The 49,911-nt window shown below is 73.9% G+C and carries 39 protein-coding genes, 2 tRNA genes, 2 pseudogenes and 1 riboswitch (1 of these 44 running past the window's edge); of the genes and pseudogenes, 31 read left to right on the forward strand and 12 right to left on the reverse strand.

Going from position 1 to position 49,911, the window contains the following annotated elements; genetic code table 11:
• A protein-coding gene (locus tag ACFYUY_RS15810; RefSeq protein WP_387900984.1) for an FUSC family protein crosses the window boundary here: on the reverse strand, window positions 1-29 show its start. It extends 1,891 nt beyond the left edge of the window; only the first 29 of its 1,920 coding nucleotides appear in the window; its start codon is at window positions 27-29; its stop codon lies off the left edge, out of view.
• 408 nt (window positions 30-437) lie between these two features.
• Here ACFYUY_RS15810 and ACFYUY_RS15815 point away from each other — a divergent pair, with 408 nt between their 5' ends.
• The 4 genes from ACFYUY_RS15815 to ACFYUY_RS15830 all read left to right on the forward strand — a co-directional run bounded on the left by ACFYUY_RS15815 (window position 438) and on the right by ACFYUY_RS15830 (window position 5,584).
• Window positions 438-914, forward strand: coding sequence for a hypothetical protein (locus ACFYUY_RS15815; protein WP_387900987.1), 477 nt, complete (start codon window positions 438-440; stop codon window positions 912-914).
• Window positions 915-957: 43 nt separating this feature from the next.
• Entirely contained in the window at window positions 958-2,664 is a 1,707-nt protein-coding gene (locus tag ACFYUY_RS15820; protein WP_387900989.1) for a WXG100 family type VII secretion target, read from the forward strand.
• Window positions 2,665-2,908: 244 nt separating this feature from the next.
• Window positions 2,909-4,072, forward strand: a complete 1,164-nt coding sequence (locus ACFYUY_RS15825; protein WP_387900990.1) for a S8 family serine peptidase — start codon at window positions 2,909-2,911, stop codon at window positions 4,070-4,072.
• 177 nt (window positions 4,073-4,249) lie between these two features.
• Window positions 4,250-5,584: an MFS transporter gene (locus tag ACFYUY_RS15830; RefSeq protein WP_387900993.1), complete on the forward strand. Its 1,335-nt coding sequence runs from the start codon at window positions 4,250-4,252 to the stop codon at window positions 5,582-5,584.
• A 147-nt stretch (window positions 5,585-5,731) separates the two neighbouring features.
• On the opposite strand, the gene ACFYUY_RS15835 is transcribed toward ACFYUY_RS15830, so the two are convergent.
• Window positions 5,732-6,328, reverse strand: coding sequence for a flavodoxin family protein (locus tag ACFYUY_RS15835; protein WP_360222346.1), 597 nt, complete (start codon window positions 6,326-6,328; stop codon window positions 5,732-5,734).
• Window positions 6,329-6,528: 200 nt separating this feature from the next.
• On the opposite strand from ACFYUY_RS15835, the gene ACFYUY_RS15840 reads away from it, so the two are divergent.
• From ACFYUY_RS15840 to ACFYUY_RS15860, 5 genes are all read left to right on the forward strand, one after another.
• The gene (locus ACFYUY_RS15840; protein WP_387900996.1) at window positions 6,529-6,999 is read left to right on the forward strand and encodes a winged helix-turn-helix transcriptional regulator; all 471 of its coding nucleotides are present in this window, start codon (window positions 6,529-6,531) and stop codon (window positions 6,997-6,999) included.
• A gap of 308 nt (window positions 7,000-7,307) precedes the next feature.
• Window positions 7,308-7,383 (forward strand) — tRNA-Thr (locus tag ACFYUY_RS15845).
• A 169-nt stretch (window positions 7,384-7,552) separates the two neighbouring features.
• Window positions 7,553-8,221, forward strand: coding sequence for a LuxR C-terminal-related transcriptional regulator (locus ACFYUY_RS15850; RefSeq protein WP_387900998.1), 669 nt, complete (start codon window positions 7,553-7,555; stop codon window positions 8,219-8,221).
• Between the two features lie 258 nt (window positions 8,222-8,479).
• Window positions 8,480-9,442, forward strand: a complete 963-nt coding sequence (gene galE / locus ACFYUY_RS15855) for a UDP-glucose 4-epimerase GalE (protein WP_360222354.1) — start codon at window positions 8,480-8,482, stop codon at window positions 9,440-9,442.
• 323 nt (window positions 9,443-9,765) lie between these two features.
• Window positions 9,766-10,731, forward strand: a complete 966-nt coding sequence (locus tag ACFYUY_RS15860) for a LuxR C-terminal-related transcriptional regulator (RefSeq protein WP_387901001.1) — start codon at window positions 9,766-9,768, stop codon at window positions 10,729-10,731.
• Between the two features lie 97 nt (window positions 10,732-10,828).
• Here ACFYUY_RS15860 and ACFYUY_RS15865 read toward each other — a convergent pair whose 3' ends face one another.
• A complete protein-coding gene (locus ACFYUY_RS15865; protein WP_360222360.1) occupies window positions 10,829-11,326 on the reverse strand; it encodes a MarR family transcriptional regulator in 498 nt (165 codons plus the stop codon).
• Between the two features lie 111 nt (window positions 11,327-11,437).
• Here ACFYUY_RS15865 and ACFYUY_RS15870 point away from each other — a divergent pair, with 111 nt between their 5' ends.
• Window positions 11,438-12,229, forward strand: coding sequence for a methyltransferase domain-containing protein (locus tag ACFYUY_RS15870; RefSeq protein ID WP_360222363.1), 792 nt, complete (start codon window positions 11,438-11,440; stop codon window positions 12,227-12,229).
• A 98-nt stretch (window positions 12,230-12,327) separates the two neighbouring features.
• Here ACFYUY_RS15870 and ACFYUY_RS15875 read toward each other — a convergent pair whose 3' ends face one another.
• Both ACFYUY_RS15875 and ACFYUY_RS15880 read right to left on the reverse strand, forming a co-directional pair.
• Window positions 12,328-12,930: a TetR/AcrR family transcriptional regulator gene (locus ACFYUY_RS15875; RefSeq protein ID WP_280678407.1), complete on the reverse strand. Its 603-nt coding sequence runs from the start codon at window positions 12,928-12,930 to the stop codon at window positions 12,328-12,330.
• Between the two features lie 173 nt (window positions 12,931-13,103).
• A complete protein-coding gene (locus tag ACFYUY_RS15880; RefSeq protein WP_360222366.1) occupies window positions 13,104-14,114 on the reverse strand; it encodes a fatty acid desaturase in 1,011 nt (336 codons plus the stop codon).
• 257 nt (window positions 14,115-14,371) lie between these two features.
• On the opposite strand from ACFYUY_RS15880, the gene ACFYUY_RS15885 reads away from it, so the two are divergent.
• The 7 genes from ACFYUY_RS15885 (at window position 14,372) to ACFYUY_RS15915 (ending at window position 19,989) form a co-directional block, all read left to right on the forward strand.
• Window positions 14,372-14,442: transfer RNA gene (locus tag ACFYUY_RS15885), tRNA-Gln, on the forward strand.
• 143 nt (window positions 14,443-14,585) lie between these two features.
• Window positions 14,586-16,064 (forward strand): bifunctional UDP-N-acetylglucosamine diphosphorylase/glucosamine-1-phosphate N-acetyltransferase GlmU, encoded by a 1,479-nt coding sequence (gene glmU, locus ACFYUY_RS15890; RefSeq protein ID WP_360222369.1) that lies wholly within the window; start codon window positions 14,586-14,588, stop codon window positions 16,062-16,064.
• Between the two features lie 202 nt (window positions 16,065-16,266).
• Complete coding sequence (locus ACFYUY_RS15895; RefSeq protein WP_360222372.1) at window positions 16,267-17,244, forward strand: ribose-phosphate diphosphokinase; 978 nt, start codon at window positions 16,267-16,269, stop codon at window positions 17,242-17,244.
• 301 nt (window positions 17,245-17,545) lie between these two features.
• Complete coding sequence (locus tag ACFYUY_RS15900) at window positions 17,546-18,130, forward strand: 50S ribosomal protein L25/general stress protein Ctc (protein ID WP_360222375.1); 585 nt, start codon at window positions 17,546-17,548, stop codon at window positions 18,128-18,130.
• 108 nt (window positions 18,131-18,238) lie between these two features.
• The gene (pth, locus tag ACFYUY_RS15905; RefSeq protein ID WP_387901006.1) at window positions 18,239-18,817 is read left to right on the forward strand and encodes an aminoacyl-tRNA hydrolase; all 579 of its coding nucleotides are present in this window, start codon (window positions 18,239-18,241) and stop codon (window positions 18,815-18,817) included.
• A 136-nt stretch (window positions 18,818-18,953) separates the two neighbouring features.
• Window positions 18,954-19,280, forward strand: a complete 327-nt coding sequence (locus tag ACFYUY_RS15910) for a hypothetical protein (protein WP_360222381.1) — start codon at window positions 18,954-18,956, stop codon at window positions 19,278-19,280.
• A gap of 187 nt (window positions 19,281-19,467) precedes the next feature.
• Complete coding sequence (locus ACFYUY_RS15915) at window positions 19,468-19,989, forward strand: SigE family RNA polymerase sigma factor (RefSeq protein ID WP_360222384.1); 522 nt, start codon at window positions 19,468-19,470, stop codon at window positions 19,987-19,989.
• 297 nt (window positions 19,990-20,286) lie between these two features.
• On the opposite strand, the gene ACFYUY_RS15920 is transcribed toward ACFYUY_RS15915, so the two are convergent.
• Window positions 20,287-20,586 carry a hypothetical protein gene (locus ACFYUY_RS15920; protein ID WP_387901009.1) on the reverse strand — a complete coding sequence of 100 codons (300 nt, stop codon included), beginning with the start codon at window positions 20,584-20,586 and terminating at the stop codon, window positions 20,287-20,289.
• A gap of 40 nt (window positions 20,587-20,626) precedes the next feature.
• Here ACFYUY_RS15920 and ACFYUY_RS15925 point away from each other — a divergent pair, with 40 nt between their 5' ends.
• Window positions 20,627-21,052: a hypothetical protein gene (locus ACFYUY_RS15925; protein WP_360222390.1), complete on the forward strand. Its 426-nt coding sequence runs from the start codon at window positions 20,627-20,629 to the stop codon at window positions 21,050-21,052.
• A 66-nt stretch (window positions 21,053-21,118) separates the two neighbouring features.
• On the opposite strand, the gene ppc is transcribed toward ACFYUY_RS15925, so the two are convergent.
• Entirely contained in the window at window positions 21,119-23,929 is a 2,811-nt protein-coding gene (gene ppc, locus ACFYUY_RS15930; RefSeq protein WP_387901012.1) for a phosphoenolpyruvate carboxylase, read from the reverse strand.
• A gap of 260 nt (window positions 23,930-24,189) precedes the next feature.
• Between ppc and ACFYUY_RS15935 the strand changes: the two genes are divergently transcribed.
• A complete protein-coding gene (locus ACFYUY_RS15935) occupies window positions 24,190-25,458 on the forward strand; it encodes a histidine kinase (RefSeq protein ID WP_360221391.1) in 1,269 nt (422 codons plus the stop codon).
• Window positions 25,459-25,528: 70 nt separating this feature from the next.
• On the opposite strand, the gene ACFYUY_RS15940 is transcribed toward ACFYUY_RS15935, so the two are convergent.
• Both ACFYUY_RS15940 and ACFYUY_RS15945 read right to left on the reverse strand, forming a co-directional pair.
• Window positions 25,529-26,077 (reverse strand): SUKH-3 domain-containing protein, encoded by a 549-nt coding sequence (locus tag ACFYUY_RS15940; protein ID WP_387901056.1) that lies wholly within the window; start codon window positions 26,075-26,077, stop codon window positions 25,529-25,531.
• A 43-nt stretch (window positions 26,078-26,120) separates the two neighbouring features.
• Window positions 26,121-26,582 (reverse strand): YwqJ-related putative deaminase, encoded by a 462-nt coding sequence (locus ACFYUY_RS15945; protein ID WP_360221388.1) that lies wholly within the window; start codon window positions 26,580-26,582, stop codon window positions 26,121-26,123.
• Between the two features lie 706 nt (window positions 26,583-27,288).
• Between ACFYUY_RS15945 and ACFYUY_RS15950 the strand changes: the two genes are divergently transcribed.
• The 5 genes from ACFYUY_RS15950 to ACFYUY_RS15970 all read left to right on the forward strand — a co-directional run bounded on the left by ACFYUY_RS15950 (window position 27,289) and on the right by ACFYUY_RS15970 (window position 38,231).
• Window positions 27,289-28,290, forward strand: a complete 1,002-nt coding sequence (locus tag ACFYUY_RS15950) for an SMI1/KNR4 family protein (RefSeq protein WP_387901016.1) — start codon at window positions 27,289-27,291, stop codon at window positions 28,288-28,290.
• A 60-nt stretch (window positions 28,291-28,350) separates the two neighbouring features.
• On the forward strand, window positions 28,351-31,041 hold the full coding sequence (locus tag ACFYUY_RS15955; RefSeq protein ID WP_387901019.1) for an SUKH-4 family immunity protein: 2,691 nt from the start codon (window positions 28,351-28,353) through the stop codon (window positions 31,039-31,041).
• 266 nt (window positions 31,042-31,307) lie between these two features.
• Window positions 31,308-32,720 (forward strand): hypothetical protein, encoded by a 1,413-nt coding sequence (locus ACFYUY_RS15960; protein WP_387901022.1) that lies wholly within the window; start codon window positions 31,308-31,310, stop codon window positions 32,718-32,720.
• A 719-nt stretch (window positions 32,721-33,439) separates the two neighbouring features.
• On the forward strand, window positions 33,440-37,069 hold the full coding sequence (gene mfd / locus ACFYUY_RS15965) for a transcription-repair coupling factor (protein WP_387901025.1): 3,630 nt from the start codon (window positions 33,440-33,442) through the stop codon (window positions 37,067-37,069).
• Between the two features lie 136 nt (window positions 37,070-37,205).
• On the forward strand, window positions 37,206-38,231 hold the full coding sequence (locus tag ACFYUY_RS15970; RefSeq protein WP_387901028.1) for a MazG family protein: 1,026 nt from the start codon (window positions 37,206-37,208) through the stop codon (window positions 38,229-38,231).
• Window positions 38,232-38,256: 25 nt separating this feature from the next.
• Here ACFYUY_RS15970 and ACFYUY_RS15975 read toward each other — a convergent pair whose 3' ends face one another.
• A complete protein-coding gene (locus tag ACFYUY_RS15975) occupies window positions 38,257-38,676 on the reverse strand; it encodes an SDR family NAD(P)-dependent oxidoreductase (RefSeq protein ID WP_360221370.1) in 420 nt (139 codons plus the stop codon).
• Window positions 38,677-38,888: 212 nt separating this feature from the next.
• Here ACFYUY_RS15975 and ACFYUY_RS15980 point away from each other — a divergent pair, with 212 nt between their 5' ends.
• From ACFYUY_RS15980 to ACFYUY_RS16010, 7 genes and pseudogenes are all read left to right on the forward strand, one after another.
• Window positions 38,889-40,193: a cytochrome P450 gene (locus ACFYUY_RS15980; RefSeq protein ID WP_387901032.1), complete on the forward strand. Its 1,305-nt coding sequence runs from the start codon at window positions 38,889-38,891 to the stop codon at window positions 40,191-40,193.
• Window positions 40,194-40,403: 210 nt separating this feature from the next.
• Window positions 40,404-40,574: riboswitch (cyclic di-AMP (ydaO/yuaA leader) on the forward strand.
• Between the two features lies 1 nt (window position 40,575).
• Window positions 40,576-41,487 carry a transglycosylase family protein gene (locus ACFYUY_RS15985; RefSeq protein WP_363364874.1) on the forward strand — a complete coding sequence of 304 codons (912 nt, stop codon included), beginning with the start codon at window positions 40,576-40,578 and terminating at the stop codon, window positions 41,485-41,487.
• Window positions 41,488-41,728: 241 nt separating this feature from the next.
• A complete protein-coding gene (eno, locus tag ACFYUY_RS15990; RefSeq protein ID WP_360221361.1) occupies window positions 41,729-43,015 on the forward strand; it encodes a phosphopyruvate hydratase in 1,287 nt (428 codons plus the stop codon).
• 118 nt (window positions 43,016-43,133) lie between these two features.
• Window positions 43,134-43,619 (forward strand): septum formation initiator family protein, encoded by a 486-nt coding sequence (locus tag ACFYUY_RS15995; RefSeq protein WP_360221358.1) that lies wholly within the window; start codon window positions 43,134-43,136, stop codon window positions 43,617-43,619.
• Window positions 43,591-44,118: pseudogene (locus tag ACFYUY_RS16000) on the forward strand (DUF501 domain-containing protein); the annotation flags it as partial. The gene ACFYUY_RS15995 and the pseudogene ACFYUY_RS16000, both read left to right, overlap by 29 nt.
• A 170-nt stretch (window positions 44,119-44,288) precedes the next feature.
• Window positions 44,289-45,224 carry an exopolyphosphatase gene (locus tag ACFYUY_RS16005; protein WP_387901059.1) on the forward strand — a complete coding sequence of 312 codons (936 nt, stop codon included), beginning with the start codon at window positions 44,289-44,291 and terminating at the stop codon, window positions 45,222-45,224.
• A gap of 428 nt (window positions 45,225-45,652) precedes the next feature.
• Window positions 45,653-47,020: an NAD(P)/FAD-dependent oxidoreductase gene (locus ACFYUY_RS16010; RefSeq protein WP_360221355.1), complete on the forward strand. Its 1,368-nt coding sequence runs from the start codon at window positions 45,653-45,655 to the stop codon at window positions 47,018-47,020.
• A 182-nt stretch (window positions 47,021-47,202) separates the two neighbouring features.
• Here ACFYUY_RS16010 and ACFYUY_RS16015 read toward each other — a convergent pair whose 3' ends face one another.
• On the reverse strand, window positions 47,203-49,761 hold the full coding sequence (locus tag ACFYUY_RS16015; RefSeq protein ID WP_360221352.1) for an FtsX-like permease family protein: 2,559 nt from the start codon (window positions 49,759-49,761) through the stop codon (window positions 47,203-47,205).
• 59 nt (window positions 49,762-49,820) lie between these two features.
• A pseudogene (locus ACFYUY_RS16020) lies at window positions 49,821-49,911 on the reverse strand (ABC transporter ATP-binding protein); the annotation flags it as partial.

A 49,911-nucleotide genomic window follows, 5' to 3' on the forward strand; every position in this document is an offset into this window, starting at 1 on the left:
CACCAGGGCTCGTCCGGGGGCAGGGGCATGCGGTCACGTCCGTTCTGCGGCCGGGGGTCGCTGCTGTGCGACATTGCGCGGCAGATGGGGCGTTACCCGGTCCAACCGGGCAGCGCCAGTCTATCCGGGGGCCCGCGCGCCCGGCCGCCGGGCCGCACGTGTCAGGTTCGTACCGATCGCGCACGCGCCCACCAAGGGCCCTGCCGGGCCGACAGGGGCGGTGGCTACGATTGCGGAGGCGGAATCCGTCCCCAGGGCGGACGGGATCCGACCAGGACTGTACGACCGAGAAGTTGACGGCGTGTTGCGGCACGGCGGCCCGGGAGTTACCCGGACCGGCGTCCGTACGGGGGAAGAGGTGAACTGCCATGGCAGGAGAGGTTCCACCGGGACCGGGAACCAAGCCGGATCCGGCCACGACGGTCGATCCGTACACGTTGAGCAACGTGTGGGTCGGCCCCACGGTGAGCTCCGGGCAGACGTACAGCAGTGCCGGCGACCTGGTGTCCGCGTTCGGCAAGCAGGACGTCAAGGTCGAACTGGACACGCTCGTCACGTTCGCGAACAAGGTGGAGGCGCTGCTCCAGGCCATGGACGGCTCGGCGGCGGCGCCCTACAAGCTCCAGGAACAGACGCTGACCGGCGGCAACTTCGCGAGCTCGGAGTTCGCCGAGGCGACCGCCCTGACGTCCGCCTACGACAAGGTGCACACCCAGCTCGTCAAGCTGCACAAGGACTTCGTGTCGCAGATCGACGCCATGAAGACCGCGGTGTCGCAGACGGCGGGCAACTACGCGACCAACGAGGACGACACCACGGCCGCCCAGAAGGCTGTCGCGAAGAACGCGGGCGTCGCCACGCCGGCGGCCGGCCCGAACGGGCCGGCGCCGAACAGGGCCAGCGGCAACTTCTGATGGCGGTCGTCCACGGCGTTCACGGGGAAACGGGGAGAAGGTAGTGGCAGGCGGAACGAATTTCGAACTCATCGACCACGCGCAGCTCAGGAAGATGGTCGACAGCACCGACCCCTCCAAGGTGCTGAGCCGCGGCACGATGCTGCAGTCGGCCGCCCGCGTCCTGCGGGACCTCAGCAGCGCGCTCAAGTCGCACGCCGAGAACATCCACTGGGAAGGCCCGGCCGCCGAGAACTTCAAGACCTGGGTCGGCAACCTGCAGCAGTCCGCCGGGCTGCTCAGCGACTACTCCAAGTCCGCCGGTGACGCCATGCACCAGGCGGGCGAGGCGCTCAGCACCGCCAAGGCGGCGGTGCCGGGCGTGCCGGACCACGACGTCAAGACGGTCAGCGCACGGACGGGACAGGGGAGTCCGACCCAGGCGGCGCTCAACATCGCCGCCCTCAGGAGCCCGGACCCCACCACCGCGACCGTCGACGCGGCCATGAAGAGCGTCAACAAGAACTGGGTGAGCGAGGCCGACGCCCAGGCCGCCGCCCAGCGCGTCTACCTGGCGCACCAGGAAGCCATCCACCAGATGGAGAAGCTGGGCCAGGCGTACGACGCGGCGACCCAGACGCTGACCGGGCTCAAGGACGTGGTGCTGCCGGGGACGCCGGAGGCCACCAACCAGAACAGCTCCTCGGCCGTTTCCCGTGATGACGGGAGCGGCTCGGGCTATGGCGGCTCCGTCACGACCAGTCGTCGATCCGGTGGTGGCGGCACTGTCCGCAGCAGCTCCAGCCCGACCGGTGGCGACTACGGCGGAGGCACGGTGGCCCCCCACCCGCCGGGTTCGGGCTCGGGTTCGGGAGGGTCGGGGACACCGGGACACGTCGATCCGATCCCGCCGTCCGGTGGCGGGCACGTGCCGCCTCCCGCGCACGACCCGGGTTCCACGACGCCGCCCACGGTGCCGTCGGGCCCGATCGACCGGACGGGCACCGGTCTGGACAGTCTGCCGCCGGCTCCCACCCTGCCGGGTCAGACCGGTCCGGTGAGCCCGGTCGGAGGTGGCAGCCTGCCTCCGGACGTCCTGCGGGGCACCACGGGGTACCCGGGTGGACCGGGCGGCGGAACGGCCGGATACCCCAGCTTCCCCGGGGGCGGTCCGGTCCCCGGGTTCCCCGTCGGAAGCGGGGGCGGCTCGATTCCGGGCAGGAGCGGGGGTTCGATCCCCGGCCGTGGCGGGGGTTCGATCCCCGGCACGAGCGGCGGTTCGGTCCCGGGGCGCACCGTGCCCTTCGGCGGTGGCACAGTGCCGGGGAAGTCCGGCACCCCTGGTCTGCCCAGTGGGACGGTCTTCGGCGCCCGTGAGGCCCAGGCGGGCCGGGGCGGGACGGCCGGCGGCACGGGCGGGATGGGTGGCATGCACCCGGGCATGGGCGGTCACGGCGGTGGTGGCGGAGCGGCTGGCGGTTCGCGCGGCCGGGGTCTCACCTCGACCGGTGGCGGGACGGTCGGCGGCCGCAAGGGGCCGACCCCCGGAGGCGAGTTCACGCCGGGTGGTACGGGCCTGCGTCGGGCGGCCGCAGCAGGGGCCGCCGAGGGCGAGGCCCGGGCCGGCCAGAACGGCATGATGGCGCCGGGCTCGTCCGGCCATGCGGGCAAGAGCGGGCGCGACCGCCGCAAGCGGGCCGACTACCTCCTCGAGGACGAGGAGACCTGGACCAGCGGTACGCCGCAGAGCAACCCGAACGTGGTTGAGTAGGACGTCTTGACTGCCCGGCCACGGGGATCTCCCCGTGGCCGGGCAGTCCTGTCCCGGGGTTCTCGCCCTACGGAGACGACGAGGAGTTGTGATGGGGCGGACGAACGCGCGAGTGCGTTGGCGGGTTATTGCTGCAACGTTTCTGGCAGCGGGAGTTGTGCTTGGTCCGGTAGCAGCGCCAGCGACGGCAGACGGTTCTATCCGAGAGCGGCAGTGGCACCTGGACGCCATGCACGCTCCGGAGATGTGGAAGGTTTCCAAGGGACAGGGCGTCACTGTCGCGGTGATCGACGGTGGATTCAAGCTGGACCATCCGGACCTGGTGGGGCAGTTTCTGCCTGGTAGGGACTTCAGCGGTAGTCCTGGTGGAGTGGGCTCATACGCCGACGGGCATGGCACCGAGATGGCCAGCCTGATCGCGGGTACCGGAAACAGTGTTGGGGGAACCGGAGCCTACGGTTTGGCGCCGGGCGCCAAGATCCTCCCGCTCAAAATCAACAACGGTTCGGTCGGAGCGGCCACCTCGACCGAATTCCTCGATGAGATCGGGAAGGCCGTGAGCTTCGCGGTCGATCAAGGCGCGAAGGTCATCAGCATTTCTCAGGGGATGGCCGCAGCGAGGACGTCACCCGCCGACGTGGACCGGCTGAACGGTATCCTCGCGGCCGCTCGGGCCAAGGGCGCGCTGGTGGTTGCCAGCGTTGGGAACGAGGCGCAGTCCGGAAACCCGGTTTCCTACCCGGGAGGATTGCCCAACGTTGTCGGCGTGGGCGCCGTCGACCATGATGCCGCCGCGACGGCGGAGTCGGAACAGGGGCCGCAGGTCATCCTTTCCGCGCCCGGAATGGACATGTTCGCTGCTTGCGTGGCTGACACCGGCTACTGCAAGAGCCACGGGACATCGGATGCGGCCGCCCTGGTCTCCGCGTCGGCGGCTCTGGTCTGGTCGGTGCACAAGGACTGGACGGCGAATCAGGTTCTGCGGGTGCTGATCAATACGGCGGGCAAGCCGACTGACGGGTCGGTGCACAGTGTCGACGTCGGTTACGGCACGGTGCGTCCGCGGATCGCGCTGACGGACCCCGGGGACCCGGGTCCGGCGGACGTGTCCCCGGTCCCGGCTGCGACCGCCGCGCCGTCGGCCGCACCGACTCCCTCGGTGACTCCGTCCGCCACGGCCCCGGGGGCGTCCGCTTCGGCTGCCGCCCCGAGCGCGGGCAACGCGCCTGCGGCGGCGCCCACTCCGGTGCCCACGTCGGAGCCGAAGGCCGTGGACGCGTCGGGTGGCTCCGGAAGCACGCTGCCGGTCGTGGCCGCCGTGGTGGCCGGGCTGGTGCTGGTGGCCGGTGTGGTGTTCGTCGTGGTGCGGCGGCGTAGGGCGGCCGCCGGGTCGGACGGGGGCCGGTAGGGCCTGAGGGGTGGGGTGGTCCGTCCGGTCGTCGGGGGTGGTGCGGCGGCCGGGCGGTGGTGTTTCCGCGGGGGCGGGCGTGGTGTGAGCCGGGGTGGCGTGCGGTGCCGGGGTGTGCGCCGTGGTCACTCGGGTGGGGGCTGGTGGGTGGGGGTGGTGGCTGGTGAGGGTGGTGGTATGGATGCGGAGGACGGCGGGCGGGCAGGGCAGTTGCGGCGGGCGGCGGCTGCGGCGCTGATCGGGACGGCGATCGAGTTCTACGACTTCTTCCTTTACGGAACGGCCGCGGCGCTCGTCTTCGGGCCGGTGTTCTTTCCAGGACTGGGCGGGGTGGGGGCGCTGTTGGCGGCGTTCTCGGTGTACGCGGTGGCCTTCCTGGCACGACCGCTGGGGGCGGTGGTGTTCGGGCACTTCGGGGACCGGGTGGGCCGGCGGGCGACGTTGGTGGTGTCGCTGCTGCTGATGGGGTTGTCGACGGCGCTGGTGGGCCTGTTGCCGGGTTTCGGGTCGTGGGGCTGGTGGGCGCCGGTGGCGCTGGTGCTGTTGCGGGTGTGCCAGGGCGTGGGGCTGGGCGGGGAGTGGGGCGGGGCGGCGCTGCTGATCGCGGAGAACGCGCCGGCGGGGCGGCGGGGGCGGTTCGGGGCGTTCCTGCAGTTGGGGCCGACGGTCGGGTTCGTGTTGGCGAACGGGGTGTTCCTGGCGCTCCAACTGGCCCTGGACGAGCGGGCGTTCCGAGCGTGGGGCTGGCGGCTGCCGTTCCTGGCGTCGCTGGGGCTGGTGGCGGTGGGGCTGTTCGTGCGGTTGCGGCTGGAGGAGACGCCGCTGTTCCGGGCGGACGAGCCGCGGGAGCGGGCGCCGGTGGCGGAGGTGGTGCGCGGTCACTGGCGCACGGTGGTGCTGGGGGCGGGGGCGATCACGGTGGGCTACGCGCTGTTCTACCTGACGACGACGTACGCCCTGGCGTACGCGGCGACCGGGTTGGGGGTGGCGAGCACGGTGGTGCTGTCGATGTTGCTGGTGGGCGCGGTGGGGATGGGTGCGACGGTGTGGGTGAGCGCCTCGCGCAGTGACGGGTGGGGCCAGCGGCGGACGCTGTGCTGGGCGACGGCCCTGGCGGCGGGGTGGTCGCTGCTGCTGTTCCCGCTGGTGGAGACGGTTCGCCGGCCGCTGATGTTCGTGGCGCTGGCGGGGGCGCTGGTGGTGCTGGGGTGTCTGATGGGGCCGGTCGCGGCGTTCCTGCCGGAGCTGTTCCCGACGCGGGTGCGGTACACGGGCGCGGCGCTGACGTACAACCTGGGCGGCGTGGTGGGCGGTGCGACGACGCCGCTGGTGGCGACGAGGCTGACCGAGGCGTACGGGACGGCGCAGCCGGTCGGCTGGTACCTGGCGGGGCTGGCCGCGGTGGCGCTGGGGTGTCTGCGGCTGCTGCCGGAGACGGGTGGTGTGGAACTCGGGGCGGTGGACGGCGGACGCCGCCGGGTGCCCGTCCTGGGGACGGACCCGGCGGCGTAGGCCGTACGGCGGGGCGGTCGGCCGGTCGGCCGGCCCCGAGAGAGGTCGCCCCCGAGGGAGGTCGCCCCCCGAGGGAGGTCGCCCCACGCGGAGATCACCCCGAGGCGGAGGTCACCCCACGCGGAGGTCGTCGTTCCACGCGGCAGGTCAGGCGGCCAGGGCGGCGCGACCGGCGAGGACGACGGCGGTGTGCTTGGCGACGCGCTCACCGAGGTGCTCGGCGGTGGCGATGTCGGCCTTGTGCACGGCCTCCGGGCCGGCGTCGGAGGGGGTCGAGGCGGCGGCGCCGTTGAAGAAGCCGAGGCGGTTGAGGTCGTTCTCGCTGGCGGTGGTGGCGTTCCAGCCGGGCTTGAGGCCCAGGTTGACCCAGTTCATGCCGTGCTGGGCGGCGAGGGTCTGGAAGAAGAACAGGGTGCCGGCCTTGTCGCCGCTCTTGGAGGCCGAGTTGGTGAAGCCCGCGGAGACCTTGTCCCGCCAGGCGTCGGAGAACCAGCGCTTGCTGCTGGCCTCGGCGAAGACGTGGAACGCGCCGGAGGCGGTGCCCATGTAGGTGGGGGATCCGAAGACGATCGCGTCCGCGGCGTCGAGCTGGGCCCACTGCTCGTCGGTGATGGTGTCGACGGCGATCGTGACGACCTCGGCGCCGCCGGCGGCCGCGCCGCGGGCGACGGCTTCGGCGATGACGGCGGTGTGGCCGTAGCCGGAGTGGTAGGCGAGGGCGACGGTCGGGCGGATGGCGGTCATGCGGGCACTCCTGTGGGAAGGCGGAACGGGGGGACGGAACGGGTGCGGGCGGGCCCGGCGCCGCGGGAGGGCGTGACCGGGTACGGGCCGGGGGCGGGTGTGCGCCCCGTGGCCCGGTCCGTCTTTCGGTCTCCAATATAGACCAAGTCTCCATTGGTTACCAAGGGTGGATTGGAGACCGCGGCGCTACCCTGGACCACATGACGACGGAGGAAGCGGTCCGGGCAGCGGCCAGCGCGGAGCAGGGCCAGGCGCGGGGCGACGGGCGAGGGCCGGAGGAGGAGCGGGCGCAGCCGCAGGGGCAGGAGCTCGACGTCTTCGCCCAGCTCTGTCCCAGCCGAGGGATGTTCGCGGAGCTGGCCGACAAGTGGTCGATGCTGATCCTGATGAGCCTCTCCGCCTGCGGGCCGCAGCGCTTCTCGGAGCTCCAGCGCGGGATCGGCGGGGTCAGCCGCAAGATGCTCACCCAGTCGCTGCGCACCCTGGAGCGCAGTGGCCTGGTGCGCCGCACGGTCTTCCCGGAGACGCCGCCGCGGGTGGTCTACGACCTGCTGCCGCTCGGCCGCGAGCTCGCCGAGCTGCTGGCCCCGATCGGCCGGTGGACGGAGCGGCGCACCGGGCGGATGCTCGAGGCCCGCGAGGAGTTCGACCTCGGGCACGCCGACTCCTGACCCCGCCGCCCGATCCCGATCCCGATCCCGATCCCGGTCCGTCCCGTCGGCGGCGTCCGGCGCTCGGCGCTCGGCATTCGGCGTCCGGCGTCCGGCGTCGGTGCGCGCACCGAGGCCCGGCCGCGAGCGTCCGGGGAGGCCTCCACGCCCACCCGGAGCGGTGGTTCGCGGCGGTCCGTGGAGCGTCCGTGGGGCGTCCGCGGGGCGGGTGGCGTTGTCCCGGACGGCCGCGCAGGGCCGATTTCCCTTTCCGGTCGCCAGCCGTGTAATGTCTTCCTTGTTCGACCGGCCCGGTGAAAACCCGGCAAGCCCCTATAGCTCAGTCGGTAGAGCGTCTCCATGGTAAGGAGAAGGTCTGCGGTTCGATTCCGCATGGGGGCTCCACTGAAAGACCCTCGCCTGACGGCGGGGGTCTTTCGCGTTCCCCGGGCCCGCCGCACCCGCGACGCGCCGTGGCCTAGCGGGTCGGGTACGGAATGCGCTGTGATGGTGCGTCATCGGCCGCCCGCCGGAGGGGTGCGGGCGCGAGCCGGTCCCTGACCGGGAGGGCGTCATGGGCGTTCGACTCGTGGTGGTCGACGACCACCGGCTGCTGGCCGAGGCGCTGGCGACGGCACTCTCGTTGCGCGGGCACCGGGTGCTCGCGGTCGGCTGCCCGGCCGGTGTCGCTGCCGATCTGGTGGCCGGGCGGCGGCCGGAGGTGTGCCTGCTGGGCGTGGCCTCGCCCGGCGAGCCGGGTGCCTTCGACGGGCTGCGGCGGATCCGCCGGGAGCGCCCGGAGGTGGCCGTGATCGTGCTCGGGCCGGTGGGTGAACTGCGCGGCGTGGCGGGCGCGTTCGCGGCCGGGGCGGCGGGCTACGTGCCCAGTGACGAGCGCATCGAGGTGGTCGAGCGGGCGATCGGCCGGGCCCGGGCGGGCGAGGCCGCGGTGGCCGTGGACGTGCTGCGCGGGGCCTTCGACCAACTGCTGCGGCCGGCCGCCGAACCGGACGACGAGGCGGTGCGGCTGCTGCGCCTGCTGACCCGCCGTGAGGTGCAGGTGCTGGCGCGGATCGCGGACGGCGAGGACACCGCGGCGATCGCCGCCGGGATGCGGATCGCCGCGAGCACCGCCCGGACGCACGTCCAGCGGGTGCTGATGAAGCTCGGTGCGCGGACCAGGCTGGAGGCGGCCGCGGTGGCGGCCCGCACCGGGCTGCTGGAGCGGATGGCGGCGGGCTGAGCCGACGGCCGTGGCGGCCGGACCGGGTCGCACAGGGTCGACGAGAGGCCGGCTCCGGGGGCGGTGCGGGGGCGGCGCAGGCGCGGCACCGGGGCCGTGTCGGCATCGGCGGGGGAGCGGCCGGCGGGCCGTCGGGAGCGGGCCGGCCCGCGTGGTCCGGAGCACCCCCGGCGGGCAGGGAGAATAGCCCCAGTCGTACGCACGTCATCGATGGCCGCCGCCGATCGCGCGGGGCCATCGCCCGCTGGAGGTCTCATCATGAGTAAGTACCTGGTCACGGGTGGCGCCGGATACGTCGGCAGCGTGGTGGCCGCCCACCTGCTGGAGGCGGGGCACCAGGTGACCGTCCTGGACGACCTCTCCACCGGTTTCCGCGAGGGCGTCCCGGCCGGTGCCGAGTTCGTCGAGGGTCGGATCCAGGACGCCGGCAAGGTGCTGGACGGCTCCTTCGACGGGGTGCTGCACTTCGCCGCCTCCTCGCAGGTGGGCGAGTCGGTCGTGGACCCGGAGAAGTACTGGCGCAACAACGTCGCCGGTTCGCTGGAGCTGGTCACCGCGATGCGCGAGGCGGGTGTGCGCAAGCTGGTGTTCTCCTCCACCGCCGCCGTCTACGGCGAGCCGGAGGTCGTGCCGATCGCCGAGACCGCCCGGACCTCGCCGACCAACACCTACGGCGCCACCAAGCTCGCCATGGACCACATGATCACCAGCGAGGCCGTCGCGCACGGCCTGGCCGCCGTCTCGCTGCGCTACTTCAACGTGGCCGGCGCGTACGGCGCCTACGGCGAGCGGCACGACCCCGAGTCGCACCTGATCCCGCTGGTCTTCCAGGCGGCGCTCGGTCAGCGCCCGCACATCGCGGTGTACGGCGACGACTACCCGACCCCGGACGGCACCTGCATCCGCGACTACATCCACGTCGCGGACCTGGCCGACGCGCACCTGCTCGCGCTGGACGCCGCCAAGCCGGGCGAGCACCTGATCTGCAACCTGGGCAACGGCAGCGGCTTCTCGGTGCGCGAGGTGATCGAGTCGGTCAAGCGCGTCACCGGCCGCGAGATCCCGGTGCAGGTGGCCGCCCGCCGGGCCGGCGACCCGGCGGTGCTGGTGGCCTCGGCCGCCCGCGCCCACGAGGCCCTGGGCTGGACGCCGCGGCGCCCGAACCTGGACGACATCGTCTCGGACGCCTGGACGTTCACCCTGGCGAAGAACGGCCAGTAGGCCGGAGCCCGGCCGCGCGGCGCCGTTCCCGGACGTTCCGGGGGCGGCGCCGCGGTGCGTCCGGGGACGTCGCGGCCTCCTGCGGCCGCGCCCCCGGCGTGTGCGGTGCGCTGCGCGCCGCGCACGCACCTCCTGACGAAACTTCACCGAACCGCCACGAGGGGGATTCCCGGCCCGTACGCTGAATGCGGTACCGGTGGGGGCCGGCGCCCTTTTCGGCTGCACCGGTCACCGGTGGGCGGGCGGAGCGAGGACCCGGAGCGCGGGCGCCGGACCGGTCCCCGCCCCCGGGCTCGGCCGGTCTGAGCAGGGGGGTAGGGACGATGGGGCGGATCCGCGTCCTGGTGGTCGACGACCACCGGATCTTCGCCGAGGCACTGGCCGCGGCGCTCGCCGCCGAGCCCGACGTGGAGGTGGGGGCCGCCGGCAGTGCGGCGGCCGCCGAGCGGGCGCTGGAGCGCGCCGCCGCCGAGGGGCGGGCCTTCGAGGTGGTGCTGATCGACGCCGACCTGGGCAGCGACGGGGCGGCGTCCGGTGTCCGACGGCGCCCCGGACCGGACCCGGCCGAGGCGGCCCGGCGCCGGCCGGCCCCGGTCGTCCCGCCGTCACGCCGCCCGGCCACGCCGCCGGTGGACCTGCTGCGCCCGGACGCCCGCGGCCGGGATCCGCGGGGAACGGACCTGCGGGGAACGGACCTGCGCGGGGCGGAGGTGCGTGCGCTCGACGCCCACCGCGGGGACCAGCTCCGGTCCGCCGCCCCGCCGCCCGACGGCATCACCCTGCTGGCCCGGCTGCGCCGCGCGCACCCCGGCCTGCGCGCCGTGGTGCTCGCCGTCGCGGACGACCCGCACCGGGCCGCCCGGGCCCTGCACGCGGGCGCCACCGGCTGGGTGGCCAAGGAGAGTTCGCTGGCCCGGCTGCTCGCGGTGGTACGTGGGGTGCTGCGGGACGAGACCCACCTGCCGCCCGCGCTGCTGACCGGGGTGATCCGGGAGCTGACCACCGCCCGGCGCGACCGCACCGAGAGCGAGCGGCTGGTGGACACCCTCACCCCGCGGGAGAAGCAGATCCTGCGCTGCATGGTCGCCGGTCTGGGCCGGCAGGCCGTCGCCGAGCGGCTCTACCTGTCGCCGCACACCGTCCGGACCCACATGCAGAACGTACTGGGCAAGCTCGGGGTGCACTCCACGCTGGCCGCGGTGGCGGTGGCCCGCCGGGCGGGGGTGAGCCCCGCGGAGCCGGCTGCGCCCGCGCCGCCGTCGGTGGCGTCCTCGGTGGACCGGCCCTGAGGCCCGGGCGACGGGTGACGGGTGACGGACGACGGGCGAACGGCGACGGGCGACCGGCATCAGCGCAGGGGGCGTGGGGGCGGCCCCGGGGGTCGGGCTAGCCCGGGATGTTGTCGAACGGTGCGACCAGCTGCCGCAGTAGGGCCGCGAGTTCGCCCTGCTGGCCGGAGGTGAGCTGGGCGAGGAGTTCGCGCTCGTGCGCGAGGAGTCCGGCGAGCGCCTGGTCGGCGCGGTCGCGGCCGTCGTCGGTGAGGCGGACCAGGACGCCGCGCCGGTCGTCCGGGTCGGGCAGGCGCTTGACCAGGCCCTTGCCGGTGAGGCGGTCGATCCGGTTGGTCATGGTGCCGGAGGTGACCAGGGTCTGGGTGAGCAGTTGGCCGGGGGAGAGCTGGTAGGGGGATCCGGCGCGCCGCAGGGCGGTCAGGACGTCGAACTCCCAGGGCTCCAGCCCGTGCTCGGCGAAGGCGGTGCGGCGGGCGCGGTCGAGGTGGCGGGCGAGCCGGCTGACCCGGCTGAGCACCTCCAGCGGCTCCACGTCGAGGTCGGGGCGCTCCCGGCGCCACGCTGCGACCAGCCTGTCGACCTCGTCCTCCATGACGATCAGTGTATCGGTGGATGTGTCGATGTGAAGTCTCTTGACATCGAGAAATGTGCCGACACACTGGCTCCGAGATATCTTGATGTCGAGATACCTGCGAGGTGAACCATGACCACCCCCGTCTGGGACCCGGCGCAGTACCTGCGCTTCGCCGACGAACGCACCCGCCCGCTGCGCGACCTGCTCGCCCGCGTCCCCGCCCTCCCGAACCATGACGACCCTGTCGTCCTGGACATCGGCTGCGGACCCGGCAACTCCACCGCCGTCCTGCGCGAACGCTGGCCGCACGCCCGGCTCACCGGCCTGGACAGCTCCGCCGAGATGCTGGCCGCCGCCCGCGCCGACGGTGAACCCACCGCCGACTACCTGCTCGCCGACGCCCGCCACTACGACCCGGCCCCGGCCGCACCCGACCTGATCGTCTCCAACGCCACCCTGCAGTGGATCGACGGACACCTCGGGCTGGTCGGCCGCTGGGCCGCCGCCCTGTGCCCCGGCGGCGCCGTCGCGCTGCAGGTCCCCGGCAACTTCGACGCCCCCAGTCACACGCTGCTCGCCGAGCTCCGCCGCAGCCCCCGCTGGCAGGACGCCCTCGGCGACGGGGCCGTCCGGGCCGGGGTCCACCCGCCCGGGCGGTACCTGGACGCCCTCGCCGCCGCCGACTGCCTCCCGGACGTCTGGGAGACCACCTACCTGACCCTGCTGCCCGGACCGGACCCCGTCCTCGACTGGGTCAAGGGCAGCGCCCTGCGCCCCGTGCTCTCCGTGCTCACCGACCCGGCCCGCCGGGCCGCCTTCCTGGCCGAGTACGGGGCGCTGCTGCGCGAGGCCTATCCGGCCGGACCGCACGGCACCGTCTTCCCGTTCCGGCGGATCTTCGCGGTCGGGGTGCGGCGCTGAGGGGGCGGCGCTGAGGGGGCGGCGCCGAGCACCGGGACGCCGGCGCCGACGGCCGGGCGGCGAAGGGCTCGGCCCTTCCGGCCCCGGTCCTTCCGGGCTCAGCCCTTGCGGTCGCCGACCAGCTTGGGGTGCCGCTCCAGCCCCTCCAGCCCGTGCCAGGCCAGGTTCACCAGGTGGGCCGCCACCTGCGCCTTGTCCGGCTTGCGGACCTCCAGCCACCACTGCCCGGTCAGCGCCACCATGCCGACCAGCATCTGCGAGTACATCGGGGCCAGCCGGGCGTCGAAGCCGCGGGACTTGAACTCCAGGCCGAGGATGTCCTCCACCTGGGTCGCGATGTCGCTGATCAGCGAGGCGAAGGTGCCGGTGGACTGGGCGACCGGGGAGTCCCGGACCAGGATCCGGAAGCCGTCCGTCGAGGTGTCGATGTAGTCCATCAGCGCGAAGGCGGCCTGTTCCAGCAGCTCGCGGGAGTGCCCGCCGGTCAGCGCCCCGGTCACCATGTCGAGCAGCAGCTGCATCTCGCGGTCGACCACCACCGCGTACAGCCCCTCCTTGCCGCCGAAGTGCTCGTAGACCACCGGCTTCGACACCCCGGCCCGCTCGGCGATCTCCTCCACCGAGGTGCCGTCGTAGCCGCGCTCCGCGAACACCGTCCGGCCGATCTCCAGCAGCTGTTCCCGGCGCTGCTTCCCGGTCATCCGGACGCGCGCGCCGCGGCGGCGCGGGGCGGGCGCGCCCCCCTGGGCGCCCTCGCCCGCCGGTGCAGCGGGCCGCGGACGGGCCGGCGCCGCGTCCGTCCGCGTGCTCTGGTGGCCGCCTGTGCTGTCTGCGCTGCTCCCGTTCACCCCTACATCATGCTGGAAGCGTGGCCTCATGCGGCGCGGCGGGCGGCGATCCGCTGCGCGTCCGGCCAGCGGACGTCGCGGACCCAGCCGGCCAGCTCGAACCACCGGATCAGCCGGGCCGAGGAGTCGATCTGCCCACGCAGGACGCCGTGCCGGGCCGAGGTCGGGTCCGCGTGGTGCAGGTTGTGCCAGGACTCGCCGCAGGAGAGCACGGCCAGCCACCAGACGTTGCCCGAGCGGTCCCGCGAGCGGAACGGGCGCCGCCCGACGGCGTGGCAGATCGAGTTGATCGACCAGGTGACGTGGTGCAGCAGCGCCACCCGGACCAGCGACCCCCAGAAGAAGGCGGACAGCGCACCCGACCAGGAGAGCGTCACCAGGCCGCCGACCAGCGCGGGCAGCAGCAGCGAGATCGTGGTCCAGAGCCAGAACAGCCGGGAGATCCGCCTTATGGCCGGGTCGCGGACGAGGTCCGGCGCGTACTTGAGCTGCGGGGTCTGCTCCTCGTCGAACATCCAGCCCATGTGCGCCCACCAGAGGCCCTTGAGCAGGGCCGGGACGCTCTCGCCGTAGCGCCACGGCGAGTGCGGGTCGCCGTCCTTGTCGCTGTACCGGTGGTGCTTGCGGTGGTCGGCCACCCAGCGCACCAGCGGGCCCTCGACCGCCAGGCTGCCGGCGACGGCGAGGGCGAGCCGCACCGCGCGGTTGGCCTTGAAGGCGCCGTGGGTGAAGTAGCGGTGGTAACCCACGGTGATGCCGTGGCAGGTGAGGAAGTACATGACGACGGTGATCGCCGCGTCGGTCCACCCCAGGCCCCGGCCCCAGGCCACCGGGACGGCGGCCAGCAGTGCGGCGAACGGCAGGGCGATGAACAGGCCGAGCGCCAGGCGCTCGGCGAAGCCCTGCTTCTCCCCGCCGCGGGTGGCGGACAGTCGGGTGGCGGAGGCTCCGGAGGTGTCGGCGGCGTCGGGCGAATCGGCGGAGTGGGGGGGAAGCGCGGCGGCCCCCGCGCGCGCCTCGCCGGCCTGGATGGTCATGGGCGTCCCTTTGCGGCGTCCCTGAACGGGAGAGGAGCGGATCCTACGTTCGCGTAACCTACGGCATCGTAGGTTGCGCGCCGCGGCGAAGGGAACGCACCGCCGCACGGCGCTTGAGTGAATTCACCCGACTGGATGGATGAACCGTCACGCCCGGGGCGTTCGAGCGGCCCTGCCGGAGGGGCCGGATCCGGGCTTGCGGATCGGGGCAGTTGATACCCACGGCCGGGGCGACTCGGGTAGGGTCTGAACAGCCATCCGCCGTGGTGTAATGGCAGCACAGGGCCCTTTGGAGGCCTTTGTCTGGGTTCGAATCCTAGCGGCGGAGCCTCTGCACGCCTCTGGTTCGGGTGTTCCCCCCACCCGCCGGTATTGTCGGTGCTGCTCGGCGGACTGTGCGAATGGCGACCGGCCTGGGTCCGGGCCGGGCTGCTCTGCCCTCTCTGTGAACCGACTGAGGAGCCTCCCCGCATGGGTGCCAATTCGCTTGCCGCCGTTGTCGTGCTCGCCGCCGGTGGCGGGACCCGGATGAAGTCGAACAAGCTGCCCAAGGTGCTGCACGAGGTGTGCGGCCGCTCGTTGGTGGGTCACGCGGTCTCGGCGGCCGGAGAACTGACGCCCGGGCAGCTGGTCGTGGTCGTCGGGCACCAGCGGGAGCAGGTCGAGGAGCACCTGGCGGCGCACTACGGGGGCGTGCGCACCGCCGTGCAGCACGAGCAGAACGGCACCGGGCATGCGGTGCGGACGGCGCTGGAGGCGCTGGCCGCCGACGGCGTGGTGCTGGACGGCACCGTCATCATCACGGCCGGCGACTCGCCGCTGCTGACCGGGGAGACGCTGCGCCGGCTGGCGAAGGCGCACGGCGACCAGCAGAACGGCGTCACCGTGCTGACGGCCGTCGTGCCGGAGCCCTTCGGCTACGGGCGGATCCTGCGGGACGAGGACGGCTCGGTCGCCTCGATCGTCGAGGAGCGGGACGCCACCACCACCCAGCGGAGCATCGCCGAGATCAACTCCGGCGTCTTCGCCTTCGACGCCAAGCTGCTGGCCGAGGCGCTGGCGGAGCTGACCACGGACAACTCCCAGGGCGAGGAGTACCTCACCGACACCCTGGAGATCCTGCGCAAGGCCGGGCACCGGGTCGGCGCCGTGGTCGCGGAGGACCACCGCGACATCCTGGGCATCAACGACCGGGTCCAGCTCGCGCAGGCCCGCCGGCTGCTGAACGACCGCCTGCTGGAGCGCGCGATGCGCGCCGGCGTCACCGTGCTGGACCCGGCGACCACCTGGTTCGACGTGCAGGTGACCTACGAGCCGGACGCGGTGGTGCTGCCCAACACCCAGCTGCAGGGCGCCACCCACCTGGGCGAGGGCTGCGAGGTGGGCCCGAACTCCACCCTCCGGGACACCCTGGTCGGTGCCGGCGCCCGTGTGAGCAACACCACGGCCGACCGCGCCGAGGTGGGCGAGCTGGCCACCGCCGGCCCGTACGCCTACCTGCGGCCGGGGGCGAAGCTGGCCCGCAAGGCGAAGGTCGGCACCTACGTCGAGGTGAAGAACTCCGAGCTGGGCGAGGGCGCCAAGGTGCCGCACCTCTCCTACATCGGCGACGCCACCATCGGCGAGGGCACCAACGTCGGCGCGGCCTCGGTGACCGTGAACTACGACGGCGTGAACAAGCACCGCACGGTGATCGGCGCCCACTGCCGCACCGGCTCGGACAACATGTTCATCGCCCCGGTGACCATCGGCGACGGCGCGTACACCGCGGCCGGCTCCGTCATCATCAACGACGTCCCGGCGGGTGCGCTCGGCGTGAGCCGGGCGCAGCAGCGCAACGTCGAGGGCTGGGTCGAGCGCCGGCGCCCCGGGACGGCGTCCGCCCAGGCGGCGCACGCCGCGAACGGCGGGGACGCCGAGGCCGGGGCGGACGGGTCCGCGGAGGCCTGACCGGGCCGCCGGGAGTCCGAGGGGCGGTCCCGGGGCGGACGGTTTCTGCGTGGGCGCGTAACCTTGGGGACATACGTGCGCCACTGGGCTTACCGCCCGTGTCCAGGCGTACCGACAATTCCCCGACCCCATCTGCGAGCGGGCTGCGCCTGCCCGCACGGGGTCACGGGATTCAGCGTCCGCAACGCGAGGAGACGGTGCAGTGAGCGGGATCACGACGTCGGGTGAGAAGAAGCTCAAGCTCTTCTCCGGCCGTGCCCACCCGGAGCTGGCGAGGGAGGTGGCCGCGGCGCTGGAGACCGAACTGGTCCCGACCAAGGCCCTGGACTTCGCGAACGGCGAGATCTACGTCCGCTTCCTGGAGTCGGCGCGCGGCGCGGACTGCTTCGTGATGCAGAGCCACACGGCTCCCATCAACCAGTGGATCATGGAACAGCTGATCATGATCGATGCTCTGAAGCGGGCCTCCGCCCGGAGCATCACCGCGATCCTGCCGTTCTACGGGTACGCCCGCCAGGACAAGAAGCACCTGGGCCGCGAGCCGATCTCGGCGCGCCTGGTCGCCGACCTGCTGCGCCAGGCCGGCGCCGACCGCCTGATGGCCGTGGACCTGCACACCGCGCAGATCCAGGGCTTCTTCGACGGCCCGGTGGACCACCTGTTCGCGCTGCCGATGCTGGCGGACTACGTGGGCGAGCGGGTCGACCGCGACAAGCTCACCATCGTCTCGCCGGACGCCGGCCGGGTGAAGGTCGCCGACCAGTGGTGCGACCGGCTGGACGCGCCGCTGGCGATCATCCACAAGCGCCGCGACATGACCCAGGCCAACACCATCCTGTCGGCCGAGGTCGTCGGTGACGTCAAGGACCGGGTCTGCGTCCTGGTCGACGACATGATCGACACCGCCGGCACGATCTGCGCCGCGGCCGACGCGCTCTTCGAGAACGGCGCGGCCGACGTCCTGGTGGCGGCCACCCACGGCGTGCTCTCCGGCCCGGCCGCGGACCGGCTGAAGAACTCTCGGGTCAGCGAGTTCGTCTTCACCAACACGCTGCCCACCCCGGCGCAGCTGCAGCTGGACAAGATCACCACGCTCTCCATCGCCCCGTCGATCGCGGCCGCGATCCGCGAGGTGTTCGAGGAGGGCTCGGTCACCAGCCTCTTCGAGGGCGTGCACTGACCTTCGGGGGCGTGCACCGACGACGCCCCGCGGCGGCGGCCCCGGTCCGGATCGGACCGGGGCCGCCGCCGATTTCACGGGAGGCGGCAGGAGCGGTTAGACTCGTGAAACTGCTCGGCGAGGGATGCCGTGCGCCTGCTTGCCGGGTGCCCGCTCCGTGATCGACGCGCTGCCGGCCGGATCCCGATCCGCCGGCAGAGGCCGTAACCGCCGAGTGACCCCCGAACGTACTGAGGGTGTGGTCCCGGCGGTTTTTCGCGTTGCCTGCACCCCCGCGCCAGTCTTCACGAGGAGTGCAGTCGTGTCCGAGATCCGCCTTGCCGCTGAGACCCGTTCCGAGTTCGGCAAGGGTGCCGCCCGTCGCGCCCGCCGTGCCGGCTTCGTCCCCGGTGTCGTCTACGGCCACGGCCACGCCCCGGTTCACCTGAACCTGCCCGGCCACGACCTGATGATGGCCCTGAAGACCCCGAACGCCCTGCTGGTCGTCCCGATCGAGGGCAAGGACGAGTACGTCCTCCCCAAGGCCGTCCAGCGCGAGGCCATCAAGCGCACCATCGAGCACGTCGACCTGCTCCTCGTGAAGCGCGGCGAGAAGGTCACCGTCGAGATCCCCGTCCACACCGAGGGCGAGCTGGCCCCCGGCGGCAACCTGCTCGAGCACGTCCTGCAGGCCCTGCCGATCGAGGCCGAGGCCACCCACCTGCCCGAGTCGGTCACCGTCTCGGTCGCCGGCCTCGAGGCCGGCGCCTCGGTGCTCGCCAAGGACATCACCCTGCCGGCCGGCGTCACCCTGGCCGTCGACGCCGACGCCGTCGTGCTGCAGGTCATCGCCGCCCAGGCCGCCCCGGCCGAGGAGACCGCCGAGGCCGAGGGCGCCGAGGCCTGAGCCTCGCGCTGATCGCACGGACCGCTGCCCCGGTCGCTCCCGTCGGAGCGACCGGGGCAGCGGTGCGTCCGGGAAGATGACGTCGAGCGCGAGGACGAGGAGCGAGCAATGACGGACGGGTACGAGGGCCCCTGGCTCGTGGTGGGGCTGGGCAATCCGGGCGAGCAGTACGCCCGGAACCGGCACAACATCGGGTTCATGGTGGTCGACCTGCTGGCCGAGCGGATCGGTGCCAGGTTCAAGGCGCACAAGAGCCGGGCCCAGGTGGCCGAGGGGCGGCTGGCGGGCAAGCGGGTGGTGCTGGCCAAGCCGATGTCGTTCATGAACCTCTCCGGCGGGCCGGTGACGGCGCTGCGGGACTTCTACAAGGTGCCGGCCTCGGCACTGGTCGCCGTCCACGACGAGCTGGACGTGGACTACGCGGCGCTGCGGCTCAAGCTGGGCGGCGGGGACAACGGCCACAACGGGCTGAAGTCGATCACCAAGTCGCTGGGGCCGGACTACCACCGGGTGCGCTGCGGGATCGGTCGGCCGCCCGGCCGGATGGACGTCGCGGACTTCGTGCTGAAGGACTTCTCCGCCACCGAGCGCAAGGAGCTCGAGTGGTTCGTGGACCGCTCGGCGGACGCGGTGGAGGCACTGCTCTCCGAGGGGCTGGAGCGGGCCCAGGGCACCTACAACTCCTGAGCGGGGGTCGGGGATTCGTCGAGGTACGCAACAGTCGTACAACGCTTGACGGCCAAACCTGATTAGGTGTGAGAACCCTGTGCGGGATCGGATAGCGTCGGTGACCGGTACGCGAGCGAGTCCTGGGGAGTTCTCGATGCGGAGTTTGCGTCCGGTCCGCCGACTGCGGCGGATCCGGGTGGTCCGGCTGAAGCAGCTCGGACGAAGGGTCGGTACGGCCGGTGCGCTGGGGGCGGCCGGAGTGCTGCTGTCCGGCGGTGCGCAGCTGGCGCACGCCGACCCGGTGGCGGAACCGGACCCGGGCGTCACTCCGGAACCGGCGGCGGCCCAGTTCGCGCCGGTGCTCGGCGAGTCCATGGGCCCGGACGCCGGCCTGCTCGCGGTCGGCGGCGGCCTGGTGGTCGTGGCCGGCGGTGCGGCGCTGTGGCTGAAGCGCCGCCGCGCGGGCGAGCCCGCCGAGTAGCGACGGACCGAGCAGCGACGGACCGAGCAGCGACGAACGAACGGCTTCGGGCCGGTGTCCACACCCGTGGGCGCCGGCCCTTCGTCGTCCGGTGATCCGTCAGGTGATCCGTCCGGTGATCCGTCCGGTCACCGGTCCGGTGGCCCGTCCTGTCATCCGTTTCCGGGGCCGGGGGCGTCCTGGGGGTATGAAGCGCGAATCGATGCGCCCGGGGGGCACCGGATCCGACCACTTCGACGAGTTCGTCTCGGCGCGGTACCAGGCTCTGCTGCGCGGGGCCTACCTGATCACCGGGGACGTCCACGACGCCCGGGACCTGCTGCACGACGCGCTGGCCCGGGTCTACCCGAAACGGTCGACGATCCGGGACCCGGGGGCGGCCGAGGGGTACGTCCGGACGGCGATGGTCCGCACCCACGTGTCGCGCTGGCGGCGGACCCGGCGGGAGGTGCTCACGCCCGTGCTGCCGGACGCCCCGGACACGCCGGCGGCCGAGCGGGACGAACGCCTCGCGGCGGCGCTGCGGGCGCTGCCGCCGCGTCAGCGGGCCGTGGTGGTGCTGCGCTACTACGTCGACCTGCCGGTGGCGCAGGTCGCCCAGGAGCTGGGGTGCTCGGTGGCCACGGCGAAGACGCACCTGGCGCGGGCGATGAGAGCGCTTCGCGAGGAGCTGGCACCGGCGAGGGAGATGGTGGGGCATGGCGGCTGAGCGGCAGGACGGGTTCGAGGAGGAGCTGGTCGTCCGGCTCGGGGCACGGGCCGGGGCGGTGGGCGGGATCCCGCCGCTGGCCGGGCTGCGGGAGGCCGGACGGCGGCGGGCACGGCGGCTGACCGCGCTGCGCGGGGCGGCGGCCGTGGTGGCAGTGGTGCTGGGGGTCGGGGCGCTCAGCCAGCTGGGCGGCGGCGCCGGGGCGGCACACCCCGTGGGCGGGCCGTCGAGCGGGCCCCCGTCGGGCGCGGCGACCGGCGCGGCGGACGGGGGGGACTGGGCGGCGGCGGGCCCGATCTACGGGTGCACGGCCGGTCCGACCTCGCTGCGGACGCCGGGCTGGACGCCGCCGCGGCCGCCCGCGGGGCAGGGTTCACCGGGGTCGTCGGCGTCCTCGGGCGGGCCCTCGGGCTTCCCGTCGGGCCTGCCGTCCACGGGCCTGCCCTCGACGGGGGCGTCCTCGTCCGGGGTGCCGTTCACGGGTGCGCCCTCGTCCGGCCTGCCGTCCACCGGGGCGCCCTCGTCCGGGGCGCCGTCCTCGGGGATGCCGTTCACCGGGTTGCCGACCGGCCGGACCTGGACCTTCGGCACGGTCACCTCCGAGCCCTCGGGGCACGCGTCGCCGGCCTTCCGGCCGGTGGGCGGCTTCCCGATCGACCCGGACCTCTTCCAGGCGGCCCGGGCGGTCGCGGAGCTGGCCGTCGGCCCGTACCGGGACCAGTACTTCGGCGCCTGCAGCGACCAGGCCACCCACACGCTCTACGTGATGCGCAAGCCCGGGAGCGACTTCGACCGGGCCGCGCGGGCCCGGGTGGACGCGACGAAGGTGCGGCTGGAGTTCCGGGACGCCGTCGGCACCAGGGCGGAGCTGTCCGCGCTGGCGCAGCGCATCACCGAGGAGGGCACCGGCTACTGGAAGGACCGCGGGGTGGAGATCGTCTCGACCCAGGTCTGCAACGACGGTGCCGGCGTGCGGGTGGACGTCGCGCGGCCGGAGAGTGCCCGGGCCGACATCCTCGCCCGGTACGGCTCGCGGGTGGCCGAGGTCGTCCTGACGGGCTGACGGGCGGTTCGGAACGACGCAGGGGCCGCCGGCACCGTGCCGGCGGCCCCTGCGTCGTGCCCGTCGTCAGCCGGTGTTGCGCAGGCCGGCGGCGATGCCGTTGACGGTGAGCAGCAGCGCGCGGGCGCGCAGCGGGTCCTCGGTGCGGCCGGCCGCGACCTCCTCGCGCTGGCGGCGCAGCAGCGCGACCTGGAGGTAGGAGATCGGGTCGAGGTAGGCGTCGCGGACGGTGAAGGTCTGCTTGAGCACCGGGTTGTGCTCCAGCAGCTCGCCCTCGCCGGTGAGCCGGAGCACCTCGCGCAGGGTGAGCTCGTGCTCGGCGACGATCTGGTCGAAGACGTGGTGCAGCTCGGCGGGCACCAGCTGCTCGACGTAGTGGCGGGCGATCCGCAGGTCGGTCTTGGCCAGCGTCATGGCGACGTTGGACAGGAAGTTGCGGAAGAAGTGCCACTGGCCGTACATCTCGTCGAGCACGTCGCCGAGGCCGGCCGCGCGGGCCGCGGCGAGGCCGGAGCCGACGCCGAACCAGCCGGGGACGATCTGGCGGGACTGCGTCCAGCCGAAGACCCACGGGATGGCCCGCAGGCCGTCGAGGCCGGCGCCGGAGTCGGGGCGGCGGGACGGGCGGGAGCCCAGGTGCAGCGAGGCCAGCTGGTCGACCGGGGTGGCCGCGAAGAAGTACTTCGGCAGGTCGTCCTGCTCGACCAGGGTGCGGTAGGCGGTGTGGGCGGCCTCGGAGACCTGGTCCATCGCGGCGTCCCAGCGGGCCAGTTCCTCGGGGGCCTGGCGCGGGGCGGTGTGCAGCGCGGAGGCGGAGAGGGTGGCGGAGATGGTCAGCTCCAGGTTCTCCCGGGCGAGGGAGGGGAGCAGGTACTTGTCGGAGATGACCTCGCCCTGCTCGGTGACCTTGATCTCGCCCTCCAGGGTGCCCCAGGGCTGGGCCAGGATGGCCTCGTGCGAGGGGCCGCCGCCGCGGCCGACGGTGCCGCCGCGGCCGTGGAAGAGGCGCAGCCGGATGCCGTAGCGGTGGGCGACGTCGCGCAGCCGGCGCTGGGCGCGGTGGATCTCCCACTGGGAGGTGGTGATGCCGCCGAACTTGGAGGAGTCGGAGTAGCCGAGCATGACCTCCTGGACGTCGCCGCGCAGCGAGACGAGCAGCCGGTAGGAGGGGTCCGACAGCATCTCGTCGAGGATGAGGTCGGCCTTCTGGAGCTCCTCGGTGGTCTCCAGCAGCGGCACGATGCCGATCTTGGCGATGCCGGCGTGCAGGTCGACCAGGCCGGCCTCGCGGGCCAGCACGGTGGCGGCGAAGACGTCGTCGGCGCCCTGGCACATCGAGATGATGTAGCTCTCGACGATCTCGTCGCCGAAGCGCTCGAAGCCCTCGCGGATGGTGTTGAAGACGCCGAGGGTCTTGGTGCCGGCGGCGTCCAGCGGGGCCGGGGTGGGGGCGAGCGGACGGCGCGAGCGGAGCTCCTTGGCGAGCAGCTTCTGCCGGTACTCGCGCGGCATGTCCGCGTAGCGCCAGGCCTCCTCGCCGAGGCGGTCGAAGAGCTGGCCGAGGGCGTGGTGGTGGGCCTCGGCGTGCTCGCGGACGTCCATGGTGGCGAGCTGCAGGCCGAAGGCCTCGATGGTGCGGATCGCGCGGGCGAGCCGGCCGTCGGCGATGAGTTCGCCGCGGTGGGCGCGCAGGGAGTCCTGGATGAGCCGCAGGTCGGTGATGAGTTCGCGGGTGCCGAGGTAGTCGCGGCCCTGGACGTGCGGGGTGCCCTGGGCGAGGCGCTCGCGGGTGTTCTCCAGCTTGAGCCGGACGCAGGTGGCCTTCAGCCGGTAGGGCTCCTCGGCGTTCATCCGCTTGTAGCGGGGGCTGAGTTCGGGGAGCCGGTGCAGGTCGTCGTTGAGCGAGGCGAGCAGTTCGACGGAGGCGCCGGCCAGCCGCTCGGAGGTGGAGAGGGTGCCGCGCAGGTCGTCGACGGCGGCCAGGGCGTCCATGATGCCGTACTCGTGCTGGAGGTTGAGGACGTCCCAGGTGACCTGCGGGGTGACGTTGGGGTTGCCGTCGCGGTCGCCGCCGATCCAGGTGCCGAAGGTGAGCGGGCGGACGCCCTCGGGCAGGGTCAGGCCGACCCGGCCGAGCTCCTCGTGCAGCTCCTCCAGGACCTCCGGGACGGCGTCGCGGTAGAGCTCGTCCAGGTAGTAGACGGCGTTGCGGGCCTCGTCGGTGGGCTCGGGGCGGGCGATGCGGAGCTCGTCGGTCTGCCAGAGCAGGTCGATGACCTCGGCGAGCCGGCGGTCGGCCTGGCGGCGGGCGCTGGTGGTGCGGGCGCGGTCGGCGTGGGAGAGGCCGGCGGCGATCTCCTCGCGGTGGATGCGGTCGAGGAGTTCGCCGATGCGGCGCAGCTTGTTGAGGACGCTGCGGCGGGCGGCCTCGGTCGGGTGCGCGGTGAAGACCGGGCGGACCGCGAGGTGGGCGAGGGTGTCCTCGAGGTGCTTGGGGTCCGCGTCGGCGAGCTGGTCGGCGGTCTGGGCGAGCAGGGAGCCTTCCCGGGCGCGGCGGGTGGCGAACTCGCGGCCGCGGTGCACCTGCTCGGTGACGTTGGCGAGGTGGAAGTACGTGGAGAACGCGCGGACCAGCTTGGCCGCGGTGTCCAGGTCGATGTCGGAGAGCAGTTCGGCGGTGGCCTCGCCGTCGGTGCGGCTGAGCAGGCGGACCTGTTCGACCAGGCCCAGCAGCTGGGGGCCCTCCTGGCGGACCAGCGTCTCGCCGAGCAGGTCGCCGAGGCGGCGGATGTCCGCACGCAGGGCCGAGTTGTCGGCGACTGGGCCGGCGGCGCCGACGGTGGGGCTGTCCGCCGGAGTGGGGACCGGAGCGGTCACGGCTGGCTCCCTGAGGTGGTGGGGTTCGGCAACGGCTCATCGTCAGGAGTCCCGTCCGCGTGGGGCGGGTGTGACGCGTGCGGACCGCGCTGTCCGACGCGACCAGCATAGGTGTCGGGGCGGTCGCTGTCCGCGAGGTGGCCGGATGGCGGACAGTCTCACCGAAATCGACCTGTGGTCTGGACCACTGAAGGGCTCGGTCGGGTGTCGGGGAGAATCCCGGTGGGGAGGGGACGGGGTTGCCGCTTAGGCTGTCGGCCATGAGCAAGTCGCCTGGGGAGCGCGCGCCGGTCCGGTCGTTCTGGTGGTGGAAGCGGCCGCGCAGCGCCCTCCTGGACATCGGGCTGGCGGTGCTCGCGGCGCTGGAGTGCGCGCTGAGCACGATCGCCTTCCTCTCCGCCCGGGTGCACCTGAGCTCCACGGCCGTGGCCGGCCTCGCACTGCTCGGCGCGCTGGCGGGCGGATCGCTGGTGCTGCGCCGCCGCTGGCCGGCCGTCCCGGTGCTGGTGACCCTGGTGGCGATGCCCGGGATGCTCGGCGTGCTGCTGCTGGTGGTGTCGCTGTACACCCTGGCGGAGACCTGGGAGTGGCCCTCGCGCCGCTGGCGGGTGGTGTCGCTGTCCGCGCTGGCCTTCGCCGAGGCCGTCGCCGTGATGATGGTCTCGATGCTCACGCCCGGCGACGCCGTGGTGGAGGAGCCGCCGCTCTGGGGGCAGGTGCTGATAGCCGTCCTGGTCGCCGTCGGCCTGACCGTCCCGCCGGTGGTGACCGGCCTGTACGTGGGCGCGCGGCGACGGCTGATCGACTCGCTGAAGGACCGCGCGCACGGCCTCGAGGCCGAGCTGGACCTACTGGCCGAGCAGGCCCAGGAACGCGCCCGCCGGGCCCGGCTGGAGGAGCGCACCCGGATCGCCCGGGAGATGCACGACGTGGTGGCGCACCGGGTGTCCCTGATGGTGGTGCACGCGGGGGCGCTGGAGCGGATCGCGGCCAAGGACCCGCAGAAGGCGGCGCAGAGCGCCAAGCTGATGGGCGAGGTCGGCCGGCAGGCGCTGAACGAGCTCCGGGAGATCCTCGGCGTGCTGCGGATGGACGACGAGCGGCCGCCGGAGCCGGACTCGCTGGCCGGGCTGCCGCGGTTGGTCGACCAGTCGCGGGCGGCCGGCATGGCGGTGACGCTGACCGTCAGCGGCAGCCGTCAGGAGTTCACCGGCGAGGCCGAGCAGACGGCCTACCGGGTCGTCCAGGAGGGCCTGACCAACGCGCACAAGCACGCCGGCGGCGCCCAGGTGTCGGTGCTCCTCGCCTACGCGCCGAACGGGGTGCGGGTCAGCGTGGTGAACGCCTGCCCGGGCGGTGCCGGGGGCGGGGCGGAGCTGCCCAGCGGTGGCAACGGGCTGGTCGGGATGCGGGAGCGGGTGATCGCGCTGGGCGGCACCTTCTCGTCCGGTCCGGAGGCGGACGGCGGGTTCCGGGTGGAGGCGGTCCTGCCGTCCCGGCTGGCCGTCCGGGCCGAGCCGCTGCGCTGACGGGGGCTCGGACCGCCTCTCCCCGGCGGGCGTTGCGCGGAAGGTGCGCCGGACGCGGCCAAGCCGCGCTCTAGACCTCGTCGGCGGTGCGCAGTCGTTCCGGGGCGGTGCCGAGCACGAGCGCGGTGATCGCCTGGTCGATGCCGTGGCCGAGGAACCACTCGCCGGTGTGGTCCAGGCTGTAGACCCGGCCCTCCTCGTCGACGGCCAGCAGCGCCTGTCCGTGGGCCTCCTCGCCGAGCGGGGCCAGTTGGGCCCCCAGGGCGCGGCCGAGGTCGAGCAGGGTCCGCGGCTGGTGCAGCCCGCGCAGCGGGTCGATCAGGAACGGGGTGCGGGCCAGCTGGCGGCCCGGGCCGGACAGGTCGAAGGCGAGGCCGCCGAACTCGGCCCAGGCCTCCACCGCCGCCGGGAACACCGCGTGCCGCGGGCCGGCCGGCCCGCCGTGCCCGACCAGGGCGTCGGCCCACTCCTCGGCCTGCTGGATCTGCCAGCGGCCGGGGTGCCAGCCGGCCGCCTTGAGCTCGGCGGCGACGTCGGCGGGGAAGCGCGGGCGGGTCCGCCCGGCGGTTCCCGCGGCGAGGGTGGCCGGCGGGGGCGGGGGCGGGCTGGGCGGGTTCAGGGCGGACTCCTGGGGTCGGGGACAGGGGCGTGCGGGGGCGCGGTCAGGGCGCGGGCGGCCCGACGGCGACGCTCTGCACGGTGAAGTGCTCCAGCATCGGCGTGCAGGAGCGGCACGGCGGGGCGTGCGTGCCGTGCGCCGGATCCCCCTCCTCGCGGATGCGGACGGTCGTCATCCGGGAGCCCTTGAGCGCCTTGCGGGCGTCCTGAAGGCTCATCGGCTTGCGGGCGGCGCGCTTGGAGCGCCGGCCGTCGACCGCGGTCAGGTACTGGGAGAGCAGGACGGCCTCCGGGCAGCGCCCGGTGAACCGCTCGCGCGCCTCGACCGGCAGGGTGTCCAGGAAACCGCCGACCAGGTGGTGCAGCACCGGCCGCCGGTCGGCCTTGTCGCCCGCCAGGGTGTGCACCTCGCCGCCCTTGAGCGAGAGCGCGGCGGCGACGGCGGGCAGCAGGCTGTCGCGGTGGTGGCGCAGCACGGGCGGGCCCGCGGGCTCACCGGTGGTCATGCGTCGTCCTCCTCCTCGTTCCCGCTGGCGTCAGGACCGGTGGGGGCCGGTCCGGGGCAAGCCTGTCAAATGACACCGACATCCGTACAACCGGGGTGCGGGGTCGTCGAACGGGCGTGCGGGACGGGCCGGGTGGTCACCCGATCATCGCCGGACCGCGGCCGGATCCGCACGGGACCATCACGACTTGTCCGCTGATTTCCCGAAACCGCCGTCCGGCCCCGGCGGCGGCCGGTACCGTTCCGGCAGCGGGCCCAGGGGGCGCTCGGGCCGGCGCTGTGCCCGGCCGCGTCCGGGGCCGGATCCGGTGCGCGGAAAGGCCGTTGGGGCCGCCCGGGCGGGCCGTCACCCGATCCGCGTCGGCGCGCGGCAGTGCGTGCGAGCGCCCCCGAACAGGACGCCGGGGCGCCGCCGGGCGCGCTCGCGCCGCCGCCCGTGCACCCCGCGGGCCGTCCACCCCGCGGGCCGTCCACCCCGCCGCCCGTCCACCCCGCGGGCCGGTTCGCCTCGTCAGGGCGCCGCCGGAAGCTGTCCGGGGCGCGTCGGTCGGTGGAGGGCGCGCCCCGGCCCCCGTGCGCCCGGCCCGCCCCGCCCGGGGAGCCCGGAGGCCCCGGCCTCGCCCGCCAGCGGGGGGTTTGACGGCGGGCCCTAGGCTGGTGCCCAGCAAGCGCACCGAGAATTTGCAGCAGCCAGTGGGGGCTCCCAGATGACGACAGGTCGGCCCGGCGTCACCGCCGCACCGAACGCGGCGTACGCAGGTCAGGTGGTGCAGTTCCCGGACCCGGTCCGGGCCGAGCGGCACCCCGCCGGGGTCAGGGTGGACGAGCACGGCTACCCGGACTTCGGCCCGTACGCGGCCGCCGCGGCCGAGGTCGCCGATCCGCCGGACGGCTTCGGCGTGGACGAGCTGCGGCTGACCGACTACGTGTCGGCGAACGCCGCGCTGTTCACCCAGGGCCACCCGCTCTGGGCCGACCTGGACACCGCCGTCGCCACCCCGCCCGGCTGGACCTGGCACCACGCGGTCGGCCGGGCCACCCCCGGCTGGCGGCGGATGGAGCTCGTCCCGGTCGAGGTCAAGGCGCTGCTGCGGCACCACGGCGGACTGAGCACCTCCGGTGCCGACCACACCCGGCGCGGCACCCGCCCGCTGCAGGAGCGCCGCCCGGTGCACTTCTCGCTGGCCAAGGACGGCAGCGACCCGATCGGCGTCCCCGAGGACCTGGTGCAGAACGCCGAGGAGCGGCTCGGCTACCGGCTGCCCGGCGCCTACCGGACGTTCCTCAAGCTGGCCGGCGGCCGCGGCCCGGTCGGCGTCGCGCTGGACACCGAGCTCGGCATGCTGCTCGACCAGCCGTTCCTCACGCTCACCGAGGAGTACGGCACCGAGGACGTCGTGTACGCCAACAAGTGCCTGCGCGACCACCTCACCAAGGACTACCTGGGCATCGCCTACGCGCAGGGCGGCCTGATCGCGCTCAAGGTCCGCGGGGACCGGATCGGCTCGGTCTGGTTCCACCTGTACGACGACGCCCGCGACACCGGCGCCGCGGAGAGCCCGGAGGACCGCTGCGCCCGGCTGCTGCTGCCCTGCGGCGAGGACTTCGACGCCTTCCTGCTGCGGCTGGCCGGCAGCCCGCCGGAGCTGGAGACGGTCGCGGAGCTGATGGTGGACGGCGGGTTCGCCCGGGCCGTCCCGGTGGGCTGACGTGGTCGCGGTGGTGGAACGAGCGGGGACGACGAGGATGGGGACAGGGGTGAACCGGGCGTGGTGACGTACGCGCAGGCGCAGGAGCTCGCCGAGGAGTGGATCAACGGCGGGGTGCCGCGGGCGCAGCAGCGCGAGGTGCGGGTCCGCGAGTTCGACCTGGGCTTCGTCTGCTGGGCGGTGCCGCCCGCGGGGGCGGACGGTCCGTCGGGTGCGGCGGACGGCACGGCCGGACCGGCCGGGTCGTCCGGTGAGGCGCGGCTGGTGATCGCCCGGGACTCCGGCGCCAGCACGCTCTGGCCGGCGCTGCCCGTCAACGAGGTGGTCCGACAGTACGAGGAGCTCTACGGGCGGCCGGTCGCGGCCAACCCGGCGGGGGCGGCCAAGCCCGCGCCCGGGCCGGTCGAGGCGACGTCCTTCCTGCTCAGCCCGCCGCAGTGGCTGCAGGAGGCGGGGGCCGCGGCGATCGCGGCCGAGGCGGAACGGCTGGGGGCGGCCGGTGCCCCGGCACCCGCCGCCGCACCCGCGCCGGCGCCCGCACCCGAACCCGCCGTCGTGCCTGCGCCCGTACCCTCGCCGGTGCCCGCCCCGGCCACGCCCGCCGGCCCGCCGGTGCCGGCCGTGCTGACCGCGCCGCCGGTCTCCGACCGGCCCGCCGGGGACGCGCCGACCATGCTCGCCCCGCCGCCCGGCCACGACGAGCCCGCCGCCCCGCCGCAGGCCCCCGCGGCCGCTCCGGCGCCGGGCGCCCCGGTGCCGCCGCCCGGTGCCGAGGCGGCCACCGTCCTGATGCCCGAGGGGCTGCGGATCACCGGCTCCGACCGGCCGGAGGCCCCCGTGCCGACCGGCGCCGAGGCCGCGACCATGCTGATGCCGCCGGAGGGCGGCTACGGCGTGCCGCCCGTCCCGGCGCCCACGCCCGCCGCGCCGCAGCCGCAGCCGCAGCCGCCGGCGCCCGCGCCCGCCGCCGAGCCGGCTCCGACGCTGCTCGCGTCGCCGGACGCCATGGCGGGCCTGCTGGGCCTGCCCGGTGCCCCGGCCGCCCCGGCCGCGCCCGTGGAACAGGCGGCGACCATGCTCGCCACGCCCGGCGGCGTGCCCGGTGCCCCGGCCGCGCCCGCCGCACCGGTGGAGCACGCGGCGACCATGCTCGCCACGCCCGGTTCGCTGCCCGGACTCGCCGGTCTGCCCGGTGCCCCGGCCCCCGGCACCCCGGCCGGCGGGACGCCCGCGCCCCCGGCGGGCGGGGTGCCGCAGGGCGGCCGCGGCCCCGGTTCGGCCCCGCCGCCGCCCCCGCCGGCCGCGCTGCGCGGCGGTGCCCCGGGCCAGGGCGGCTCGCACGGCGTCTCGCTCGGCCGCAACCCGGGCTCGGCCCCGCCGCCGCCCCCGCCCGCCGGGCTGCGGCAGACCCCGGGCGCCGGCGCGCCCGCCGCCGCCCCCGGCGGCCGCGGAGCCGCCTCGGCCCCGCCGCCCCCGCCCCCGGCGGGTCTGCGCGGTGCGGAGGCCCCGCCGGCCGCCCCGGCCCCGCAGGGCACCCCCGCGGGCGGCGTGGCGTACGAGGCGACCCAGCTGGCCGGTGCGATCGACCCGGCCCTGCTGGCCGCTGCCCCGGCTGACCCGGGGACCCCGCCGTCCGGCGGTCCCGCCGTCCCGCCGCCGCCCGGCGGCCCGGCGGCCCCCGCCGCGCCCGCGGCCGGCTACGGCTACCCGAACCCGGCCGGGGCCGTCCCGCCGGCGGCGCCGGTGCCCGGCCCGTCCGCGACCGCCGTGCCGCCCGGGGTTCCGACGGTCGGCCCCGGCTACTTCGCCGCGCTCAGCTACCGGGGCCCGGACGGCTCCGAGCAGAAGCTGCTGCACCGCAGCGAGCCCGGCACGCCGCACCCGGAGTGGAAGATCCTGCAGGACCTGCGGCGGCTGAACGTGCCGCCGGAGCAGGTGCTGGAGCTGTACACCGAGCTGGAGTCCTGCGACCTGCCGGGCGGCTACTGCAACCGCATGATCGCCGCCTCCTGGCCGAACGTGCGGCTCACCCACACCGCCGCGTACGGCCGTGACCACGCCTCCCGGCAGGCCGGCATGGCCGAGCTGCTGGACCACCTGGACGAGCTGCACCAGCTGGCGTCCGGCGCCCAGCGGGTCCGCCCGTCGCGGGTGCCGCTGCCCGCGCCCGGGACGGTCCAGCCGCTGCCGCCGCTCCCGCCGCAGCAGCTCGCCCAGGAACTCGGGACGGCCTTCGGCCAGAACGTGTTCCGCTACGAGCAGCGCGCCGTCTCCCGCCAGGGCGTGCCCGAGCCGGTGTCGCAGTCCCTGATGTGGGCCGGTCTGCCGCGCGACTTCGGGCCGTTCTTCTGGGCCCAGGCGCAGGAGGGCCGGCCGATCCCGACGCTCGCCGAGCTGGCCGCCGAACGCGGTCTGCCCGCGGCCCCGGACTTCGGTGGCTACCTGGTGCTCGGCAACGACTACGGCCGCCAGCTCTGCGTCCAGTACGGCACCGCGCACGTGGTCGCCGTGGACGTCGACGGAACCGGGCAGCCGCCCCGGTTCGTCAACAGTGGTGTACCGGAGTTCGTCCGCTCGATGGCTTTGCTGGGCCGGATGTGGCGGCTGCGGTACGGGCTGACGCCGGACCAGGCAGGTCGTTGGACGACCGACTTCCAGGCCCAGCTCGCCGCGATCGACCCGGCGGCCCTGCAGACCGCGGACACCTGGTGGGCCGTGCTGCTGGAGCAGTTCTGGGACGGCCTGCTGTAGCGGGTCGTCGCCGATCCTCGCAGGTGGGGAGGGGTCGTTCCGGTGTCCGGAACGACCCCTTCGGCATGCCGCCGCGGCTCTGCCTCGTTGGGGTTTCGCCCAGATCTGCGCAAAATAGGTCAAGAGGATGGGTCTACTCGTCCGGTCCTCGACACATTCCGGTCCGCCTGACGACCGGATCCGGACCGGATCGCAGAACCGGTTCCGGATCCGCCCGTTCCGTCCGATCATGGGCTCCGCAGCCCGCGACACGAGGGGAAGAGCCCATGAGCGACGCCGTCCCCCAGCACGGCTTCACCGCTGCCCGGCGCGGCTACGCGCCCGAGCAGGTCGACCGAACGCTGGCCGCGCTGACGGCCCAGCGCGACGAGGCGTGGGAGCGGCTCAGCGTGCTCGGCGCCGGGATCCGGCAGATGGAGGCCCGACTGGCCGACGTCCGCCGGGCCGCCGAGGAGGCTCCGGAACCCGACTACGAGGTGCTCAGCGAGCAGGCCGCCGGACTGGCCGCGATGGCCGGCAACGAGGCGCGCGCCATCCGGGAGAAGGCCGAGCGCTTCGCCGAGGACCTCCGCGACGAGGTCTACGACGCCGGCCAGGAGCTCGACCGGGTCGCCAAGGAGTACAGCGCCACCACCCGCGCCGAGGCCGACCAGGCCGCCCGGCGCACCGACGAGCGCACCCGCGCCGAGGCCGAGGGCATCCGGGCCGAGGCCGACCGGGAGAGCCGCACCGCCCGCGACGCCGCCACCGCCTACGCCGCCAAGGTGCGGGTGGCCGCCGCCGAGGCCGGCGAGCAGGCCGAGGCCAAGCTCGCCGAACTGCGCCGGAAGGCCGACGAGACCTTCGCCCAGGCGCAGGCCAGGGCCGACGCCGAGGACGCCGAGGTCTCCTCGACCGCCGAGCGCCGGGTCAAGGAGGCCGAGCAGCACCGGGAGACGGTGCTCGGCCGGATCAAGCAGCTGGAGACCGACGCCCAGGCCAAGGCCGACCAGCTGGTCGAGCAGGCCCGCCGGGAGGCGGAGCGGATCAACGCGGCGAGCGAGCGCGAGCAGCGCGAGTTCGACAACCGGCTGGAGACCGTCCAGCAGCACCTCGACCACATCAAGGCCACCCTCGCCTCGCTCACCGGCGCGGCGGTGGGCGCCATCGAGCCCGAGCCGCCGGCCGCCGCGCCGACCGGACCGGTGGACGGGGTCGCGGACGCCGTCGCCGACGCGGTGCCCGTCGACCCGGAGGCGGACACCGGCGAGATCGCGGTGGCCGGCCTCCGGAAGGCCGTCGTGCCGGCCGGGCCCTCGCAGACCGGCGCGGAGCAGACCGGCGCGGAGCAGACCGGCGCGGAGCAGACCGGCGCGGAGCAGGCCGGAGCAGCCGGGCGGGAGAAGGCGACGGCGGTGCTGCGGATGCCGGTGGTCGGCTCCCCCGCGGGTTCCTCGGCGACGGCGTCCTCCGCCGCGTCCTCCGCGGGCCGGGCGCCCGCCGCCGTGGTGACCGGGCCGGTCGAACCGTCCTCGGTGCCGCCGAGGCCGGCCGCGCCGCCGGAGGCCGCCGCCGCGGAGGAGGGCGAGGGAGCCGACGCGGAGCCGCAGGACGAGACCCGGATCATCCCGAAGATCGTCATCGTGGACGACGGCAGCGGCTACGCGACTCCGAACACGGTGAGCTACCGCCGGCGCTGACCCGCCGCACGGACCGGCCGGCAGGGCGGTCGCGTCGTCCGGCGGCCGTGCGGGCCGCAGGCCGTCCGTCGCCCGCGGCACCGGCACCGGGCGACGGACGTCCGCCGGCCCGGGGCACCGCCGCGGGAGGGCCCGGGAAAGAGTGAGGCCGAGACCCGTGGCGCCCTCCAGGAAAGGGCGCCACGGTTCCCGGCGGTTGGGCGGGCGCCCCCACCCAGGGTCGCCCGGCCTCGCACCTCCGACCCCCATCGGGGGTGCGACAGTGCCGCCACAGCCATCCCCCACGGTTGGGTGCGGCGGGCACGTTCACCATGGTGCGCGATCTCCATGGACGGCCAGTGACAGGAGTATGTCCAGCTCGTGGCGGATCGCGGAGCCGGGCTCCGGCCGGTTCGTCCACCCGCCGGGCGGCCTCCGCGTCCGGTCGTTCGTCCGCGGTCGCACCGGGCTCGCGCCGCGCTCGCCCCCCGGTCGTGCCGCGGGCCGGTGCCGGGCGCCCGCGCGGGCCCCTCCGGCGCCCGGCCTGCGGGCCCTGCCGCGGCCGGGGCGGCGGTTCGTCCCCGCCCGGCCCCGCCCGGGTCGTACACCGCGTGCGTGTCCGTGCCGCGGCGTAGGCTGGAGACCCCCGGCCGCTCGGCGTGCCGGGCCGTTCGCGTTGCCCCGGCAGGCCTCCGCCGCCCGGAGGCAGCACCAGCCACGGGACGAAGAAGAGACCCCAGATGAGTCTGACCGGACTGCTCGATGTCGTCGCGCGGGACGCGGCGCTCGCCGAGGCGATCGAGGCGGCGACCGCCGCCGGAGCCGCGGCCGGCGGCCGCCGCCACCTGGACCTGGTCGGACCGCCCGCGGCCCGGCCGTTCGCCATCGCCGCGCTGGCCCGCGCCCTCGCCGGCCGGGCCGCCGGGGACCGGGGCCGTCTGGTGCTCGCCGTGACCGCGACCGGGCGGGAGGCCGAGGACCTCGCGGCCTCGCTGCGCTCGCTGCTGCCGCCCGACGCCGTCGCCGAGTACCCGGCCTGGGAGACGCTGCCGCACGAGCGGCTGTCGCCCCGCTCGGACACCGTCGGCCGCCGGTTGGCCGTGCTGCGCCGGATCGTGCACCCGCGGGCGGACGACCCGGCGGCCGGGCCGGTGCAGGTGGTGGTCGCGCCCGTCCGCTCGGTGCTCCAGCCGCAGGTGAAGGGGCTGGCCGAGCTGGAGCCGGTGGCCGTCCGGCGCAGTGAGTCGCACGATCTGGAGGAGGTCGCCCGGCGGCTCGCCGCGGCCGCCTACGCGCGCGTCGAACTGGTCGAGAAGCGCGGCGAGTTCGCCGTCCGCGGCGGCATCCTGGACGTCTTCCCGCCGACCGAGGAGCACCCGCTGCGGGTGGAGTTCTGGGGCGACGAGGTCGAGGAGGTCCGCTACTTCAAGGTCGCCGACCAGCGCTCGCTGGAGATCGCCGAGCACGGCCTCTGGGCGCCGCCCTGCCGCGAGCTGCTGCTCACCGACGAGGTGCGGGCGCGGGCCGCCGAGCTGTCGGCCGCGCACCCCGGGCTGGCCGAGATCCTGGACAAGATCGCCGAGGGCATCGCGGTCGAGGGCATGGAGTCGCTGGCGCCGGTCCTGGTCGACGACATGGAGCTGCTGCTCGACGTGCTGCCGATCGGCTCGGTCACCGTGGTCTGCGACCCGGAGCGGGTCCGCACCCGTGCCGCCGACCTGGTGGCGACCAGCCAGGAGTTCCTGCACGCCTCCTGGGTCGCCGCCGCGTCCGGCGGGGACCGGCCGATCGACCTGGAGGCGATCGACGTCTCCGCCGCCTCGCTGCGCTCGCTCGCCGAGGTGCGCGAGCACGCCGACGAGATCGGGCTGCCCTGGTGGTCGGTCAGCCCCTTCGCGACCAGCGAGTCGGCGGTCGACGGCATCCTGGAGTTCGACGCCAACACGCTGACCCTCGGCATGCACGCCGTGGAGGCCTACCGCGGCGACACCGCCCGGGCGATCGCCGACGCCAAGGAGCGGCTGGCCGCCGACTGGCGGGTCGTGATGGTGACGGAGGGCCACGGGCCCGCCTCCCGGCTCGCCGAGGTGCTGGGCAACGAGGGCATCCCGGCCCGGCTGGTCGCCGACCTCGCCGAGGCGCCGACCCGGGACGTCGTCCACGTCTCCTGCGGCTCGATCGAGCACGGCTTCGTCGACGAGGCCCTCAAGCTCACCGTCATCACCGAGACCGACCTGTCCGGCCAGCGGTCCTCCACCAAGGACATGCGCCGGATGCCCTCCCGCCGCCGCAACGCGATCGACCCGCTGGCCCTGGTGGCCGGCGACTACGTCGTCCACGAGGCGCACGGCGTCGGCCGGTACGTCGAGATGGTGCAGCGGACCGTCCAGGGCGCCACCCGCGAGTACCTGGTGCTGGAGTACGCCCCCGCCAAGCGCGGCCACCCCGGCGACCGGCTGTTCGTGCCGACCGACCAGCTCGACCAGGTCACCAAGTACGTCGGCGGCGAGGCCCCGACGCTGCACCGGCTGGGCGGCGCGGACTGGGCGAAGACCAAGCAGCGGGCGAAGAAGGCGGTCAAGGAGATCGCCGCCGACCTGATCAAGCTCTACTCGGCCCGGATGGCCGCACCCGGCCACACCTTCGGCCCGGACACCCCGTGGCAGCGCGAGCTGGAGGACGCCTTCCCCTACGCGGAGACGCCGGACCAGCTGACCACCATCGCCGAGGTCAAGGCGGACATGGAGAAGTCCGTCCCGATGGACCGGCTGATCTGCGGCGACGTCGGCTACGGAAAGACCGAGATCGCGGTGCGGGCGGCCTTCAAGGCGGTGCAGGACGGCAAGCAGGTGGCGGTGCTGGTGCCGACCACGCTGCTGGTGCAGCAGCACTTCTCGACCTTCGCGGAGCGTTACGCCAACTTCCCCGTGACGGTGCGGGCGCTGTCCCGATTCCAGACCGACGGCGAGGCCAAGGCCGTGCTGGAGGGGCTGTTCGAGGGCTCGGTGGACGTCGTCATCGGCACCCACCGGCTGTTCTCCTCCGAGACCAGGTTCAAGGACCTCGGCCTGGTCATCGTCGACGAGGAGCAGCGGTTCGGCGTCGAGCACAAGGAGCAGCTGAAGAAGCTGCGGGCCAACGTGGACGTGCTCACGATGTCCGCGACGCCGATCCCGCGCACCCTGGAGATGGCCGTCACCGGCATCCGCGAGATGTCCACCATCACCACCCCGCCGGAGGAGCGGCACCCGGTGCTGACCTTCGTCGGCCCGTACGACGAGAAGCAGATCTCGGCCGCGATCCGGCGCGAACTCCTGCGCGAGGGCCAGGTCTTCTACATCCACAACCGGGTGGAGTCGATCGACAAGGCGGCCGCCCGGCTCAAGGACCTGGTGCCCGAGGCGCGGATCGCCACCGCGCACGGGCAGATGGGGGAGACCCAGCTGGAGAAGGTCGTCGTCGACTTCTGGGAGAAGGAGTTCGACGTCCTGGTGTCGACCACGATCGTGGAGTCCGGCATCGACATCTCCAACGCCAACACCCTGATCGTCGAGCGCGGCGACACCTTCGGCCTCTCCCAGCTGCACCAGCTGCGCGGCCGGGTCGGCCGAGGCCGCGAGCGCGGCTACGCCTACATGCTGTACCCGCCGGAGAAGCCGCTCACCGAGACGGCGCACGAGCGGCTGGCCACCATCGCCCAGCACACCGAGATGGGCGCCGGCATGTACGTCGCGATGAAGGACCTGGAGATCCGCGGCGCCGGCAACCTGCTCGGCGGCGAGCAGTCCGGGCACATCGCGGGCGTCGGCTTCGACCTCTACATGCGGATGGTCGGCGAGGCGGTGGCCGAGTTCCGCGAGTCGCTGGCGAACGGCGGCGAGCCGGAGGAGGAGCCGCTGGAGGTGAAGATCGAGCTGCCGGTCGACGCGCACGTGCCGCACGACTACGCGCCCGGCGAGCGGCTGCGGCTGCAGGCGTACCGCTCGATCGCCGCGGTCAACTCCGAGGAGGACATCCAGCACGTCCGGGACGAACTGACCGACCGCTACGGCAAGCTGCCCGATCCCGTGGAGAACCTGCTGATGGTCGCGGCGCTGCGGCTGTACGCCCGGCGGTGCGGCATCGCGGACATCACCCTGCAGGGTGCCAACGTCCGGTTCGGGCCGGTGGAGCTGCGGGAGTCCCAGCAGCTGCGGCTGAACCGGCTCTACCCGCGCAGCCAGGTCAAGGCGGCCGCCCAGCAGCTGCTGGTGCCGCGGCCGAGCACCGGGCGGATCGGCGGCAAGCCGCTGGTCGGCCGGGAGCTGCTGGGCTGGTGCGGCGAGTTCCTGTCGGCGATGTTCGACGACCTGGCGGGTTCGAGGAAGTAGCGCCCGGCGGCGGGCGACGGCGGTCCCGGGCCCGGCCCGGGCCGGCCGTCGCGTGTCCGCGGCGGCCGGTCGGGAGTCGGGCGCAGTTGCCCTTCTCCGGCCCGGGGCGGGGGCGCGGACGGGTAGGTTCGGGGGTGTGACGACGAATGTTCCGGGCGCGAAGTTGATCCTGCTGACCACCACCCACCGGGTGGCCCCCGGGTTGCTGGCGTGGCCGGCGTGGGAGGCCCTGCGGTCGGCCGGCCGGGTGCTGGTGGCGGACGAGGGGCACCCGCAGGTGGCGGCGGTGCGGCAGGCCGGGGTCGTGGTGGAGGTCGTGGCGCCGGGGTCGGCGTCGGCCCTGGCCCGGCTGCTGACCGCGCCCGCGGAGACCGGGGCGACGGTGTGGCTGGGGAGTCCGGACGGGGATCCGGGGCTCACGGACGCCCTGGCCCGGCTGGCCGTGGAGCACGCGGGCGAGGTGCCGGAGATCGAGGTGCTGCCGGGCTCCTACGACCTCCCGGGGGCGCGCCTGCTGGACCTGGTCTCGGTGATGGACCGGCTGCGGTCGCCGGGCGGCTGCCCGTGGGACGCCGAGCAGACGCACGAGAGCCTGGTGAAGTACCTGGTCGAGGAGGCGTACGAGCTCGTCGAGGCGATCGAGGAGGGGGACCGGGAGACGCTCCGCGAGGAGCTGGGGGACGTGCTGCTCCAGGTCTTCTTCCACTCCAGGATCGCCGAGGAGCACCCGTCGGAGGCGTTCTCGATCGACGACGTGGCCGGCGACCTCGTCGACAAGCTGGTCTACCGGCACCCGCACGTCTTCGGTGACGTCACCGCGGAGGGCGCCGCCGAGGTGGAGGCCAACTGGGAGCAGCTGAAGGCGGCCGAGAAGTCGGACCGGGAGTCGGTGCTGGACGGCGTGCCGGCCGGGCTGCCGTCGCTGGCGTACGCGGCGAAGCTGGTGTCGCGGGTGCGCAAGGCCGGTTTCGCGGGCGTGCCGGACGAGCCGTACGAGCTGCCCGGGGGGCTGACGGCGGAGTCGGCGGGCCGGCTGCTGCTGGCGGTCGTGCAGCGGGCGCACGACGCCGGGGTGGACGTGGACGCGGCGCTGCGGTCGGCCGCGCGCGGGTACCGGGACGCGGTGCGCGCGGCCGAGGGCCTCGAACCGGCCGGCGAGTAGCCGGCCGGCGGGCGGAGGGGCCGGCTCAGGCCGCGGCGGCGGTGCTCCCGACCGGCCGCCGCTGCGGCGGGACGACCTCGCCGATGGCCTCGCCGACGAGCGCGAGCAGCTCGGCGAGGCGTTCCAGGTCGAGGTGGTCGGGCAGGTCGGCGAGGGAGACGATCCGCTCGCCGCCGGGGCCGGCCACGCAGAACAGGTCGATCGGGCCCAGGTGCTTCTCTGCGGTGTCGACGAGGGCGGCGACGTCGCTGGGGCGGCGGATGTCCCCGCCGACGCCGACGACCGGGCAGCCCGGCCGGTCGAGCTCGGTGGCGAGGTCCTCGGCCACGCCGACGTGCTGGTCGGCGATCAGCACACCGGCGGCGCCGGCCGCGGTGAACCGGCGGGCGAGGTCGGCTCCCGACCCGCCGTCGAGTACCGCGATGACGACGACTGCCCCGCTCACCCGCATGGTCTGCTCCTCCCTGTGGGCGACACCGCACCGGCGCCCACGATTTCTGCGGAGGATCGTAGGCACGACCTGACCCTCCGCAACAGGGATTACCCCTCAGGTGACCAGGCTCACGCCCGCCCTACGGTTAAGACCTGTCCAAGGGTCCGTCCCGGAACCCGCGTCCGCGGGGCGGCGGGCCCCGGTGCACCGGATACGGTCGGTCCATGTCAGCGCAGCCCGCCCCCACCGCCCCGCAGCTCTTCACCTGGGAGTTCGCCGCAGATCCGTACCCCGCCTACGCCTGGCTGCGCGAGCACGCCCCGGTGCACCGCACGACGCTGCCCAGCGGGGTGGAGGCCTGGCTGGTGACCCGGTACGCGGACGCGCGGCAGGCGCTCGCGGACGGCCGGCTGTCGAAGAACCCGGCGCACCACAGCGAGCAGGCCCACCGCACCGGCCGGGTCGGCATCCCGGGGGAGCGCCAGGCGGACTTGATGACGCACCTGCTGAACATCGACCCGCCGGACCACACCCGGCTGCGCCGCCTGGTGTCGAAGGCGTTCACGCCGCGCCGGGTCGCGGAGTTCGAGCCGCGGGTGCAGCAGCTCACGGACCGCCTGATCGACGGCTTCGCGCAGCGCGGGTCGGCGGACCTGATCCACGAGTTCGCGTTCCCGCTCCCCATCTACGCGATCTGCGACATGCTGGGCGTGCCGGCCGAGGACCAGGACGACTTCCGCGACTGGGCGGGGATGATGATCCGGCACGGCGGCGGCCAGCGCGGCGGCGTGGGCCGGGCGGTGAAGCGGATGCGGGCGTACCTGCTGGAGCTGATCCACCGCAAGCGGGCGGACCTGGGGGACGACCTGATCTCGGGCCTGATCCGGGCGAGCGACCACGGGGAGCACCTGACCGAGAACGAGGCCGCCGCGATGGCCTTCATCCTGCTGTTCGCGGGCTTCGAGACGACCGTCAACCTGATCGGCAACGGGACGTACGCGCTGCTGCGCAACCCGGAGCAGCGCAGGCTGCTGCAGGAGTCGGTGGCGCGCGGCGAGAGCGCGCTGCTGGAGACCGGGATCGAGGAACTGCTGCGCTACGACGGGCCGGTGGAGCTGGCGACGTGGCGGTTCGCGACCCGGCCGGTGTCGATCGGCGGGGTGGACATCCCGGTGGGGGACCCGGTGCTGGTGGTGCTGGCCGCGGCGGACCGGGATCCGGCCAGGTTCTCGGACGAGAACACCCTGGACCTGGCGCGAACGGACAACCCGCACCTGGGTTTCGGCCACGGGATCCACTACTGCATCGGGGCCCCGCTGGCCCGGTTGGAGGGCCGGAGCGCGCTGGCCACGCTGCTTTCCCGGCTGCCGGATCTGCAGTTGGCGGAAAGCCCGGAGAATCTGCGCTGGCGCGGTGGCCTGATCATGCGGGGACTGCGGGAACTCCCGGTGGAATTCAGCCCGGAGAGCCGTTCCCCGCACGCGCCGCCGGCCGTCCCCCGGGAACCTTCCGACCCTCCGACACGCTGACTGGGTGTCGCCGGCGGCCGTTGGAGCGGTGACTGAACCTCCATCAATCCGGACATAGCCGTACGGTTGGTGGGCGATCGAGCGCGGGCCGTGATTTCTGTGTGATATCGGTGATATGAGCTTGTGATTGGTCTGAGGATCTGTCTACTCTCCCTGGAGTTCGCAGCTGCGGACCTCGTGCGCGGGACGCCGAATCCTGCCCGCCGCGTCACGGGAAACCGACCAGAACCCTGGGCAGGGGCGGGGGAACCAGGTTTGTTGCCGTTTCCCCACGGCTTGGGGTGAAGCCGCCCGAGCGGAATCGTTTCCGCTGACGGCGGCCGGGCCACCTCCCGGTCCGAACCCGACAGCTCACCTCGCAGGCGTGCGGAGAGGGACCTTCATGCTGTTCGTTGGAACTGGCCGCCACCGTCGTCGTACCCAGGCCGAGAAGGCCATCGCCGTCGCCGGTGTGGCCGGCGTCGGACTCGCGATGCCGATCCTCACCGCCACCGGCGCCTCCGCCGCCCCGGCCTCCGCCTGGGACTCCGTCGCCCAGTGCGAGAGCGGTGGCAACTGGAGCATCAACACCGGCAACGGCTTCTACGGGGGCCTGCAGTTCACCTCCGGCACCTGGAAGGCGTACGGCGGCACCGCGTACGCGCCGCAGGCCAACCAGGCCAGCAAGGGCCAGCAGATCGCCGTCGCCGAGAAGGTCCTCGCCTCGCAGGGGCCGGGCGCCTGGCCGGTCTGCTCGCAGAAGGCCGGCCTGAGCAAGGGCGGCGCGCCGGCGAGCGTCGACACCTCCTCGGACGACAAGCCCGCCGCCGCGAAGCCGGCCGCCAAGCCGGCCCAGCCCGCGGCCAAGCCGGCGCAGCCCGCCGCCAAGCCCGCCCAGCCGGCCGCCCCGAAGCCGGCCGCCCAGCAGCCCGCGCCGCAGCAGGCGCAGCCGCAGGCCCCGGGCTTCTCCGGCAAGGCCGGCTGGGACGCCGACGCGAAGGTGTTCTGGTACCAGAACAACGGCACCTGGTACTGGACCAGCCACCAGAGCGTCTACCAGCAGTTCGCGCCGCAGGCCGCCGCCCCGCAGCACTACGCGCCGCAGGCCGCCCAGCCCGCTCCGGCCGTGCGCACCGCCCCGGCCGCCGCGCAGGGCGGCCACGACTACACCGTCCGGTCCGGCGACACGCTGTCGACCATCGCCGCCGCCCAGGGCGTCACCGGCGGCTGGCAGTCGGTCTACGACGGCAACCGCGGCACCGTCGGCGGCGACCCGAACCTGATCATGCCCGGCCAGGTCCTGCACCTCGGCTGAGCCGCTCCCGCCCGCCGGGCGGAGGGGGCGGGGATCCGTCCCCCTCCGCCCGGATTCGGGCCGGTTCGCCCGGGTGGGCGGGTGAACTACCGGTGGGTAGTGCGGCCACACGCTGAGACGGGACCGAGGCCAGCGTGGCCCCGGGGGCCCGGGCGGTTAGGCTCTGGTCGTAACGACTCCGCAATCGTCCCGCCGGCAGCACCAACGTCAGCCGGACCCTGCTTCCGCAAGGAGATGCCTCGTGCCGTCCATCGATGTCGTCGTAGCCCGTGAGATCCTCGACTCGCGTGGCAACCCCACGGTCGAGGTCGAGGTGGGCCTCGACGACGGCAGCACCGGCCGTGCCGCTGTCCCGTCGGGTGCCTCCACCGGAGCCTTCGAGGCCCTGGAGCTTCGCGACGGCGACAAGAACCGCTACTTCGGCAAGGGCGTGGAGAAGGCCGTCCTGGCCGTCATCGAGCAGATCGGCCCGGAGCTGGTCGGCTACGACGCCACCGAGCAGCGCCTGATCGACCAGGCCATGCTCGACCTGGACGCCACCCCGGACAAGTCCTCGCTCGGCGCCAACGCGATCCTCGGCGTCTCGCTGGCCGTGGCGCACGCCGCCTCCGAGGCCAGCGACCTGCCGCTGTTCCGCTACCTGGGCGGCCCGAACGCCCACGTGCTGCCCGTGCCGATGATGAACATCCTCAACGGCGGCTCGCACGCGGACTCCAACGTCGACATCCAGGAGTTCATGATCGCCCCGATCGGCGCGGAGTCCTTCTCCGAGGCCGTCCGCTGGGGCGTCGAGGTCTACCACACCCTCAAGGGCGTGCTGAAGGAGCGCGGCCTGTCCACCGGCCTCGGCGACGAGGGCGGCTTCGCGCCGAACCTGGACAGCAACCGCGAGGCCCTGGACCTCATCACCGAGGCCATCCAGAAGGCCGGCTACGTGCCCGGCCGGGACGTCGCGCTGGCCCTGGACGTCGCCGCCTCCGAGTTCTACAAGGACGGCGCCTACCAGTTCGAGGGCAAGGCCCTCTCCGCCGCCGAGCTCATCGAGTACTACGCCGAGCTGGTCGCCGCCTACCCGCTGGTCTCCATCGAGGACCCGCTGGACGAGTCGGACTGGGACGGCTGGAAGGCCATGACCGTCAAGCTGGGCGACAAGGTCCAGCTGGTCGGCGACGACCTGTTCGTCACCAACCCGGCCCGCCTGGCCAAGGGCATCGAGACCGGCACCGCCAACGCGCTGCTGGTGAAGGTGAACCAGATCGGTTCGCTGACCGAGACCCTGGACGCCGTCGAGCTGGCCCAGCGCAACGGCTACCGCTGCATGATGTCGCACCGCTCCGGCGAGACCGAGGACGTCACCATCGCCGACCTGGCCGTCGCCACCAACTGCGGCCAGATCAAGACCGGTGCCCCGGCCCGCTCCGAGCGCGTCGCCAAGTACAACCAGCTGCTGCGCATCGAGGAGATCCTCGACGACGCCGCCGAGTACGCCGGCCGCGGCGCCTTCCCGCGGTTCAAGCACGAGGGCTGAGACCGCGAGGTCGCGCAAGCCTGACCGGTGCCCCGCCGTTCACCCCGTAGGGTGGACGGCGGGGCACCGTCGCGACCAGGAGGGGATACGGGAGATGGCAGGCTGGAGGATCCCGGGCTTGGCGGCCCGGCCTCGGTTCACGAGCCGGGCGACCGTCCTCGTCCTGGTGCTCTGCTCGCTGGTGGCGATCCTCGCCTACCCGACGCGGCAGTTCATCTCCCAGCGCGCCGAGATCTCCGCCCAACGGGCGAAGGCCGACCACGCGCGCCAGCAGGTCGAGCAGCTGCGCCGGGACAAGGCCCGCTGGCAGGACCCGGAGTACGTCAAGGCGCAGGCCCGCGCCCGGCTGCACTACGCGATGCCGGGGGAGACCCCGTACATCGCGGTGGACCCGGCCGGCCAGGCCGCCGCCCAGCCCTCCGCGTCCGCCGCCGGCCCCGGCCCCTCCGAGGGCTCGGCCACCGGCCCGGTGAAGGCCGCCAAGCCCTGGTACGCCAGCATCTGGGACTCGGTGGACGCCGCCGACACCGCCGCGCTGGCCCCCGCCACCCCCCGTCCGCTCCCACCGTCCCCCGCTGGAGACACCTCCCCCCATGACCACTGAGAACCACCCCAACGTCTCCGACGCCGACGTCGCGGCCATCGCCGCCCAGCTCGGCCGGGTGCCGCGCGGCCTGCGCGGCGTCGCGCACCGCTGCCCCTGCGGCAACCCGGACGTCGTGGAGACGGCGCCCCGGCTGCCCGACGGCACGCCGTTCCCGACGCTCTACTACCTGACCTGCCCCAAGGCTGCCTCGCTGATCGGCACCCTGGAGGCGGACGGCGTGATGAAGGACCAGACCGCCCGGCTCGCCGAGGACCCGGAGCTGGCCGCCGCCTACCAGAAGGCGCACGAGGACTACATCGCCCGCCGCGACGCCATCGAGGTGCTGGAGGGCTTCCCGAGCGCCGGCGGCATGCCGGACCGGGTGAAGTGCCTGCACGTGCTGGTCGGCCACTCGCTGGCGGCAGGCGAGGGCGTCAACCCGCTCGGCGACGAGGCGATCGGCATGCTGGAGGACTGGTGGGCCAAGGGCCCCTGCGTCTCCCCGGCCGAGGTCGAGGCCGCGGGCGCGCGGGTCGCCCGCAACCGGGCCAAGGAGCAGGACCACCAGGCCGTCATCGAGGCCAAGCAGCAGCTCACCGCCGAGCGCGCCGCGAAGCGGCTCGCCGCGGAGGAGACGGCCTCCGGCGGGGCCGCCGCCGGTGACGCCGAGGGGGAGTCCGAGTGAGCATGACGCGCGTGGCCGCGATCGACTGCGGCACCAACTCGATCCGCCTGCTGGTCGCCGACCTGGACCCGGAGACCGGGGAGATCACCGATCTCGACCGCCGCATGATCGTCAACCGGCTGGGCCAGGGCGTGGACCAGACCGGCCGGCTGCACCCGGACGCGCTGGCCCGCACCTTCGCGGCCTGCCGCGAGTACCACGAGGTCATCGCCGGCTTCGGCGTCGGCCCGGAGCGCACCCGCTTCGTCGCCACCAGCGCCTCGCGGGACGCCGAGAACAGCGACGAGTACGTCAAGGGCGTGCGCGACGTCCTGGGCGTGGAGCCCGAGGTGGTGAGCGGCGAGGAGGAGGCGCACCTGTCCTTCACCGGCGCCACCAAGGAGCTGACCGGCGGGCAGTTCCCGGCGCCGTACCTGGTGTTCGACCTCGGCGGCGGCTCGACCGAGTTCGTCCTGGGCGGCACGGACGTGCAGGCCGCCCGCTCGGTGGACATCGGCTGCGTCCGGCTCACCGAGCGGCACTTCGGCGGCGCCGAGCTGCCCTCCGCGGAGCAGGTCGAGACCGCCCGGGCGCACGTGCGGGCCGAGCTCGACAAGGCCGCGGAGGTCGTGCCGCTGACCGGGGCGGCCACCCTGGTCGGCCTGGCCGGGACGGTCACCACGGTGTCCGCCATCGCCCAGGAGCTCCCCGCCTACGACTCGGCGCGGATCCACCACTCGCGGATCAGCCGGGAGCGGGTCGCCGGGATCGCCCGGGAGCTGCTGGCCGCCACCCACGCCGAGCGCGCCGCCATCCCGTCGATGCACCCGGGCCGGGTGGACGTGATCGCGGCCGGCGCGCTCGAACTGCTGGAGATCATGGAGCGGACCGGCGCCGCCGAGGTGGTCGTCAGCGAGCACGACATCCTGGACGGCATCGCCTGGAGTATGGCCTCCTGACGCCCGGTGGGACTTACCGAACCGGCCCCGGCGCCCCCTCGGGGGGCCCGGGGCCGGGGCGCGCCCGGGCCCGGGCGAAAAACTTCGTGAATTTCTTCACGTGACGATCCGGCCTTTCGCCACGGTCGCCCGCCCGCCATGTCCGAAATGTGGGACTGAAGGCTCGCTCCCCGTGACGACCGCTGGATCGCAGGCCAGGCCTCGGCTGAGGTTTGAAAATCGAAATCATCAGCGGGAACCCAGGCCCTGTACGGATCGTTGCTGCTCAGCAGGGTGGTGCTCCGGCGTGGGCTCACGGGGGTGTGCGCGGGGCCGTGAGCAGGGGGCCCCGGGCCGCTTTTGCGGCCGCGCAGTGTAGCACGGGGTGTCCAGGAGCTTGTGACCGGGCTCACGAAGGCTGCTCCGAACGGTGCTGGATACTTTCCGATATGAGCACCACGGAGCGTCCTCGCATCCTCATTGTCGGCGGTGGTTACGTCGGCCTGTATGCCGCGATGCGCATCCTCAAGAAGATGCGTTACGGCGAAGCGACCGTCACGGTCGTCGACCCGCGGTCGTACATGACGTACCTGCCCTTCCTCCCCGAGGCGGCCGGCGGCAACGTCGCGCCCCGCAACCTCGTCGCGCCCCTGCGCAGCGCCCTCAAGAAGGCGGAGGTGCTCACCGGTGCGGTCACCGGTGTGGACCACGCCCGCAAGGTCGCCACGATCCAGCCCGCGGCCGGCGACAGCTACGAGCTGCCCTTCGAGTACCTGGTCGTCGCGACCGGCTCGGTCTCCCGCACCTTCCCGATCCCGGGTCTGGCGGAGCACGGCATCGGCATGAAGACGGTCGAGGAGGCCATCGGCCTCCGCAACCACGTCATGGCCCAGCTCGACAAGGCCGAGTCCACCGCCGACGAGGAGGTCCGCCGCAAGGCCCTGACCTTCGTCGTCATCGGCGGCGGCTTCGCCGGCATCGAGACGATCGCCGAGATCGAGGACATGGCGCGCGACGCGTCCAAGCTGTACCGGACCGTCAGCCGCGACGACATGCGCTTCGTCGTGGTCGAGGCCGCCAACCGCATCCTCCCCGAGATGGGCCCGGACCTCGGTCTGTGGACCAAGGAGAAGCTCGAGGAGCGGCAGATCGAGGTCTACATCGAGACCTCGATGGACTCCTGCGTCGACGGCCACGTCGTGCTGAAGAACGGCCTGGAGATGGACGCCTCCACCATCGTGTGGACGGCTGGCGTGAAGCCGAACCCGGTGCTGGCCGAGTTCGGCCTGCCGCTGGGCCCGCGCGGCCACGTCGACACCGCGCCGACCCTCCAGGTCCAGGGCTTCGACTACGTCTGGGCCGCGGGCGACAACGCCCAGGTCCCGGACCTCGCCGCCGGCGAGGGCGCCTGGTGCCCGCCGAACGCGCAGCACGCCTGCCGCCAGGCCGTCGTCCTCGGTGACAACGTGATCTCCGGCATGCGCGGCTTCCCGCAGAAGGAGTACAAGCACAAGAACCTGGGTGCGGTCGCCGGTCTCGGCCTGCACAAGGGCGTGGCGATCCTCTTCGGCAAGTACAAGCTGAAGGGCCGTCCGGCCTGGTGGTTCCACCGCCTGTACCACGGTGCGATGGTCCCGACCGTCAACCGCAAGGTCCGCGTCTTCACCGACTGGACCCTGGCGATGTTCCTGAAGCGCGAGATGGTCGGCCTCTCCCAGATGGAGAAGCCGCAGCTCCCGATCCAGGAGGTCACCCCGCCCACGAAGCCCGTGGAGGCCGCCAAGCCGGCCGCCGAGAAGGAACTCGCGAGCAAGTAAGCGACTGAGGCCCCGGTGTGGGAGCACCGGGGTATGAGTCGGAGGCCCTCCGCCCGGCAGTGTCGCCGGACCACGACCTCCGTGGTGCTCAGCCGGCCGTGCGACCGGGCGGAGTACAGAAGTAGCGAAGAGCCCCTGCCGACCCTCTGGCAGGGGCTCTTCGCGTTCCGGTGTCTCCGGGGTCAGTCGGTCTTGATGCTCTCCAGGATGTCCAGCTTGGAGGCCCGGCGGGCCGGCCAGATCGCGGCCACCAGGCCGACCAGGCCGGCCAGGCCCAGGAACATCGCCAGCTGGCCGTACGGCAGGACGGTGGTCAGACCGGCGAGGCTGGACTTCAGCGTGCCGTTGATCGCCCAGGCGATGAAGCAGCCGAGCAGGATGCCGACGCCCGCGCCGAAGAGCGAGATCACCACGGACTCCAGACGGACCATCCGCTTGATGCCCCGGCGGTCCAGGCCGATCGCCCGCAGCATCCCGATCTCGCGCTTTCGCTCGAAGACCGACATCGCCAGCGTGTTGACCACGCCCAGGATCGCGACCAGCACCGACATCGCCAGCAGGCCGTACATCAGGTTCAGCACGAAGGTGATGGCCTGGCTGAAGCCGTCCCGGACGTCCTGCATGGACTTGACCTGGATCACCGGGTTGGCGCCGGTGGCGTCCTTGATGGACTGCTTGAGCGCGGCGGTGGCACCGTCCTTGCCCTTGACCAGGATGTCCGAGATGTACGGCTTGGCCTCGTGCTTGAGGACCTCGCCGTTGGCCAGGACGACCGGGCCGAGGACGCCGCCCTTCTCGTAGACGCCGCCGACGGTGAGCTGCCCCGTGGAGTCGTCCGGGTAGGTCACGGTCAGCGTCGAGCCGGTGGTGACGTTGAACTTCGTGGCGACGTCCTGGTCGACCAGCAGCTGGCCCTTGCCGAGCGCGCCGGTGGAGCCGCTGGTCAGCTTGACCGAGGCGAGCTGGTCGAAGCTGTCGGCGTTCACACCGCTGATCGCCTTGGTGGTGCCGTTCAGCTGCCAGTAGACCTCGGTCAGCGGCGAGGAGGCGGTGACGCCGGGGGCCTTGGCGATCTCGGCGGGCACCTGGTCGGACAGCGGCATGCCGTTGGCGGCCCCGACCAGGTAGTCGGCCTTCATCGAGTTGGTGATGGACCTGTCGATCACGCCGGTGACCGAGGCCCCGATCACGGTGAGGCCGCTGACCAGGGTCAGGCCGATGGTGAGCGCCGCGGCGGTCGCCGCGGTGCGGCGCGGGTTGCGGACGGAGTTCTGCTGGGCCAGCTTCCCCGGGGTGCCCGCCAGCTTGCGGAGCGCCGGACCGATCAGGGCGATGATCGGGCGGGAGAGCAGGGGCAGCAGCACGAACACGCCGATCAGGGCCAGGAAGGCGCCGAGCGCGACCGGTATCCGGCCGCTGTCGTTCCCGGTCGAGGCGCCGTAGCCGATCAGCGCGAGGCCGCCGGCGGCGAGCAGCGAGCCGATCGTGTTGCGGACCACCAGGCTCTTCTGGCTCACCGGCTGGTCGCCGCTGCTCATCGCGGCCACCGGGGCGATCCGGGCGGCGCGCAGGGCCGGCAGGACGGCCGACAGGACCGTCACCAGGACGCCGACCACGAGGGTCACCAGGACGGTGAGCGGCTTGATCACCAGCGAGCCCTGCGGCATGTTCTCGTTGAACACGCGCATCAGGGACTGCATCCCGGCGCCGATCCCGACACCGGCGAGCAGGCCGGCCACGGCCGCGAGGGTGCCGATCACCAGGGCCTCGACCAGCACCGAGCGGGTGACCTGCTTGCGGCTGGCACCGATCGCCCGGAGCAGGGCGAGTTCCTTGGTGCGCTGGGCGATCAGCATGGTGAAGGTGTTGGCGATGATGAAGATGCCGACGAAGAGCGAGATACCGGCGAACGCGAGCAGCACGGTGCGCAGCGCGCTGGTGGCGTCGGTGATCATCTTCTGCTCGTCGGCCTTGAGCTGCTCACCGGTCTCGGCGTCGAAGTGCTTGCCGGCCGACAGCTTGGGCTGGACCTGGGCGAGCAGCGCGTCGTCGGTGACGCCGGGCTTGGCGGTGAGCACCACGCTGCTGTAGCGGCCGGGCTCCAGCAGCAGCTGCTGGGCGGTGGCGCGGTCGAAGAGGGTGAGCGTCCCGCCCGTCCTCACCACCGGGTCGTCGGTGGTGAAGACGCCGGTGAGCTTCGCCTCGATGACCGGGCCGTTGGCGGCGACCCGGACGGTGTCGCCGACCTTGTAGCCCGCCTCGTCGGCGGTCTTGCGGTCGAGCGCGATCTCCTTGGCGTTCTTCGGGCCCTGGCCCTCGGCGATCGGGTACCGGGTGTCCTTGCCGTCCGTGCCGGGGGCGAAGTTGGCGCCCTTGGCGGACCACGCCTGGCCGATCAGGTTGCCGTTCCGGTCGGCGACGCCGGTGAAGCCGCTGACCACGCCGCGCGCGTTGGCGGTGCCGGGCAGGGCGGCCAGCTGCTGGACGGTGGCGTCGGTGAGCGAGGCGGCGCTGCCCTCGCTCTTCTCCCTGGCGCTGGCCTGGGAGCCGGCCGAGCGGTCGACGACCTGGACGGAGACGTCCGAGTAGCTCTTGGAGTTGCTGTCCCGCATGGCCTTGCCGAAGGTGTCGGAGAAGACCATGGTGCCCGCCACGAAGGCGGTGCCGAGCATGACGGCCAGCGCCGTCATGAGGAGTCGGCCCTTGTGGGCCAGCACGTTGCGCAGTGCGGTGCGATACATGGGGCGTCCTGGGGTTCGCGGAGTGGCGGCGGGCCGGCGGGCCCTGACTTGTCGTGGGCTCAGCTGGTGCGGCCCTTGGCGTCGAAGCGGCGCATGCGGTCCAGGACGGTGTCGGCGGTGGGCGTGTGGAGTTCGTCGACGATGCGGCCG

This window comes from Kitasatospora sp. NPDC004745 (assembly GCF_042873275.1).
In the GTDB taxonomy this organism is placed as follows: Bacteria; Actinomycetota; Actinomycetes; order Streptomycetales; family Streptomycetaceae; genus Kitasatospora.

What these genes read in the sequence shown, in the direction of transcription:
- ACFYUY_RS15825 (WP_387900990.1), top strand. Translation starts at nt 2,909, where the DNA reads ATGTGGAAGGTTTCCAAGGGACAGGGCGTCACTGTCGCGGTGATCGAC.
- ACFYUY_RS15830 (WP_387900993.1), top strand. Translation starts at nt 4,250, where the DNA reads ATGGATGCGGAGGACGGCGGGCGGGCAGGGCAGTTGCGGCGGGCGGCG.
- ACFYUY_RS15835 (WP_360222346.1), bottom strand. Translation starts at nt 6,328, where the DNA reads ATGACCGCCATCCGCCCGACCGTCGCCCTCGCCTACCACTCCGGCTAC.
- ACFYUY_RS15840 (WP_387900996.1), top strand. Translation starts at nt 6,529, where the DNA reads ATGACGACGGAGGAAGCGGTCCGGGCAGCGGCCAGCGCGGAGCAGGGC.
- ACFYUY_RS15850 (WP_387900998.1), top strand. Translation starts at nt 7,553, where the DNA reads ATGGGCGTTCGACTCGTGGTGGTCGACGACCACCGGCTGCTGGCCGAG.
- galE (WP_360222354.1), top strand. Translation starts at nt 8,480, where the DNA reads ATGAGTAAGTACCTGGTCACGGGTGGCGCCGGATACGTCGGCAGCGTG.
- ACFYUY_RS15860 (WP_387901001.1), top strand. Translation starts at nt 9,766, where the DNA reads ATGGGGCGGATCCGCGTCCTGGTGGTCGACGACCACCGGATCTTCGCC.
- ACFYUY_RS15865 (WP_360222360.1), bottom strand. Translation starts at nt 11,326, where the DNA reads ATGGAGGACGAGGTCGACAGGCTGGTCGCAGCGTGGCGCCGGGAGCGC.
- ACFYUY_RS15870 (WP_360222363.1), top strand. Translation starts at nt 11,438, where the DNA reads ATGACCACCCCCGTCTGGGACCCGGCGCAGTACCTGCGCTTCGCCGAC.
- ACFYUY_RS15875 (WP_280678407.1), bottom strand. Translation starts at nt 12,930, where the DNA reads ATGACCGGGAAGCAGCGCCGGGAACAGCTGCTGGAGATCGGCCGGACG.
- ACFYUY_RS15880 (WP_360222366.1), bottom strand. Translation starts at nt 14,114, where the DNA reads ATGACCATCCAGGCCGGCGAGGCGCGCGCGGGGGCCGCCGCGCTTCCC.
- glmU (WP_360222369.1), top strand. Translation starts at nt 14,586, where the DNA reads ATGGGTGCCAATTCGCTTGCCGCCGTTGTCGTGCTCGCCGCCGGTGGC.
- pth (WP_387901006.1), top strand. Translation starts at nt 18,239, where the DNA reads ATGACGGACGGGTACGAGGGCCCCTGGCTCGTGGTGGGGCTGGGCAAT.
- ACFYUY_RS15910 (WP_360222381.1), top strand. Translation starts at nt 18,954, where the DNA reads ATGCGGAGTTTGCGTCCGGTCCGCCGACTGCGGCGGATCCGGGTGGTC.
- ACFYUY_RS15915 (WP_360222384.1), top strand. Translation starts at nt 19,468, where the DNA reads ATGAAGCGCGAATCGATGCGCCCGGGGGGCACCGGATCCGACCACTTC.
- ACFYUY_RS15935 (WP_360221391.1), top strand. Translation starts at nt 24,190, where the DNA reads ATGAGCAAGTCGCCTGGGGAGCGCGCGCCGGTCCGGTCGTTCTGGTGG.
- ACFYUY_RS15945 (WP_360221388.1), bottom strand. Translation starts at nt 26,582, where the DNA reads ATGACCACCGGTGAGCCCGCGGGCCCGCCCGTGCTGCGCCACCACCGC.
- ACFYUY_RS15950 (WP_387901016.1), top strand. Translation starts at nt 27,289, where the DNA reads ATGACGACAGGTCGGCCCGGCGTCACCGCCGCACCGAACGCGGCGTAC.
- ACFYUY_RS15960 (WP_387901022.1), top strand. Translation starts at nt 31,308, where the DNA reads ATGAGCGACGCCGTCCCCCAGCACGGCTTCACCGCTGCCCGGCGCGGC.
- mfd (WP_387901025.1), top strand. Translation starts at nt 33,440, where the DNA reads ATGAGTCTGACCGGACTGCTCGATGTCGTCGCGCGGGACGCGGCGCTC.
- ACFYUY_RS15980 (WP_387901032.1), top strand. Translation starts at nt 38,889, where the DNA reads ATGTCAGCGCAGCCCGCCCCCACCGCCCCGCAGCTCTTCACCTGGGAG.
- ACFYUY_RS15985 (WP_363364874.1), top strand. Translation starts at nt 40,576, where the DNA reads ATGCTGTTCGTTGGAACTGGCCGCCACCGTCGTCGTACCCAGGCCGAG.
- ACFYUY_RS16005 (WP_387901059.1), top strand. Translation starts at nt 44,289, where the DNA reads ATGACGCGCGTGGCCGCGATCGACTGCGGCACCAACTCGATCCGCCTG.
- ACFYUY_RS16010 (WP_360221355.1), top strand. Translation starts at nt 45,653, where the DNA reads ATGAGCACCACGGAGCGTCCTCGCATCCTCATTGTCGGCGGTGGTTAC.
- ACFYUY_RS16015 (WP_360221352.1), bottom strand. Translation starts at nt 49,761, where the DNA reads ATGTATCGCACCGCACTGCGCAACGTGCTGGCCCACAAGGGCCGACTC.